This window comes from Bradyrhizobium sp. NAS80.1 (assembly GCF_001908205.1).
Classification (GTDB): Bacteria; Pseudomonadota; Alphaproteobacteria; order Rhizobiales; family Xanthobacteraceae; genus Bradyrhizobium.
Genome location: NZ_LGHL01000026.1, coordinates 57,672 through 115,342 on the forward strand (window position 1 = coordinate 57,672; position 57,671 = coordinate 115,342).

The following is a 57,671-nucleotide window of genomic DNA, read 5'->3' on the forward strand; positions in this document are numbered from 1 at the left end:
GCGGAGTTTTCCAGCAGAGGCATGGCCGCACTACAAAGCGTTCTGGATTCGCAGGTTCGCTCGGAGCTAGAGAAGCTGCAGGCGTGCCTGGCTAAAATCAAGTAACGGGCGAAGCCTCGGCTGCGCAGAACTAAACAGAACTAAAGAGTGCACCTTCTGCTCTCGTTCAAAGTCGGCCTTGGGGTAACAGCGGTCAATGACCGAAGCTGACGCAATGTCAGTTGCGGGGGCCATGAACAGACATTGGTCATAACGCCAGTTCGTCGAGCAAAGCTTTGGCCTGCTTCACGTCCAACGTGTCGAAGCCCTCGGTGAACCGGCCGTAGACAGGGACCAGAAGATCTCTGGCCGTTTCCCGCTTGCCCTGGTCGCGCCACAGCCGAGCCAAGTCCATGGCCGCGCGCAGCTCCCACGTTCTTGCTCCCTGCCGCTGGGCGATGCCCAGGGCACGGCGGAGCCGCCCTTCGCGTTCGGATGCCGGCGCGTTCAGCGCACAAAGAGCAGTGGCGTGCAGCCGGTGGATCTCGGCCAGCATGAAGCCTTCGTCGAAGCGCTCAGCGTGCTCCTGCGCCGCCGCGAGATGCTCAAGAGCCGTCTCCGGTCTGCCGGCCAGCACGCCGGCCTCGGCAAGCACCCAGTTGCTCATGACCGTGAACAGAACTGCCCCTGTGTCACGCAGGCGGCGCTGCGCCACTTGGAGCAGCGCCAAACCTTCTTCTCTCTCGCCGAGCCTGCCCAGCGCCCAGCCGAGCCATAGCTCTGCGAAACCTCGCCACTGTGGCAAGTTATGCTCCCCGGCGACCTCGACCGCTTCCGCCGCAGCCCGCTTTGTTGAGGGAGCGTCGCCCCTCAGCTTGTGGACTAAGGCCAAGATACCCAACGCCCAGGAGATGGGATGGGGATTACCGCTGGCACGAGCCCGGGCGAGCCCCTCACCAATCATGCGCAGTGCCGTGTCCCGGGAGCCCATCAGGCTGCTGACCCATCCCCCGCCAAGGCGGCAGAGAATGCTCGGGTTCTCACCGTAGGCAGCAAAGTCGGTCGCTGCCACGCCATCGGCGTGGATCGCGCCTCGCGCCAAAAGTGGATTGGCCTCAACCAGTTCGCCGGCAAAAAGAAGAGAGAAGCCAAGTGCCCGGCAGGCAATCGCGGTCTGCACCGGATCGTCACTCCGTTCGGCGAAGGAGAGCAGATCACGGGCGAGCGAGATCGTCCTCGGCATCGGATGGCGTAACATATGAGAATTCCAGGCCAGGCGGCGCACGGCAAATTGCCCCGCCCAGCCGGGAAGGTGCTGTCCCAGTTCCTTGGCACGCGACGCACAAAGCTCCACCGCCTGCGCCCCGTAACCATGGACCGCAATGATAGGCACCGCCTGGGCCAGCCGCAGGTCAGCTTCCAGCCGATCCCTCTCCTCGCCCGGTGCCAGCATCCCAAGCTGCTCAAGCGCCCGCTCAAAATGGCCGATGGCCTCGCGGTTGGCATAGCGTGCAATGCTCTGCTCGCCCGCCCGCCGCCAATGCCCAACGGCCGGTCCGGCCTGGCCCGCCCAGGTGCAGTGCCAGGCCAGAAGCTCGGGCTCGCGCTCTGCCGCCTCCGGACGCAGCCGTCCGATCGCCTCCGCGATCTGCCCATGCAGTTGCTGGCGAGAGTTGCGCAGAAGCGTGCCGTAAGCCGCGTCCCGCACCAGCGCATGCTTGAAGGTATAGACAGCGTCGAGCGGAGTGCCGCGTCGGACAACAAGCTCGGAGGCCACCAGGTGAGCGAGAGCGTCTTGTAGTTCGTCCTCGGGGAGACGAGAGACGGCGTGCAGCAATGTGTAGGGAAACTCGCGTCCGATCGCCGAACCGATTTGCGCCACCAGCCGCGCCGACCCCAAGCGATCGAGTCGCGCAAGCAGCGACGCGTGGAGCGTCGTCGGGATTGCCAGCGGCGGCAGCGCGCGATCAAGAACATAACGATCGCTATCTTCGCGCAGCAGGCCGCTCTCGAGCAATGTGCTGATCAGCTCCTCGATAAACAGCGGCACGCCGTCGGCGCGGGCAAGCACCTGCTCGACGACCGTCTCGGGCAGCGTCCTGCCTTTGGTGACGCCATCGATGATGCCGGCGCTATCGCGACGGCCAAGCCGGCTCAACGGCAGCATCGTCACGTGCGGCTCGCCGATCGAGGCCGGCTGAAACTCCGGCCGGAACGTTACGACCAGCATGACCGGCAGATTGGCGATCCGAGCGACCATTCGATCGAGCAGGTCCAGTGATGTCGGATCAATCCAGTGAACGTCCTCGAACACGATCAGGATGGGCTTTTCCGCCGCCGCGCGATCGAGCTGGTCGAGAAGCGCTGCAAGCGTCATCTCCCGCTTCTGCTGCGGGCTTGCCGTCGCGGGCGGGTAGCGCTCGTCGGCCGGCACCCCCAACAGCTCGGCGATGAGCGCCACGTCTCGGGAAAAGTTCGTCGCGATCGGCTTGAGCAAAGCCTCCAGCTTGTCGAGCTTCGCACTGGCGCTGCTGCCTGGCTCGAAGCTGGCCGCTCGCTCCAGCCGCGTCATGATCGGGTAAAGCGGGCTGTGCGTATGGTGGGGCGAGCAGAAATAACGGATCACCTGGGGGTCGCCCTCGAGCTTCATCAACAGGCTCTCGGCAATACGCGACTTGCCGATCCCAGGCTCGCCGGAGAGCAGCACGACCTGGCCTTCGCCCGCCTTGGCCTGGTCCCAGCGCAGCATCAGCCGTTCCATCTCCTCCCAGCGGCCAACAAGCGAGGACAGCACGCCAGCGCGCCGCGCCTCGAACCGGCTGATGCCGGGTGTCTCACCACGCACCTGCCAGGCCTCTACCGATGGCGGCAGTCTCTTGCGCTCGTTCGCACCCAGCGCATGGAAGTCGAACATCCGCCCCACGAGCCGGCGCGTGCTGGCGGCAATGACGACGCCGCCCGGCGCCGCGACGGCCTGCAGCTGCGCTGCCAGGTTTGGCGCTTCACCGACCGCAATATGCTGCCGGGTGCCCGCGGTCGCCGCCTGCTCGCCGACGACCACCAGGCCGCTGGCAATGCCAGCGCTTGCTTGAAGGGGCACGTCGCCCTTCAGCGCGCCGACGGCGTCCATAAGGGCGAGGCCCGCGCGCACGGCTCGTTCGGCGTCATGCTCATGAGCTGTGGGATAGCCGAAATAGACGAGCACGCCGTCGATCAGATATTGGGCGACAAATCCGTCAAATCGCGCAGCGACATCGGCGACGGCTTTGCGGAACGCACCGATCCGGTTGCGCAAATCTTCCGGATCAGGGCTTGCAGCGTCGGGCGAGCCGACGATCGTGCAGGCCATGATCGTGAGCTGCCGCCGCTCGGGGTCGGCCGAGCCGGCCGGCAGGACCGATGACGACTCATCGGCCCGGGCCGCGGGCCTTCCAGTGTTCAACGCATCCTTCGTACTGCCATTGCTGTCGAGCCCGCGCTCGGCGGCCTCCTTGACAGGCGGCTGGGCGCTGCGCAGCTCGGCCACAAGCGACCTGGTCACCGCATCGGGCGCCGCACTCAGCTCCTGTTTGAGCAGCGTAACGAGGGCTTGGTAGTGCTTGAGAGCCTCGGCCTTGCGCCCCTCTGCGGCGAGAGCACGAACGATCAGCCGATGCGCATCCTCACGTATGTTGTTGAGCGCGACGGCGCGCTGGCCAGCCCTCAGGGCGTGCTCGGCGCGGCCAGCTGCCAACTCCTGCTCGCCGAGCCCCACCATGGCGCCAAGGGCAAGCTGCAGCAACCTCTCGCGCTCGGCGGTCAGCCATTCGCACCAGCCCTCCTCGCTGACCGCAACATCGTCGACGAGGGGCCCCCTGTAGAGGTCCGCTGCCGCGCTCAACGCATCCCGGCTGCCCTCACGGATCAGGGCCTCGAACCGGCCAACATCGCAATGAACCACCGCCCCGTTCAGTGATACGAGCTCGCCGTCGCTCGCAAGAGCGTCCTCGCCGAGCAATTTGCGCAACCGGAAAAGCGCCTGGCGCAGGTTCTGCTTGGCCTGCGTATCGAAATGGGAGCCCCACAGCAGGCTTGCCAGCCTGTCGCGTGGCTGCGGCCGGGGGGCGGTGCAGGCCAGATAGGCCAGCAGTCCAGCAAGCTTCTTGCTTGGCAGGTCGACAAGGCCCTCCGGCCCGGTCAGCTCCAAACGCCCCAGCAGCGAAATACAAAATCTTGGGGACGTCGCTTCGGCCATCAATACCCCACCGGGATCTCCAGGTAGCACCCTCCCGGCGCCACATCTTACACTTTTCACGGCGCTCCAAAGAAAAATAACGCCTCTGTAACGCTCGGACGGCGCGGGTGATGACGGCGGCAGCCTAATTCACATCGTGCAAGCAAATGCCGGGGCGCGCTCCTCTTGAGGTAAGCCCGGCGCACGTCGGAGGCCAAAATGGGTACCGAGCTCGTCGGTTATCTCGCATCAGGCTTGGTCCTGAGCACTTTTCTCGCGACCGACATGCGTCTTCTGCGACTTGTTGCCATTCTGAGCAACGTCGCCTTTCTTGCCTATGGTGTGCTCGCCGGAGCAGATCCCGTCATTTGTCTTCATGCGCTCCTGCTGCCTCTGAACATTTTCCGTCTGTGGCAGCTCACCTCTACAACTGCCGGCACAGGTTCCGCAGTCCGCTCGCCAATACGCATGGCGAATCCGGCCGCTCACCAGGTCGAGGCGCAGGCCTTCCAAGATGGCAGACGCGTCCGACTGCCCGCGCATGCTCCCTGCACGCAAGGGGCGGCGGCGCAATCAGGCGCGGCACGTCGAGATCAAGAAACAAGCTGTAGCCGTCTAGCGAAAAGGAGACTCGCCCATGGGAGATCACCGCAACTTCCTGTTTCGTCTGCTGGCTGCGTTGGAAGAGCGTCGTCAGCAACAGGCCGAGATAGTGATCAAGCGCTATGCGCGCTTGATCAACAGAGCCGCCGATCGCAATGCGCGGCGTGCCGATAGTCCGCAGCCCGCGACGAAAAATCTCGCGCAAACCTTCAGATGACTCAGCGGGCGATCGCGCGCCACCTCGAGACTTCCGAAGCGCAAGCGGAGTCCAGGCGATGGCGTCCCGGATTCTTCATCGTTCTGTTATGCGCTGTGTTGATAGCGCTCGCGGCCTTCGCGCAACCGCCGGCGAAAGTATTGATCCGGCCTACCAGCTCATTGCCGGCGGTTAACGTTCCCTAATCATGGCGAATTCCGTTTGACCGGTTTGTTGGCGCGTGAGAAGCGGACATCACGCACGCACGAGGGCACACGCCGATCTCTTCGCCGATCGGTGCCAGGATAGTATCGTGCCGGTGTTTTGCCCGACGTGTCAATGTCGTCGAGGCACGGAATGTCGTCGGCCGCGCAGTTCGAAAATCCCTTGTCGATCAAGCTCACTTCTACTTTGCATGGGGTTGTTTTCGACTTTTCTTCTCCCTCTCCCCGTTCTTACGGGGAGAGGGTCGGGGTGAGGGGCCGCTTCCACACGGTGGCAGACGGATTCGCGGAGAATCCCCCTCACCCGGAATCCGCGCTATGCGCGAATTCCGGCCTCTCCCCGCAAGCGGGGAGAGGCGAAGACGACGCTCACTCCGCCTGCACGATCTCCGCGATCGCGGCACCCGCCGCGATCGTGCCGAGCTTGCCGCCGACGTCACGTGTCGCCCTGCCCTCGCTGATCGCCTTCGCCACCGCCGCTTCGATCGCACGCGCGGCCTCCTCGTAGCGGACGGCGCCGCTCTTCTCGCCGTGCCAGGCCAGCAGCAGCGCGGTCGACAGGATCAGCGACACCGGATTGGCGACGTCCTGCCCCGCGATGTCCGGCGCCGAACCATGCGCCGCCTGCGCCATGGCATAGCGATCACCGACATTGAGGGAGCCGCCGAGACCGAGGCTCCCTGATAGTTCGGCTGTCAGATCGGAGAGAATATCGCCGAACATGTTGGTGGCAACGATGACGTCGAAACGGCCAGGGTTGCGCACCACATGCGCCATCATGGCATCGACGAGGATGTCGTCGACCTCGAGGCCAGGATAGCCCTTGGCCGCCTCGCGACAGATGTCCAGAAACATCCCGTCGCCGATCTTCAGCACATTGGCCTTGTGCACGAAGGTGAGGTGTTTACGGCGCTTCATCGCAAGCCGGCAGGCGGCGCGCGCGATGCGCTCGCAGCACAGGCGCGTGATCCGGCGCAGCGAGATCACGACGTCGGGCGTGACCAGGAGCTCGCCATTACCCTGCTCCATGTTGCGGTCGGCGTAAAATCCTTCCGTGTTCTCGCGCACCACCACGAGATCGAAATCTCCGAGCCGGCCGGGCCGCCTCGCATAAGTGCGCGCAGGCCTGACATTGGCGTAGAGGTCGAGGCTCTTGCGGAAGTGCCGCGACGGATTGATCTCGCCATGCGCCTCGTCCTTGAAGTCGAAGGTCGCGGTCGGCCCCAGGATCACGCCATCGGCGGCACGGACGATATCGAGCAGCTCGGGGCGCACCGTCGTGCCGAACTGCTTGAGGCTCGCATGCCCGACCGCGTGCTCCTCCAGGCGCAGATTGAGCTGGAAGCGTTCCGAAGCCGCGCGCAGCACGCCCGTTGCGGCGGTCGTGATCTCCGGCCCGATGCCGTCCCCCGGCAGAACGACGATTTGCATGACGATCCCCTGAAATTGCAGCAGCCAGCGCGATCATACGCTAGCGCCCGGCGTCATCGCCCGACCTTCGCGCATACAATGCATGCGTGCAGATGCCTGTGGAAGTGGCCTTGACCGTAGTACATGCCGGAAGTCCCTTTAGCCACGCCGCCGGAGCAACGCGCAGGCAATGACAATCACGTTACCTGCCGCCGCGCGCGAACCCGACCACCCGATCGCCGATGGCCTGCCCGAGGTGCAGCGGCGCTGGGCGATCGCCGCCATCTTCACCGCACTGGCGATGGCCTCGCTCGACACCGCGATCGCCAATATCGCGCTGCCCGCCATTGCCGCCGACCTGCATGTCAGCCCGGAGCAATCGGTCTGGGTGGTCAACGTCTACCAGATCGCACTGGTGGCGACGCTGCTGCCGCTCGGCGCGCTCGGCGAGATCGTCGGGCACCAGCGCATCTATCTCGGCGGCCTCATCCTGTTCACCATCGCCTCGCTGTTCTGCGCGGTGGCGTGGTCGCTCGACAGCCTGCTGGTCGCACGCACGCTGCAAGGCATCGGCGCCAGCGGCATCATGAGCGTCAACACGGCGCTGGTGCGCTTCGTCTATCCCGGCCGGATGCAGGGCCGCGGCTTCGGTCATAACGCGCTCGTGGTCGCCACTGCCTTCACCTTCGGCCCCTCGATCGCTTCCGCCATCCTGGCGATCGGCCCGTGGCCCTGGCTGTTCGCCGTCAACATTCCCTTCGGCCTCGTCGCGATCGGCATCGGCTTTGCGATGCTGCCGAAGACGCCGCGGGCGGATCACGGGTTTGATTTCCTCGGCGCACTCCTCGCCGCGATCTGCCTCGGCCTGTTCATCACCGGGATCGGCAGCGCCGCGCATAATCTGTCGCCGACCCTCGTGGCGGTGGAGTTGGTCACAGCGCTCGTGCTCGGCTTCATCCTGACGCGGCGCCATTCGGACCATCCCGCGCCGATGCTGCCGATCGACCTGTTCAGCCGGCCGATGTTCGCGCTGTCGGCGGCGACGGCGGTCTGCTCCTTCGCAGTGCAGGGCCTCGCCTTTGTCTCGCTTCCCTTCTACTTTGAGGACGTGCTCGGCCGTTCGCAGGTCGAGACCGGCTTCTTCATGACGCCGTGGCCGCTGGTGGTCGGCATCATGGCGCCGATCGCCGGCCGCCTCTCCGATCGCCACGCAGTTGGATTGTTGGGCGGCATCGGACTGGTGCTGCTCGGCCTCGGCATGGCGCTGCTTGCGTTGCTTCCGGCCAGCCCGAGCATTCCTGACATCGTTTGGCGGATCATGATCTGCGGCATGGGGTTCGGCTTCTTCCAGGCGCCGAACATGAAGGCGATCATGTCAAGCGCACCGCCGCACCGCGGCGGTAGCGCCTCGGGCATCGTCGCTACCGCGCGTTTGACGGGACAGACGACCGGCGCAGCGCTCGCCGCGGCCTGCTTTGCCATGGCTGGACACAACGGCGCCACCGTCGCACTGGCGCTCGGCGCAGGCTTTGCCGCCCTCGGCAGCGTGATGAGCTTCTTGCGGCTGGCGGTGAAGTAAGCCCCTCAAGCCGGGTGTCGGACTGCCGTCGCCTCGATCATCGCCGGCGGGATGACGTTCTCGTCGTCGAGCGCAGCGAGGCGCGCGTCGATGGCATCGATGACCTTGCGCGAGAACGGTCCGAGATGCGCGTAAGCGGCGATCATCTGCACTGCGATCCGCGCCGATGACGTGTCGCGCTTGGCGCAGTTGAGGAAGGTTTGCCAGAGCGGCCCGCGCGCTTCCGGAATCGCCGTGACCACGCGGTGCACCGTCTCCATCGCCCCGATCCTGGCGCGGATATCGCCCTCGGCCAGCTCCTGGCGCTGCTTCGACCGGTCGAGCAGCGTCATCAGGCGGTCGATGCGGCTCGCATAGGCCGCCGGGCTATAGACGCGCTCCAGCACCGTCTTGTAGTCCATCAGGATGTCGCGCAACGGGCGGACCGGATCGAAGTTGATCCCGCCCATGCATTGGTCGGCACCGACCTTCGGCGTCAGATCGTGACCCGGATGCAGCCGGCCTTCGCGAGCGAGGCGGCGCGTGAGCTGCGTGTTCGGCAAGGCGTAGAGCAGGCCGACCATGCAGACGGGAATGGCCGCCTCTTCGATGAAATCGACCATGGCATCGGCCATCGCGACCTTCTCGCTGTCGAAGCCGACGATGAAGCCTGCGGTGACGAGCATTCCGGCGGCGTAGATCTTGTGGATGCTCTCGGCGATGTTGCGCCGCGTGTTCTGCTTCTTGCGCATCGCGACCAGCGTCGCGGGATCCGGACTTTCGATGCCGACGAAGATGCCGAAGAAATTCGCCGCACCCATTAGCTCCAGCAACTCGGGATCGTCGGCCAGATTGACCGAGGCCTCGGTCGACAGTTCGAAGGGATAGCCGTGGGCGCGCTGCCATTCGGCGAGCTTGGGCAGGAACTGCCGCAGCGATTTCTTGTTGCCGATGAAATTGTCGTCGACGAAGTCGAGATGGCCGCGGTAGCCCATCTGGTAGAGGGTCTCGAGCTCGACGAACATCTGCTCGGTCGTCTTGGTCCGCGGCACGCGTCCGTAGAGCTCGATAATGTCGCAGAACTCGCAGGTGAACGGACAGCCACGCGAGTACTGCACACCGAGATAGAGATAGTCCTCGAATTTGAGCAGGTCGAAGCGCGGCACCGGAGTTTTGGTGACGTCGGCCTGGAATTTCGGCGCGGTGAAGACGCCGGACCTTGCCCCGCTGTCCCAGGCAGCGATGAACTCCTCGATCACGCCTTCGGCCTCGCCGAGGACCTGGAAGTCCGCACTTTCGTAAATGTGGGGGCTGGAGGTGGGATCGGGACCGCCGACGACCACCGGCTTGCCGGCCTGGCGGCACAGCTCGATCAGGCGCAGCGTATCGACCTGCTGCGACAGCATTCCGCCGGTGAAGACGACGTCGGCCCAGGCAAGATCCTCGTCACCAAAGGGCGCCGTGTTGCAGTCGATCAGCCGGACCGTCCAGTCCTTGGGCAGCATCGCCGCGACGGTGATCAGGCCGAGGGGAGCAGCCGGGCGCCGGACGCCCATCAACTTGCAGGACTCACCAAAACTCCAGAACGACTCCGCGGTGAAGAGCGGATAGAGCATCAGCACGTTGCAGGGGCTTGGCACGTTGATGGAACTCCTTTTGGCGTGGACCCTAGTCTACCAAAGCAAATACGTCTTGCACCGGCAAATAGGACACACTGTCGCCTGCTCCCGCGTGGAAAACGCTGGACGTCGCTTTAAGCCGGACGTTTGCGGCCGGAGAGAGGCCGCGCCCCCCGCAGAGACCGGGCCAGGCGCAACACCGCCGGTCCCATAATCTTCCCGCACCCGTCAGATTCTTGAGAACCTAACCCTCACACTATTGATTTGAACAGTTCCAATTTGCCGGACACATTGCGCCCCTGAGTCCAGTCGGTGGATTGGCCAATCAGGGGACTTGCGATGGCAAACCTAACAATCAACGGAAAAACCTTCACCCTCGACGTCGAGCCGGATACCCCGCTGCTCTGGGCGATCCGCGAAAATGCCGGCCTGACCGGCACCAAATATGGTTGCGGCATTGCACAATGTGGCGCCTGCACCGTTCACATCGACGGCGTCGCCACCCGCTCCTGCGGGGTTTCGGTCGGCGAGGTCGCGGGCAAGAAGATCACCACGATAGAGGGGCTCGCCTCCGGCGACACGCTGCACAAGGTGCAGAAGGCCTGGATCGCCCAGGACGTACCGCAATGCGGCTATTGCCAGAGCGGCATGATCATGGCCGTGGCGTCGCTGCTGAACGAGAAGCCGAAGCCGACCGACGCCGATATCGACGCGGCCATCACCAATATCTGCCGCTGCGGCACCTTCCAGCAGGTGCGCGAGGCGATCCACACGATCGCAAGCGCCTAAGGAGCGGCCACATGAACAAGCACGTTTCTCCCAGAATGAACCGCCGAGCCTTCGTCATCGGAAGCGCTGCGCTCGGCACAGGCCTCGCAATCGGCCTCGACATCCCCTTCGGCGGACCGACCGTGGTTCGCGCCGCCGACGGCTCGCCCGAGGTCAATGCCTGGGTCGTGATTCGGCCCGACGACACCGTGGTGATCCGCGTCGCCCGCTCCGAGATGGGTCAGGGCTCGCTCACCGGCCTCGCCCAGCTCGTCGCCGAGGAGCTCGAATGCGACTGGTCGAAGGTCACGACCGAGTACCCGACCCCCGGCCAGAGCGTCGCCCGCAAGCGCGTCTGGGGCGACTTCTCGACCGGCGGCAGCCGCGGCATCCGCACCTCGCAGGAGTATGTCCGCAAGGGCGGCGCCACCGCGCGCCTGATGCTGATCCAGGCCGCCGCCGACGAGTGGAAGGTGCCGGCCTCCGAGTGCACCGTCGCCAACGGCGTCATCACCCACAAGGCCTCGGGCCGGACCACGACTTACGGCAAGGTCGCCGAGGCCGCGGCAAAGCTGACGCCGCCGGCTGAGGTCAAGCTCAAGGACCCGAAGGATTGGACCATCGCAGGCAAAGGCCTGCTACGGCTCGACACCGCCGACAAGACCACCGGCGCGATGGTGTACGGCATCGACGTCAAGCTGCCGGGCATGCTGAACGCCGCGATCAAGGACTGCCCGGTGTTCGGCGGCAAGGTGAAGAGCTTTGACGAAGCCAAAGTCGCCGGCATGAAAGGCGTCAAGAAAGTCGTCAAGGTCGGAGATTCCGCGGTCGCGGTCGTTGCCGACACCTGGTGGCACGCCAAGACCGCGCTGGAAGCGCTGCCGATCGTCTGGGACGAGGGCGACAACGCCAAGGTCTCGAGCGAATCGATCGCGAAGTGGCTGACCGAGGGCCTCGACAACGAGCAACCGGCCTATGTCGGCAACAAGAACGGCGACGCCAAGGCGGCGATTGCCGGCGCCGCCAAGAAGATCGAGGCCGTCTACAACTATCCTTACCAGAACCACGCCACGATGGAGCCGATGAACGCCACCGCGCTCTACACGGCGGACAAATGCGAGGTCTGGTGCGGCACACAGAATGGCGAGGCTGCGTTCGCGGCGGTGCTGGAAGCCTCGGGCCTGTCGGCGGACAAGTGCGACGTGCACAAGTTGATGCTCGGCGGCGGCTTCGGCCGGCGCGGCATGACGGACTATGTCCGCCAGGCCGTCGAGATCGCCAAGCAGATGCCGGGCACGCCGGTCAAGCTGTTGTGGTCTCGCGAAGAGGACATGACGCACGGCAAATATCACCCGGTCACCCAGTGCAAGCTGACCGGCGCGTTCGATGCCAACAACAACCTGGTCGCGCTGCACTACCGCCTGTCCGGGCAGTCGATCCTGTTCTCGCTCCGCCCCGAAGCGCTGCAGAACGGCATGGATCCGGCCGCATTCCAGGGCGTCGCCCAATCCGGCGAGGCCGTGTTCGGCTACTCGGTGCCGAACCTCCTGATCGAGCACTCGATGCGCAACCCGCACGTTCCGCCCGGCTTCTGGCGCGGCGTGAATGTCAATCACAACGCGATCTACATGGAATGCTTCATGGACGAGCTGGCCCATGCCGCAGGCCAGGACCCGCTCGAATTCCGCCGCAAGCTGATGGGCAATCACCCCAAGCATCTGGCGGTGCTCAATGCCGTCGCCGAGAAGATCGGCTGGAGCAAGCCGGCGCCGCAGGGCGTCTATCGCGGCATCGCGCAGGTGATGGGCTATGCCAGCTATGTCGCCGGCGCCGCCGAAATCTCGGTGATCGACGGCACCAAGATCAAGGTGCATCGCATCGTCGCCTCCACCGATCCCGGCTACATCGTCAATCCGGCGCAGGTGGAACGGCAGATCGCGGGCTCCTTCGTCTATGGCCTCTCGGCGCTGTTCTACGGCGGCTGCACCGTCAAGGACGGCCGCATCGAGCAAACCAACTTCGACACCTACAACTCGATGCGCATCAACGAGATGCCGAAGGTGGAGGCGGTGATGGTGCCGAGCGGCGGATTCTGGGGCGGCGTCGGCGAGCCGACCATCGGCGTCGCAGCCCCCGCGGTGCTCAACGCCTATTTCGCGGCGACCGGCAAACGCATCCGCTCGGTGCCGCTGCGCGACCAGAACATCACCTTCGCCTAAGAAACGCCGCGGCGGCCACAACGGCCGCCGCGGCACTTTCCGGATGAAGTTCATGAATGCGCCGGTGACACGGCGGAATGCCGTCCTCGGCATCACCGCCGCGGCCACATCGTTAGCCGTTCCTTCGATCCTGCGTGCGCAATCGGCAGGCCGCGTTGTCGTGATCGGCGGCGGGTTCGGGGGCGCGGCCTGTGCTCGCGCGCTCAAACGTGCGCAAGCGAGCTTGCAGGTCGCCCTCATCGAACCCAACAAGGTGTTCACCGCCTGCCCCTTCAGCAATGAAGTGATCGCCGGCATGCGCGAGATCGAGGCGCAACAGTTCGGCCATGACAAGCTCGCCGCCGAGGGTGTCACCGTCGTCGCCCAGGCTGCGACGACCATCGACACGCAAAAGCGCATCGTGACGACGGCGGATGGCACCGCGCTTGCCTATGACCGCCTCGTTCTCTCACCCGGCATCGACTTTCATATCGAAGCCCTGCCCGGCTACGATGACGCCGCGGCGGAGAAGATGCCGCACGCCTGGAAGGCCGGCGCGCAGACGCTTCTCTTGCGGAAGCAACTGGAGGCAATGGACGATGGCGGCCTCTTTGCGATCGCGATCCCCGCCAATCCCTCGCGCTGCCCGCCCGCGCCTTACGAGCGCGCCAGCCTGATCGCGCACTACCTGAAGACGAAGAAGCCGCGCTCGAAAGTGCTGATCCTCGATGCCAAGGACAATTTTTCCCAGCAGCGGCTGTTCGAGAAGGCGTGGAAGGAGCTTTACGGCGACATGATCGAGCGCATCGCCCTGTCGCAAGGCGGCCGTGTGACCTCGGTCGATCCCGCGACCAGAACCATCGTCACCGAATTCGGCAACTACACGCCTGACGTCGCCAATGTCATCCCGCCGCAGCGCGCCGGGCGCATCGCTGCGACCGCGGGCGTCGCGGATGCGACCGGCTGGTGCCCGATCGATCCCGCCACCTTCGAGTCGAAGCTCGTCAAAGACATCCATGTCATCGGCGACGCCTGCCTCGGCGGCGGCATCCCCAAATCGGCATCCGCTGCAAGCGCCCAGGGCAAGGCCTGCGCCGCCGCCATCGTCAGCCTGCTCTCGGGTCGTGCGCCTGAGGCGCCACGGCTGACCGGCGTCTGCTACAACACCGTCGCGCCCGGTTACGGCATTTCGCTCACCGGCAACTACCAGCCCAGGGGCGACATCTTTGCCGAGGTCGAGGGCGGCGCCACGAGCCCGGTCGATGCGCCGCGCGAGCTGCGCGCCCGCGAGGCGACTGATGCCGAGCGCTGGTTTCAAACCATCACGGCGGACACCTTTGGCTAGATCATCCGTCCATATCGCAGCGCTGATCGCCGCCAGTCTCGCCTTCGCCTGCGCTGCGAGCGCTGACGAGCTTGCGTCCTACAAGATCGTCGGCGACGGCATTCCGGAACCACTCACGGGCTCGCCCGGCGACGGCGTGCGTGGCCGCGCGCTTGTGCTTGCGCGCACCACCACCTGCATCCTCTGCCATTCCGGCCCGTTCCCGGAAACGCGGTTCCAGGGCGACCTGGCCCCTGACCTCACCGGCGCCGGGAACCGCTCGACGACGAGCCAGTTGCGGCTTCGACTGGTCGATGCGTCGCGCTTCAACCCGGAGACCATCATGCCGTCCTTTTATCGCATGGGCGGCTTGGTACGCGTCGGGCGCAATTTCGCCGGCAAGCCGATATTGTCGGCCGCGGAGATCGAGGACATCGTGGCTTTTCTTGCAACGCTTCGGGACTAGGCCTGTTCATGCAAACCACGCGACGACAATTCCTGAGCCTTGCCGGAGGCGTCACGGCGGCCGGCACGATCCCGATCGTCACGCTGCGGCCGCTCGAGGCGACACCGGCGATGCTCAACACGGCAATCCGCAACGTCGTCGGTGAGGCACCAATTCGCACCGGAAAGGTGAAGCTCGACATTCCGCCGCTGGTCGAGAACGGCAACACGGTGCCGATGACAGTGAGCGTCGCAAGCCCGATGACGGCGGACGACTACGTCAAGAGCATCCACGTCTTCAACGAGAAGAACCCGCAGCCGAACATCGGCAATTTCCATCTCGGCCCCTCCTCCGGCCGCGCCCAGGTCTCGACCCGGATCCGGCTCGCTGATACCCAGAAGGTGGTCGCGATCGCCCGCCTCTCCGACGACACGTTCTGGCAGGTCGCAGCCGACATCGTCGTGACGCTGGCCGCCTGTACCGAGGAGGTGAACTGATGGCCGCCCTCATCAACGTTCCAGCTAAAGCCAAACGCGGCGCCATCATCGAGATCCGGACGCTGACCTCGCACATCATGGAGACCGGCTTCCGCCACACCGCTGCCGGCGACGTCGTGCCGCGCGACATCATCACGAGCTTCACCTGCCGCTACAACGGCGCCGAGATCTTTCGCGCCGATCTCTTTCCGGCGATCGCCGCCAATCCATATTTGTCTTTCTTCACGGTCGCCAAGGAGAGCGGCAAGTTCGAGTTCGAGTGGATTGGCGACAACGGCTATTCGTCCACCGCGTCGGCATCGATCACGGTCGAATGATCTTTTGGCGGGCCATAGCGGCGGCAACTCTGTTTGCCACGACCCCGGCCTTGCTCGCCGGCGAAATCCCGCCCGACGCGCGCCGCTCGGGCTACGCCTTCATGGGGCCGGACACGCAGGCGATGCAGGATGACGACACCATCAATCCAGGCATGCTGTTCGTGCTCGATGGCGAGGCGCTGTGGGGAAGGAAGAGCGGCAGTGCGAACAAAGCCTGCGCGGATTGCCATGGCGATGCACGCAGCAGCATGAAGGGCGTCGCGGCACGCTACCCCGCCTTCGACAAGGCGAGCGGGCGCCCCGTCACGCTCGACCAGCGCATCAACCTCTGCCGTGCCAATCACCAGCAGGCGACGCCGCTGCCCTATGAGAGCCGCGACCTGCTGGCACTGTCCGCTTTCGTCGCCCACCAATCGCGCGGCGTCGCAATCACGGCCGGCGATGATCCGCAACTGAAGCCCTTCATCGAACAGGGACGCGACCTCTTCATGCAGCGCGAGGGACAGCTCAACCTCGCCTGCACCAATTGCCACGACGACAACTTCAACAAGCGTCTTGCCGGCGCGCCGATCACGCAGGGGCAGCCAACCGGCTATCCGCTCTACCGCCTGGAGTGGCAGACGCTGGGATCCCTGGAGCGGCGGCTGCGCAGTTGCATGAGCGGCGTCCGCGCCCAGGCCTATGATTATGGCTCGCCCGAGCTGGTCGCGCTCGAACTCTACCTGATGTCACGGGCGCGCGGCCTGCCAATGGAGACACCGGCCGTGCGTCCCTGATCCGGAGATTAGGACTAGGCAGGCGCGACATGGTCGCTAGTATCCTTCCCAAAGAAAATGAGCCAAAGGGAGGGACTTGAAGTGACCAACCACAACATCTCGCGCCGTACGCTGTTGACTGGCACTGCCGCGGCTGGCGCGCTCAGCCTGACCGGAATGCCGGCGCGCGCCGAGGTCAACTGGAAGAAGTACGCCGGGACCAAGCTGGAGGTGATCCTCGCCAAGGGCCCCCGCGGCGACAACCTGCAGAAATACGTCAAGGAGTTCACCGACCTCACCGGCATCCAGGTTGAATCCGAACAGATTCCCGAGCAGCAACAACGCCAGAAATGCGTCATCGAGCTCACCTCGGGCCGGCCGAGCTTCGACGTCGTCCATCTCAGCTATCACGTGCAGAAGCGGCAGTTCGAGAAGGCCGGCTGGCTCGCCGACATGACGCCCTATATGAAGGACCCGACGCTGACCGCGCCCGACCTCGTCGAGAGCGACTTCTCGGCGGCCGGCCTGCAATACGCCAAGAACGACAAGGGCCAGATGCTGTCGCTGCCCTGGTCGGTCGACTATTTCATCCTCTACTACAACAAGGAGCTGTTCCAGAAGAAGGGTGTCCCCGTGCCCAAGACGCTGGACGAGATGGTCACGGCTGCCGAAAAACTCACCGATACCAAGGAAGGCACCTACGGCTTCGTCGGGCGCGGCTTGCGTAACGCCAACATGACGTTGTGGACCAACTTCTTCCTCAACTATGGCGGCGAATTCCTCGACGCCAAGGGCAACATCCTCACGGACGGTCCGGAAGCGATCGCGGCGACAAAACTCTATCAGACGCTGCTGACGAAAGTCGCTCCGCCCGGCGTCGCCGGCTTCAACTGGATGGAGTCGATGGCCTCGTTCACACAAGGACGTTCGGCGATGTGGATCGACGGTGTCGGTTGGGCGCCACCGCTGGAAGATCCGGCCGCCTCACGCGTCGTCGGCAAGGTCGGCTACACCGTCGTGCCGGCCGGACCGAAGGGCCAGTATTCGGCCACCTATGGCGACGGCATCGGCATTGCCGCAGCGAGCAAGAACAAGGAAGCCGCTTATCTGCTTTGCCAGTGGGTCGTCTCGAAGACGCAAGGAGCACGGCTGCTGCAGGCCGGCGGCGGCGTGCCGTTCCGCAACTCGATCCTGAACGATGCGGAGGTCCAGAAGGGCGTCAAGATGCCCAAGGAGTGGCTGCAGTCCGTGATCGATTCCGGCAAGATCAGCAAGCTCGGCCTTCCCGTGGTCATTCCGGTCGCCGAGTTCCGCGATATCGTCGGCGCGGCGCTCACCGCGACCCTGTCCGGCGCCGATCCTGCGACTGAACTGAAGAAGGCCAACGATCAGTACCGGCCGATCCTGGAGCGCAGCGAAAAGGCGTGAGTGCGTTGACACAATCGTCTCCGGCCGCGGCACAGTCAGGTGCCGCGCCGGAGAAGGAGTTGCGGCCACCGTCCTACTGGCCGTTCGTGGTGCCGGCGCTGGTCGTCGTGCTCGCCATCATCATTTTCCCATGGGTGTTCACGATCTGGATGAGCCTGAATGAGTGGAAGGTCGGCTCGCCGACCACCTTCGTTGGGCTCTCCAACTATCTGCGGCTGACGGGCGATCCCCGCTTCATCGAGGCCATCGGACATACACTGGTTTACACCGTGCTGTCCGTGCTGCTGCCACTCGTGCTTGGCACGCTCGCAGCCGTCGTGTTTCACCAGAAATTCGCCGGCCGCGGCTTCCTGCGCGGCATCTTCATCATGCCGATGATGGCAACGCCCGTCGCGATTGCGCTGGTCTGGACCATGATGTTCCACCCGCAGCTCGGGGTGCTGAACTACCTGCTGTCGCTGGTCGGTATCTCGCCGCAGCTCTGGGTCTTTCATCCCGCAACCGTCATCCCGTCGCTGGTGCTGGTCGAAACCTGGCAATGGACGCCGCTCGTGATGCTGATCGTGCTCGGCGGCCTCGCCGCGATCCCGACCGAGCCCTATGAGAGCGCACAGATCGACGGTGCGAACTTCTGGCAGGTGTTCCGCTTCATCACCCTGCCGCTGATCATGCCATTCCTGTTCATCGCCGGCATGATCCGCATGATAGACGCGGTGAAGAGTTTTGACATCATCTTCGCGATCACGCAGGGCGGACCCGGCTCGGCGTCGGAGACGATAAACATCTATCTCTACAGCGTCGCCTTCACCTATTACGACCTCGGCTACGGCTCGGCGATCGCCGTGGTGTTCTTCCTGCTGATAGTCCTGCTTGCGGCCGTGATGCTCTACGCCCGCCAGCGCATGCTGTGGACCGAAATCGCGAGCGGCGCATGACCCCACGTCAGATCATCGGCAGGATCGGCTTGTGGTTCGCGGTGTTCGTCATCGTGTCCCCGGCGATCCTGTTCTTCCTCTGGATGGCGTCGCTGTCACTCAAGTTCGAGGTCGACAATGCCGCCTACCCGCCGGTGTTCATCCCCGAGCATTTCGCGTGGAAGAACTATGCCGACGTGCTCGCCTCCAACCGCTTCCTGACCTATTTCATCAACAGCCTGATCGTCACCGGTAGCGCGACCGCGCTGGCGCTGCTCGTCGGCGTCCCCGCCGGCTATGGCATCGCGCGCATGGCCGCGCATAAATCCGCGATCGTGATCCTGATCGCTCGTATCACGCCCGGCCTGTCCTATCTGATCCCGCTCTTCCTGCTGTTTCAGTGGCTCGGATTACTCGGCACGCTGGTGCCGCAAATCATCATCCACCTCGTGGTGACGGTGCCGATCGTGATCTGGATCATGATCGGCTATTTCGAGACCACGCCGATGGAGCTGGAAGAAGCCGCATTGATCGACGGCGCCACGCGCTGGCAGGTGTTCCGCCACGTCGCTCTTCCGATCGCCCGGCCCGGCATCGCGGTCGCCTTCATCCTGGCCGTGATCTTCTCCTGGAACAACTTTGTGTTCGGCATCGTGCTGGCGGGACGCGAGACACGCACCCTGCCCGTTGCCGTCTACAACATGATCTCGTTCGACCAGCTGAGCTGGGGGCCGCTCGCCGCTGCCGCTCTGATCGTCACCTTCCCGGTGCTGCTGCTGACGGTGCTGGCCCAGCGGCAGATCGTCGCCGGGCTCACTGCGGGCGCGGTGAAAGGCGGATAAGCACACCTCATCGTCAGCCGGCCAAGCCGAACGAGCGATGAGGCCAGCCGCCGCGCATGCAGAACGATCCCAAGGAAGACAAGGCCTGGTTCTTTGCGCGGGCCTGTTGTCCGTAAGCGGCCGATCAACGAGAGGCTCGTGCCCCGCTCCAGTATCCCATGGTTAACGGCCGCCCAGACTAGCTGTCATTCTCCTTAGACATGCATCAACGCTTTTGGCTTAGACCGCCCATCTTCGCCGCGTAGCCGGATCCTTGGCTCGCGGCTTGCACACTTCGTCGCATCGTTGTTCTCAGGGAAGAGAGTGGTCTGAAATGACACAGTTAGTCTCCCGCTTCGAGACAGGCGGGGCGGCGGCCGCCCGAGCGCAGCTCGTTTCCATCCAATATCTGCGGGCGCTGGCCGCGCTGATGGTCCTCGTCACCCACGCGCTGTACTGGCCACTCGAGAGCCGCAATGAGGCCCTGCTCATCACCGGCCGGCTCGGCGTGGAGATCTTCTTCGTGCTCAGCGGCTTCATCATCACGGTGATCGGAGGAGAAGCGCGCTTCGAGCCGGTCGCCTTCGCCCGCAACCGGATCATGCGCATCGTGCCGATGTACTGGCTTGCGACCTTCCTGGTGGTCGGTCTCGCAACCGCCAGTCCGAGCAGCTTTCTCACCACTGTGCCGACGACCGAGGGCATCATCAAGTCGCTCCTGTTCATTCCATCCGATGTGCCGAAGGCGCCGCTCTTGCGTCTCGGCTGGACGCTGGACTACGAGGCCTTCTTCTATTTGGTATTCGGGAGCCTGTTCTTCGTGAGGTCGGCGAGCCGTACCGCGCTGCTTGCTGTCCTCTTTGTCGGTCTGATCGTCATTGGGCGGGTGATCGACCACCCGTCCCATCTCCAGGATTTTTATACGAGCCCCAGCCTGCTCGGCTTCCTCGTCGGCGCCGGCGTCGGCCGGCTCTATCAACTCGGCTTGCTGCAGCGGCTTGGTCGTACCCATGTCCTCGGTCTGCTCGCCGCCGGCGCGCTGTCGCTTGTCATCCTGTACCGGACCGATCCGGAGATGCATCTGCTGTTGTTCCATATGTCGATGTCGTTTGGCGCCATGACCATCGTCACCGCCGTGATCTGGGCCGAAGAAGCTGGGCGCCTGCCGGTCGTTCCGGTCTTCCGCTTCCTCGGCGACGCATCCTATTCGCTGTACCTCTTCCACTTCTTCGCCATGGCTGCGACCTGGGCGATCGGACGGAAGCTGTTTGGCCCGGTCAGCGCATTGAACTATGCGCCCTTGGCCATTGCAGCGATCGCCGCCGGCCTCATCGTCGGATGCCTTGCCTACTGGTATCTGGAGCGGCCGATCCTTAACTGGACACGGCAGCGGCGCCGCCCGGCAGCCGTGACGCAAGGAAGCGCGCCGTGATCGTCCGTCGGCGCGATCTGCTGCTCGGCGGCAGCATCGCCGCGGGCGCCGCGCTGTTGCCCACCTCCCTTCTCGCCCTCGCTGCACCGAATGCCGAGATGGTTGCGCGCAGCGTCGTCTCGCCGGGCAACACCACGCGCCTGAAGCGGGTATTTGCCAAGGCGGCACGAGGCGAGCCGGTCACGCTCGGTTTCATCGGCGGCTCGATCACCCAGGGATCGCTGGCGTCCGAGCCGTCGCGAAACTATGCATCGCAAATTGCAGCCTGGTGGGGCCAACGCTTCCCCAATGCGTCCCTCTCCGTGGTCAATGCCGGACTTGCGGGCACCGGTTCGCTGCTGGGCGCGTTTCGCGTCGGCGCCGATCTGTTGTCCAAGGACCCGGATCTCGTGATCGTCGAATTCAGTGTCAACGATGCCTCCGCCGATGCGGACGCCTACGAGGGATTGTTGCGGCAGATCCTTGACCACCGCACTGCGCCGGCCGCGCTGCTGCTGTTCATGATGTGGGAGAAGGGCGGCAACATGCAATCGATGCAGGCGCCGATCGGCCGGCACTACGACCTGCCGATGATCAGCTTCCGCGACGCGCTGTGGCCGGAGATGGAGGCCGGACGGCTCGCCTGGCGCGACGTGATCGTGGACGTGGTTCATCCCAATGATCTTGGCCATCGCTATGCTGCCAGCTTCTGCACGAATTTCTTCGAGAAGGTGTTGCGGCAGCAGGCGGCGACGCGCGGCGCATTCACCCTCGACCAGTTGCCGGCGCCGCTTGGATCGTCGCTCTATGAGCATGTCGGGTTGATGCCGGCGACCGACTTCGCTCCCATCGATCGCGACGGGTGGGAATTGACCCGCTCGCAGATCTGGGGGCCGATCTGGGCCATCACACAAAGCACCGCTCGCTTCGAGCTCGACTGCAAGGCGTGTGGCATTGCGCTCATCGTCAGCGGCCGCGCCTCTACGCTGCTCGAGAGATCGATGCTCACGATCGACGGCGTCGCGGTCCGGCCTATGGAGGCGCCCAATTTCCTCGACCGGGACACCATCGTCCTCGCAACCGAGCTGCCGAACAGCCATCACAGCTTGCGGCTGGAGACGACGGATTTCCCCTCATCCGCATTCGGCAACAGCGGACTGCGCGCACTCGGTCTGTTCGACGACCCTAGGGCGGACTGACCGACCTGCAGAAACAGCGAAATCTATCGACCGACCGTTAACCTTCGACGCCATGACGAAGCGGCCGGGTCGCTTGCATCACCGGCCGCAATTGCAGATCTCGGCTGTCTATTCCGCCGGCGCGACGTGCATCTCCGGATGCGCGGCATAGTGCTCGCTGGCGCCGAGCTTGCTCGCCGCGAACAGGCCGGCAGCCATCGCGGCATAGGCGAGCGCCACGGCTGGCGTCACACCAAAACCGCCGCCGATGCCGACGGCTTCGCCGTGCATGAAGCCGAAGTAAGTCAGGACGGCACCGGCCAGCGCGAAGCTTGATGCCTTCTCGAAGTCGCGTTCGATGATGAAGACACCGATCGCGCCCAGGATGAGGCCGCCGAGGATGGAGCCACCGCCCATCACTTCGAGCCCGTGATAGAACACGCCCTGCTGCGGCAGCGCGGCCACCGCCGCGGCCTTGACCGCATCGGCCTTGTCGGCGGCCATGCCGCCGACCGTCGCTGCCGCCGTCATGGTCGAGGCCAGCATCGTGTCGATCTGGAGCTTCGCCCAGGCCGCCAGATGCGGCGTCAACGCCAGCACGATTGCAGGCGCGTGCTTGACCGGCGTGGTCTGGAACGCCTGCGCACCGATGAGCATGCCGATGTAGAGCAGGATCGGCGAGATCGCGACAACAGGCACGAGCGCGAGCAGCACCGAGATGATGCCGAACCATGCAAGCACGACCACCATGATGCCGGTCGCAGCCGAATAACCGATGCGGCCGCCCATCGCCTTCCAGCCGGGATGGCCGATATAGACCGCGTTGATGAAGGGATTGCCCATCAGGCAGCCGATCAGGCTGACGACACCGTCGGCGGTGAGCACCCGCGTGGTCGGATATTCGTCGCCGGCCGCTTCCGCGCTCTCCACATTGTCCATGGCCTCGACGAGATCGTAGATACCGAACGGGATGGCGGTGACGAGGATGATGCCGAGGTATTCGAAGCCGGAGAACATGTAGCCCACGGCAGGAAGCGGCACCGAGAAGCCGAAATTGGCGAACGCCGCACCGACGCCCGCGATGCTCAAGCCACCGAGACCGAGCCCAAACAGGTTCGAGCCCCAAGCGATGATCATGCCTACGGCAATGGCGACGAGGCCGGCGGGAATGCCCCTCGGATATTTCACGCCGCCAAACCAGCTCACAAGGATGATGGCGAAGCAGACGAGACCGATCTGCGGCGTCATGTACATCTCGAGCGCGGGGCGCATCGCGATGAAAGTCACGGAGACACCGGCGAGCGTGCCGAGCAGCGCCGCGCGCGGCGTGATCTTCCGAATGAACGGCGCAATGAAGCCGCCGATCATGAGGATGAAGCTTTGGAAGAACACCCAGACGAGGCCGGCCGACCAACCCTTGAGCGGATCACCGGTCCTGAGCGTGATCGGCAGCATGATCACGAAGGTGACGATGAACATATGTGGCACGCTGACACCGGATGGCAGCGCACAGACGTCGTTGCGACCGGTCTTCTGCGCGAGGCGATAGGCGAGGAACGCGTAGTAGAAGGTCGACAGGCACATCATCAGCCCGAGCGCGGGCAGGATGCGGCCGAACACGAGACTGTCCGGCATCTTCAGGACGAAGCGCAACAGCCCCGTGAGCACCAGCATGTTGACGAGGATGTTGGTGCCGAAGCCGAAAAACGCGTTCCAGTCGCCCGATGTCCATAGTGCCGGCTTGAACTCGGACATGTTCATCTCGGATTTGCCGGCCGTCCCCGTCAATGTGCTCATGATATTACCCCTGTGTGTTCGAAATCTTCATTGCCTCCAGGACCGCGGCTGAGCTGGCGACCCAGCCGAAGATGCCGCCTTGGGCCTTGATCATCTTCAGGCCCATTTCGTGAAATTCGGGGAAGTAGGACGCGCAGCCGTCCGAGATGACGACGGAGCGATAGCCGCGGTCATTGGCCTCGCGCACGGTGGTGTTGACGCACACTTCGGTGGTGACGCCGCACACCAGCAGGTTCTCGATGCCGTATTTCTCCAGCACGTCCGTGAGCTCGGTTGCGTAGAACGCGCCCTTGCCCGGCTTGTCGATCACGACCTCGCTGTCGAGCGGATAGAGTTCCGGGATGATGTCGTGGCCTGCCTCGCCGCGAATGAGAATGCGGCCCATCGGTCCGGGATCGCCAATGCGCAAGGATGGCGCGCCGCGCTCGACTTTCGCGGGCGGCGCGTCGGAGAGATCCGGCAGATGCCCCTCGCGCGTGTGGATCACCAGCATGCCGGTGTCGCGCGCAGCTTTCAGCACCGCGCCGATCGGCTTCACCGCGCGCGCGAGCTGGCTGACGTCATTGCCGAGCGTCTCGCCGAAGCCGCCGGGCTCCATGAAATCGCGCTGCATGTCGATGATGAGAAGCGCGGTGCTCGACCAGTCGAGCTTGATCGGCTCGGGCTCGGCGCTGATGACGCCCAGTGTCGGCTTGGTTGAGTTCAACATGACTCAAGGCCCCCGCGAGAACTACTTTTGCCAGGAGTTCTGCAAGTGCCGTGCCATTGTGTACAATTGCGACGGCGAGCGGGCCGGAAGGGAATTCGCTGTCCAGTCAGGAGGTTATACGCCGAACTGACGGCTGCTCATTCGCTGTGCGACGACTTTGCGAGGGGCATTTGCTTAAAGGATGAGCGGCGGCGACGCTCTCTTCGCCGTCATTCCGGGGCGACGCGCAAGCGTCGAGCCCGGAATCCATCGGGCTACACTGTATGAGGTGGAATGGATTCCGGGTTCGCGCTGCGCGCGCCCCGGAATGATGAGCAAGACTACCGCCCCGCCACATACAGCCGCCGATACTCTTACCTCATACGCCGCATACGAATCCCTCACCGTCGCCATGTTCAGCAGCATGGTCGCGACCATCGCGTTGGTCTTGTCGAACACGCATGTCGCGATCCAGACACTCTCGGTGTCGAATGCGTTTGCAGCCATGGTGTCCTCCACAGGCAGCCATGACCAGCAGGAGCGCCACGGATGCGGCCAGCGATATTGACTTCGCTGGCCCATGCTTTTGACTGTCACAATTCGCGTCGCGCAGCCGCAATCCCTCCCGCAGCGCAAAATCCCTCGCCGGACCACGACAACAAGGACTTCTGAAATGGCGCTGATGCAGGTCGAGCTGGACGACAAATACCGGCTCGAATCGAAGCGGATCTTCCTGTCCGGCACGCAGGCCCTGGTTCGATTGCCCATGTTGCAGCGCGAACGCGACCGGCTGCAGGGGCTCAACACCGGCGGCTTCATCTCGGGCTATCGCGGTTCCCCACTGGGCATGTACGACCACGCGCTGTGGCGCGCGAAGTCGCACCTCCAGCAGCACGATATCGCCTTCGTCCCCGGCCTGAACGAGGACCTTGCGGCGACCGCGGTCTGGGGCAGCCAGCAGGTCGGCCTGTTTCCCGGCGCCAAGGTCGATGGCGTGTTCGGCATCTGGTACGGCAAGGGCCCCGGCGTCGACCGCTCCGTCGATGCGCTCAAGCATGCCAATGCGGCCGGCACCTCGCTCAATGGCGGCGTGCTTGCGCTAGCCGGCGACGATCACGGCTGCCAGTCCTCGACACTGGCGCACCAGAGCGAACAGGTGTTCGCGGCGGCGCTGATCCCCGTGATCAATCCCGCAGCGCTGCAGGACTATCTCGACCTCGGCCTCTACGGTTTCGCGCTGTCGCGCTTCTCGGGTTGCTGGGTCGGCTTCAAGGCAATCAGCGAGACCGTGGAGAGCTCGGCCTCGATCTACAGCGATCCGGAACGCGTCCAGATCAAGCTTCCCGATGATTTCGAGATGCCGCCAGGCGGCCTCAACATCCGCTGGCCCGATCCGCCGCTGGAAGCGGAGAGGCGCCTGTTCGGCCCGAAGATGGCCGCGGTACAGGCCTTTGCTCGCGCCAACCAGCTCGACCGCATCGTGCTCGATTCAAAGCCGGCTCGGCTCGGCATCATCGCGACCGGCAAGGCCTATCTCGATCTGCGCCAGGCGCTCGCCGATCTCGGTGTCACCGACAAGGACGCGCAGGATCTTGGCCTTCGGATCTACAAGGTCGCGTTGACCTGGCCGCTGGAAGAAAGCGGCGCCAGGCGCTTTGCCGAAGGTCTTCAGGAGGTCCTGGTCGTCGAGGAGAAGCGCGGCTTCATCGAGGACCAGCTGATGCGCATCCTCTACAACATCGATGCGTCGAAGCGTCCCGCCATCACGGGAAAGCGTGACGAAAGCGGCGCGCCGCTGCTCCCGAGCGAAGGCGAGCTGACGCCGACCATCGTCGCGTCCGCGCTCGTGTCCCGGCTGCGCAAGCTCGGCCACCACAGCCCGGTGCTGGAGCAGCGCCTCGCGCGGCTCGAGGCCTTCGACAAGCCCGTCACCACCAGCGCGCCGATCAAGCTCGCGCGCACGCCGTTCTTCTGCTCGGGCTGCCCGCACAACTCCTCGACGCGGGTACCGGAGGGAAGCCGCGCCATGGCCGGCATCGGCTGCCACGGCATGGCCTTGAGCATGCCGACCCGCCGCACCGACCTGATCTCGCATATGGGCGCCGAGGGCGTGAACTGGATCGGCCAGTCGCCCTTCACCACCGAGAAGCACATCTTCCAGAATCTCGGTGACGGCACCTACACCCATTCCGGCTTGCTGGCGCTGCGCGCCGCCTCCGCCGCCGGCATCAACATCACCTACAAGATCCTCTACAACGACGCCGTGGCGATGACCGGCGGCCAGCCGGCCGAAGGCAGCTTCAACGTCGCGCAGATCGCGCACCAGGTCTGGGCCGAGGGCGTCAAGCGCCTCGCGATCGTCTCGGACGATCCAAGCAAATACCCCGAAGGCAATTACTTCCCGCAAGGCGCGACCATCCATCACCGCCGCGAGCTCGATGCCGTGCAGCGCGAACTGCGCGACATCCAGGGCCTCACGGTCGTGATCTATGATCAGACCTGCGCCGCGGAAAAGCGCCGCCGCCGCAAGCGCGGGCTCTATCCCGATCCCGCAAAACGCGCCTTCATCAACGAGCTCGTCTGCGAAGGTTGCGGCGACTGCTCGCAGGCCTCCAACTGCGTCTCGGTGCAGCCGCTGGAGACCGAGTTCGGCCGCAAGCGCCAGATCGACCAATCGAACTGCAACAAGGACTTCTCTTGCGTCGAGGGCTTTTGCCCGAGCTTTGTCACCGTCCACGGCGGCACGCTGAAGCGCATCAAGACCACGGCGGTCGATTCCGGTCAGTTGTTCGCCGACCTGCCGCTGCCGCCCGCGCGTGAGCACGACGGCCCCTACAACATCCTCGTCACCGGCATCGGTGGCACCGGCGTCATCACCATCGGCGCGCTGCTCGGCATGGCCGCTCATGTCGACGGCCGCGGTTGCTCGGCGCTGGACTTCACCGGCCTGTCGCAGAAGAACGGCGCGGTGATGAGCCATGTTCGCATCGCGCCGAAGCCTGAGGACATCTCGGCAGTCCGCATCACCACCGGCGGCGCCGACGTCATCCTCGGCTGCGACATGATCGTCTCCGCCGGCCCCTCCGCGCTCAGCCGCGCCGAGCGCGGGGTGACCAAGGCCTATATCAACGCCGACCTGCAGCCGACCGCGAGCTTCGTGCAAAACCCCGATCTCGATTTCGAGATGGGCACGATGCAGACCGTGCTGCGCGATGCGGTCGGTGACAAGAACCTCGACATTATCGACGCGACCGGTATCGCCGCGGCGCTGATGGGCGACTCCATCGCAACCAATCCCTTCATGCTCGGTTTCGCCTTCCAGAAGGGCGCGATCCCGCTGTCGCTGGAGGCCCTGCTCCGCGCCATCGAGATCAACGGCGCCGCGATCGAGATGAACAAGCTCGCCTTCACCTGGGGACGCCTTGCCGCCCACGACATGTCGCGGGTGCGCAGCGTGCTGCAGTTCAAGAGCCGGGCTTCCGCCCCGACGAAGTCGCTTGACGATGTCATCGCGACGCGCGCGGAGTTTCTGACCGGCTATCAGGAAAAGGCGTATGCGGACCGTTATCTCGCCGCCGTTGCCAAGGTGCACAAGGCGGAAACGGCCGCCTCGCCCGCGTCCACGGAGCTGACCGAGGCCGTCGCGAAGAACCTGTTCAAGCTGATGTCCTACAAGGACGAGTATGAGGTCGCGCGTCTCTATACCGACGGCAGCTTTGCGAAGAAAGTGTCGGAGAAGTTCGACGGCGACTTCACGCTGAAGTACTACCTCGCCCCGCCGATCTTCGCGAAGCGCGACAAGGCGACTGGCCGCCTTCAGAAGCAGGAGTTCGGCGGCTGGATGATCCACGCCTTCCGTGTTCTGGCCAAGCTCAAGTTCCTGCGCGGCGGCGCGTTCGATCCGTTCGGCCGCACCGATGAGCGCCGGAGCGAGCGGAAGCTGATCGAGGACTATGTCGCCATGATCGATCAGCGGATGACCGGACTGAAGGCGGAGCAGATCCCGCTGCTGGCGCGCCTCGCGCGCGTGCCCGAAACGATCCGCGGCTTCGGCCACGTCAAGGAAGCCAACATCAAGCAGGCGGCGGCCGAACAGGCGCGGCTCGAAGCCGAACTCGAGAACAGCCGCTTTGCGGCCGCGGCGGAGTAAGAGCGAGCCGGCGCCACATTCTCAGTGTCATCGCCCGCGAAGGCGGGCGATCCAGTACTCCGAGACGACTGAGGTTGAATCGATAGACCACGGAGTACTGGATGCCCCGCTTCCGCGGGGCGTGACAGTGGTGGGGATGGCTAGAGCGACGTCATGGCGATGCTTGGCGTGGTCATCACACTGCCTCCGCCAGATGCCGTCCCGCAATGTACCCGAACGTCAACGCCGGCCCGAGCGTGATCCCTGGCCCCGGATAGTTGCCGTTCATGATCGAGGCCATGTCGTTGCCGCAGGCGTAGAGGCCCGCAATCGGTGCGCCGTCCTCGCGCAGCACGCGCGCCTGTGCGTCCACCTTCATGCCGATGGCGGTACCGAGATCAGCCGGATGGATGCGCACCGCGAAGAACGGCGCTGCGACGATCGGCGCGACGCAAGGGTTGGGCTTGTGGGCGGCGTCGCCGAGATGCCGCTGATAAATCGTGCTGCCGCGGCCGAATTCGGGATCGCGGCCGTCCTTTGCGTCGGCGTTGTAATCTGCGACCGTCGCGGCGAGCGCGGGCGGCTTGATACCGATCTTCGCGGCGAGCTGCGGGATGTCGGGAGCCTCGATCAATTCGCCGCTGGACACATAGCGCCGGATGTTGCGCGTGAACGGCTTGATGCGGCCGAGGCCATAGCTCCACAGGAACTGGCGGTCGCAGATCAGGTAGAACGGCCGGTCCGGTTCGCCATTGCCGTCGCGCAGCATGGCGAGCACGAACTCGTGGTAGGACAGCGCTTCGTTGACGAAGCGTCGGCCGGCGGCATTGACGGCGATCACGCCGGGCTTGGCGCGGTCGGTCACCGTATGCGGGAAAACGCCGCGGCTTCCGTCCGCGCGGCGGAACAGCGAGGCCGGTACCCAGTAGGCCGGGCTCGTTGCATCCGTGTTGAGCGCGGCGCCGATTGCGGTCGCAAGACGGAGCCCGTCGCCGGTGCCGGATGTGTTGGTCGCCGAGACCAGTCCAGCCGCTGCCGGGAAGAAGCGTTTGCGCAAAATAGCGTCGTGCGAAAAGCCGCCGGTCGCGAGCACCACGCCGCGGCGCGCCGCGATCGAGCGGTCGCGGGAGCCATGGCGGATGATCACGCCGCTGACGCGATCGCCCTGCATCGACAGATCCTCGACATCGGCGCTGAAGAGGATTTCGACCTGCCGCGCCAACAGCGAGGCATAGAGGCGTGCCGCGAGCGCATTGCCCAGATGCAGTGTCGTACCGCGCGGGCTACGCAGCCGCTGCAACGCGTAGTCGAAGACCAGCCGTGCCGCGCGCATGGTGGAGCGCAGCGATTTTCCGACCCGGCGCAGATGAGGGATATCGAGACGATTGACCATCATCCCGCCGAACAGCGTGAACTCAGGAAGTGGCGCGCGCAGCCGCGCGAAATTCGCGCCGAGCCGCGTGCCGTCGAAAGCGACCGGCTCCAGCACACGCCCGCCGGGCCTCGCACCCAGCCGCTCCGGATAATAGTCGGGATAGGCTTTGACCGGCTGAAGGCGCACCTCGGTGTTGGCCTCGAGATAAGCGACCGCCTCCGGTCCGCGCGCGAGGAAGGCGGCGCGCAGACCAGCATTGAAGGGCTCGGGGACCGTGCTCGACAGATACTGGACGGCATCCGTGATGCTGTCGGAGAGCCCCGCGTCTCCCATCTTGGCATTGGCGGGGATCCAGACCATGCCGCCGGACCAGGCCGTCGTGCCGCCGACAAGGGCGGTCTTCTCGATGATCAGCACACGCAGGCCTTCGGCAGCGGCCACCGCCGCCGCTGTCATGCCACCGGCGCCAGCGCCGATGACAATGACATCGTAGGTCTCATGCGCCGGCATCATGCGGCGGGTTTCCCAAGAGAAAGCATGACACCGTCATACCCCGCCCGGAGGGACCAGCGCTAGCGTGCCTTCTTGCGCTCGATCGGGTCGATATCGATCGCCCGCAGGCGGCCGAGCCGCAGCACGTCCATGGCGAGCCGCCGGCCGATCCGGTCGCGGTCGAGCACGCGGATCAGGTCGTCGACGCCGTTGATCTCGACGCCGTCGAGCTTGATCACGACGTCGCCGGGCAAGATGCCGGCTTTCGCGGCCGGGCCGTCCGGCTCGATCTGCATCAACAGCGCGCCCATCTTGTTCTCGACGCCGGCCAGCACCGCATGCCGCCGCGGGACCGGCGCGGTCTGTCCGGCGACGCCGATATAGGCGCGGCGGACATAGCCGTGACGGATGATCTCCGACAGCACGAATTGCGCGGTATTGCTGGCGACCGCGAAGCAGATGCCTTGCGCGCCGTTGATGATGGCGGTGTTGATGCCGATCACCTCGGCACTCGACGACACCAGCGGCCCGCCGGAATTGCCGGGATTGAGCGCGGCATCGGTCTGGATCACGTCCTCGATGGTGCGTCCGCTCACCGAGCGGATCGAGCGCCCGAGCGCCGAGACCACGCCGGCGGTCACGGTCGATTCGAAGCCGAGCGGATTGCCGATCGCGATCACGAGCTGGCCGCGCCGCAATGTCTTGGAATTGCCGAGCGCGGCATAGGGCAGGTCACGCACGCCGTTGGCGCGCAGCAGCGCGATGTCGGTGTCGGGGTCGACGCCGAGCACCTGGGCGTCGCCGACATGGCCTTCGACGTCCCGCAGCCGGATCTCCCTGGAGGAGCCGACCACGTGGCTGTTGGTGAGGACGAGCCCATCCGGCGAGATCACAATGCCGGAACCGAGCCCGCCGCGCTCGCGGCCGTTCGGAACCTTTGGCCCGGTCTCGACGCGCACGACCGCGGGGCCGACGCGGTCGGTCACATCGATCACAGCATTGGAATAGGCGTCCAGAAGAGCGCGGTCATCGACCGGAGCAGACGCCGTCGTTCGCGATGACGATGCGTCATCGACGATATCTGAGGTAAGATCCAACATGGCAGAAGTCCTTGAGGCTCACACAGATGGTGGCCTGTTCCCTCCAGCGCAAGTGGCCCACCTGGGCTCCAAGGCTGGGCTGCCAGGGGTCGGACTGCCAGCGGCGACTACCAAGGGGGCTGTTACGGCGCCCGCCGCAGCGTACCCCCTCTTGCCCTGACCGGATCGAGCAGCGACCAGTCGCCATCCGGGAGTACGTAGCCCTTGGGGAACGGCGCCCTCAGCTCGAGCCCGAGCGAACGGAGCACGCGGTCGTCGCGATAGTAGCATTGCAGGACGACGCGGACGAGGGTTGCCGCGGCCGCTCCGCCGGAGCTGCGAAACTCCTGCGCCACCGCATCGCGCTTCGCGGCATCGAGCTCCGCGAGCGATTGACCGGCCAGCCGCGCCAGATGGTCCAGCGCCGCCGCCACCAATTTCGTGTCGCGGCCGAGAGTCGCGAGCATGTCGGCCTGGATTGCGGGATCGTCGGCGCCGGGCACCTTGTACTCGTCACTGGCGGGAATGATCATTGCGGCGACGGTGCGGAGGTCGTCGCGCTGCGTGCGTGTCAGTTGATTGTCTGCGGACATGACGGCCTCAGTCGAACAAGTTGGTGAGACGCTGCTTCATCTGATCGGCGACGTAGAGCGCGATGGCCTGGATGGTGGAGGTCGGGTTGACCCCGCCCGAGGTGACGAAGACGCTGCCGTCGACGATGAAGAGATTCTTCACGTCGTGCGTACGGCCCCATTCGTTGACGACGGATCTCTTGGGGTCGGTGCCCATCCGCGCGGTGCCCAGCAGGTGCCAGCCGCCCCACGGGATCGGAGAGTTGATGCAGAGGTCGGTGGCGCCGGCCGCTTCGAGCACCTCGCGGCCGCGGGCGAGCGCATGGTCCATCATCTTCTGGCTGTTCTCACTGATGGTGTAGTTGATCTTCGGCGCGGGAATGCCGTGGCTGTCCTTCAGGACAGGATCGAGCGTGACGCAATTGTGCTCTTCTGGCAGGTCCTCGCAGATCGCCGAAAACCCAAGCCGATGTCCATTGAGCTTGCGGAAGACACGGTGATGATCCTCGCCCCAAGGCAGAATCCCCCTCTGCTCGCTGACGACAGCCTCGAACACCGGCCCTGCCCCGCGTACGAACTGGACGCCATAGCCGCGGACGAAACCACGCGACAGGTCTGTGTCATACCACTCCTTGCTCCACAGGCAGGTCGGCGGCGCGCGGTTACTATCGGTCGGCTCCTTCACGTAGCCGTAGATCTGCGCATAGGGGTGGAACATCAGGTTCTTGCCGACGAGGCCGGACGAATTGGCAAGACCGTTCGGGAAGCGCGCGGACGCCGAGTTCAGCAAGAGCCGCGGTGTGCCGACGCCATTGCAGGCGATGATGACGACATGCGCCGGCTGGAACTGCTCAACGCCGTCCTTGTCGTAATAGACCACGCCCGAGGCCATGCCGTTCTCGTCGGTCGTGATCTCGCGCACCCGGCAATGGGTGCGCAGCTCGACGCCGGCGCGGACCGCGTGCGGCCAATAGGTGATGTCGGTCGAGGACTTTGCGCCTTGCGCGCAAGCCGGCGTGCAATGGCCGAGATTGATGCAGCGGGCCCTGCCCTCATAGTCCATCGTCGCGACCGTCGTGTCGGACGGCCACCAATGCCAGCCGAGCTTGTTCATGGCCTTGCCGAAGATCGCCCCGGATAATCCGAGCGGCTGTTGCGGCATCGGCGGATGCGTCAGCGGCGAGAGCGGATCGCCCGAGAGGCCGGACGTGCCCATCATCCGGTCGTTCTCTTCGAAGAATGGTGTCAACACGTCGTAGTCGATCGGCCAGTCATCGGCGACGCCGTCGAGCGTCTTCACCTTGAAATCGGAGGGATGCAGCCGCGGCCAGTGCGCGGTGTACATCACTGTCGAGCCGCCGACCGCATTGTAGTTGACGACCTTGATCGGCGAATTGGTATCGTTGATCGGATAGTCCTCGCGCCGGCCGCGGACGTTGGGGCTCGACGACCACTCGCCGTAGAATTTGGCCTCCCAGTCCCGACCTGTGCTGGGATATTCCGCCGGGTTCATCCAACCGCCCTGCTCCAGGCAGAGAATGTGCATCTTGGTCTCGGCCAGCGACCACGCCACCGCCGCGCCTGAAGCGCCGGCGCCAATGATCAGGACGTCCACGGGGTCTTTCATCGAAGCATTTTCCTCCCGCCCTCGCCGCTTCACGGGCGATTCGGCCTTTGCGGCCTTATCTATAGCGCCGAACGATAGGGTCAGACCGGCCGGTGAGTAAAGGCTGGTGGGCGAATGTCGCACTTCGCACAGCGCAGACCATTGGTATCGCGACTTCTGGATGCTAGGAACGAGGCGCAAGAGCAATCGATAGCGAGACGTTATGTCCGAGAATTCATTTGCCGCCGCCCGCGCATTTGCGCTGGTTTTATTTCTCGCTCTGTCCGGATTTCTGGGCAGCTCCAGCCCCGCCTCTGCGGTGACCGGCGCTGCGATCGTCCGGGACGCCAATTCGATCCAGCTCGGCGACGTGACCTACCGGCTGGACGGCGTCGACGCGCCCGAACTGGACCAGGTCTGCATCGACGATCACGCCGATCCCTGGACCTGCGGCATCGAGGCCCGCGACCAGTTGGCGAAGCTGATCAACAAGCGCCCGGTGCGCTGTGACGATGTCGGCCCCGAGAAGAGTTTCGGCAAGCGCCACCGTGCCATCTGCACGGCCGAAGGCGACAAGACGAGCTTGAACGAACAGCTGGTCAGGCTCGGCTTCGCCGTCGCGCGCGAGCCGATCAAGGCGAACGTCAAGCCCGCCGCGGCGGAAGCCAAGACCGCCTCAGCCGGCATTTGGAAGGGCTGCTTTGTTGCGCCGCAAGAATTCCGCACGGGCAAGAAGGATGGTGCACTGCTGGGCGCCGCCTGCCGCCCGGACCGCGAAAAGGAAATCCGCGCGGTGCTGTTCCCGGAAGACCTGACGATGCCGCCGAACTGCAGCATCAAGGGCAAGCTCGCGGTGCGCGCGCGCGTCACCGGCAATATTGGCATTTATCATCTGCGGGGCTGTCCGAGCTATCCCGCGACGACCAAGCCGGACCGCTGGTTCTGCTCGGAGGAGGACGCGCAGGCCGCCGGCTTCCGCAAGGCCTATAATTGCCGTCGGCCAAAGTGAACAAGTCATTCACGCAGGCGTGAGTGGTAGCCGGAGACAGTATTGATCCGGAATTGAACTCTACCGGGAGTTGACGCATTTCTATCAACGTGCGGTAGCGCCTTGCGCTATCGCCTCCTTCAGCAATCCGGCTTCGGCCGATTGTCTTTGCTTGGGCGTTTCCTCCCTAGACTTGGGCCGCTTGTCACGACGAGCGGCTCTTCTTTTCGTGCAGCGCTAGCTGTGCATCTGGATGAACTGATCCATCGGCGGCATATTCTGGTTGAGATGCCCCATGATCCAGACGGTACCGCCGACCACCAGGAAGACGATCAGAAGCCCGAAGGCGAGCGCCAGCACGTTGTTGGTGTTGTCCGGTCCTGTGGTGATGTGCAGGAAGAACACCAGATGCACGCCCATCTGCGCGATCGCAAGCACGATCAGCGCGACTGGAATGGAGGGCTGCCAGACCAGATCGGTTCCGGCGATGAAGAACGAGGTTGCCGTGAGCAGCAGCGCGAGCACGAGACCGACGACGTAGCCGATCACCCGCTCGCCGACGCTGTGTTGCTCTTCCTCGCCCGGTGCGAGGTCATGTTCGATCCGCGCGTGTGTCTGATCGCTCATACGCCACTCCCTAGCAGGTAGACGACGGAGAAGATCGCGACCCAGATGATGTCGAGCGCATGCCAGAACAGCGCAAAGCACATCATCCGGCGCAGGATGTCGGCACGAAAGCCCTTTGCAAAGACCTGGGCCATCATCGTTAGAAGCCACAACTCGCCGGCCGAGACATGCAGGCCGTGGCAACCGACCAGCGAGAAGAAGGAGGTCAGGAAGGCGCTACGCGACGGCCCATAGCCGCGGGACACCAGATCGGCGAATTCGCGGAACTCGAGGGTGAGGAATATGAGTCCCAGCACGCAAGTCACGGCCATGCCGAGATAGAACCAGAGACGGTTGCGCACGTCGGCGGCGATGCTGGCCATGCCGCAGGTGAAGCTCGACAACAGCAGGCAGACCGTCTCGATCACCACGTTCCTCTGCTCGAAAATCTCCGAGCCTTTGGGGCCATCCGCGGTCTGGTGAACCAGCACCGCATAGGCCGCGAAAAAGCAGGAGAACATCACGATGTCGGAGAGCAGGAAGACCCAGAAGCCATAGGCGGTCACGATGCGCTTCGACGCCGGGCCTGGATGCTCCACAACGATGCCGATGTGATGGGGATCGGCATGCGCGTGGCCGACGGTTGCGGTCATCGACATCAGGCTGCCCCCGCCATGCTGACGAGGCTGCGACGCTCCTCGATGTTGATGCGATCGATCCGTTCGACCTCGGCGGCCGGGATGACGTATTCGTCATGGTCGCGCCAGGCGAACACGACGAAGGTTGCGAACGCGCCAAGGCCACCAAGGATCACCATCCACCAGATGTGCCAGATCAGCGCAAAGCCCATGACGGTGGCGAAGAACGCGCAGACGAATCCGGTCGGCGAGTTCCTGGGCATCTCGATGTCCTGGTATTCGGGCCCAGGATGATCCTCGAGCTGCTGCACCTTGGCGCGCCACTTCATGGCCCAATAGGCATCCTCGCCGCGCACGTCGGGGGAGAATGCAAAATTGAACACCGGTGGCGGCGACGATGTCGCCCATTCCAGCGAGCGGCCGTCCCAGGGATCGCCTGTGCGGTCGCGCAACGCCTCGCGGTTGCGGATGCTGACCACGAGCTGCATAACCTGCGCGAGGACGCCGATTGACAGCAGCAGCATTCCGATCGCTGCAACCATCATCCACGGCCGCCAGGCAGCGACGTCATAGTGCTGCAGGCGCCGGGTCATGCCTAGCATGCCCACGACATAGAGCGGCATGAAGGTGACGTAGAAGCCGATGAAGGTGAACCAGAACGCCACCTTGCCCCAGCGTTCGTCGAGACGGAATCCAAACGCTTTCGGAAACCAGTATTCGAAACCCGCGAAGGCGCCGAACAGCACACCACCGATGATGACGTTGTGGAAATGCGCGACCAGGAACATGCTGTTGTGGAGCATGAAGTCCGCCGGCGGCACTGCGACGAGCACGCCGGTCAGGCCACCGATGATGAACGTCACCATGAATCCGACTGACCATAGCATCGGCGTCGCAAAGCGGATCCGGCCGCCATACATCGTGAACAGCCAGTTGTAGATCTTCACGCCCGTGGGCACCGCGATAATCATGCTGGCGATGCCGAAGATGGCGTTGACGTCAGGGCCCGCCCCCATCGTGAAGAAGTGATGCAGCCAGACCATGAAGGAGATCACGCAGATCGCCATGGTGGCGAGCACCATGGAGCGATAGCCGAACAGCGGCTTGCCGGAGAACGTCGATACCACCTCGGAGTAGATGCCGAAGGCCGGCAGCACGAGGATGTAGACCTCAGGATGTCCCCAGGCCCAGATCAGGTTCATGAACATCATGACGTTGCCGCCGGCCTCATTGGTGAAGAAGTGGAAGCCGAGATAGCGATCGAGCAGCAGCATCGCGAGCGTGGCCGTGAGGATCGGGAACGCCGCGACGATGAGGAGGTTCGAGGCAAGTGTGGTCCAGCAGAACATTGGCATGCGCAAATAGTTCATGCCCTTGGTGCGTAGCTTCAGCACCGTTGTCACGAGGTTGATGCCGGCCACCAGCGTGCCGACACCGGAAATCTGAAGCGACCAGGCGTAGTAGTCGACGCCGACGCCCGGTGAGTACGTCAGCCCCGACAGCGGAGGAAAGGCGAGCCAGCCGGTGCGTGCGAATTCGCCGACCACGAGCGATACATTGACCAGCAGCGCGCCGGTCGAGGTCAGCCAGAAGCCGACCGAATTGAGCGTCGGAAAAGCGACGTCGCGCACGCCGAGCTGTAGCGGCACGACGAGGTTCATCAGCCCGATCACGAACGGCATCGCCACGAAGAAGATCATGATGGTGCCGTGGGCCGAGAATATCTGGTTGTAGTGCTCCGGCGGCAGATAGCCCTGCGACTGGTAGGCAACCGCCTGCTGGATCCGCATCATGATGGCGTCGCTACCGCCGCGCAGCAGCATCACTGAGGCAAGCAGGATGTACATGACGCCGATGCGCTTGTGGTCGACGCTGGTGATCCATTCGTGCCAGAGATAGGGCAGATGGTCCTTGACCACGACCCAGGTCAGCACGGCGAGGATTCCCACCAGCACCATCGCGCCGGCGATGAGCGGAATCGGCTGATCGAACGGAATGGCCGACCAATCGAGCTTACCGAGCATCATGGCCTCCACTGTGCGGCCGGCCGGCATTGGAGATCAGCTCCGGCCCGGGCCCTGGCGGAATGTGCTGGGTCGCGATCAGGTCGAACAGCCGGGGATCGTCCAGCCGATAGGTCGGCCTGCCCCTCTCGACGCCTTGCTGCATCAGCTTCTTGTAGCTATCCTCGTTCAGCACGGCATCCGACTTGGCCGTAGTCGCAACCCAGTCCGGAAAGGCGAGCGGCGAGATCACGTTGACGTCGAACATCATTTCGGGAAAGCCGTCGCCGGAGAAATGCGCGGACAGGCCCTGCAGCTTGCCCTCATTGTCGGCGCGCAGGTTCAGCCGCGTCACCATGCCGTTCATGGTGTAGATCATGCTGCCGAGCTGCGGGATGAAGAACACGTTCATCACGCTCGACGATGTCAGCTGGAAGTTCAGCTCTGCGCCGGCCGGCACCGTCAGCGAATTGACGGTGGCGATGCGCTGGTCCGGATAGATGAAGAGCCACTTCCAGTCGAGCGACACGGCCTGAATCCTCACCGGGCTGCCGGTGCCAGGCACGGGCGCGGTAGGGTCGAGCTGATGCGAGCCAATCCAGGCGACGCCCCCGAGCAGGATGACGGTGAGCGCCGGGATCGCCCACACCACCATTTCGACACGGCCGGAATAGACGAAGCCGGGATCGTAATGCGCTCGCGGATTCGATGCCCGAAACCAGAAGGCGAACGCCAGGATCGCGATGATGGTCGGCACCACGATCGTGAGCATGATGAAGACGGAATCGACCAAGATGGTGCTGTTGGCCAGAGCCACGGGCCCTTGTGGGTCAAGCAGATTCATCGGCAAGCCACTGGTGGTTGGGAAGCCCCGGGACAGAGCCTAACGCGGGAAAGGCTCCGCAACAAACGCGATCGCGTGCGTTCGGTTCCTTCGAACGCTCAGTCGGCCCCTGCGCAATCTCGCGCGGCGGCATGCAATTCGATGCGATGTCAATGACATGAGCGCGGAGCGACCGGCCTTCTCACGCCCGTCCCCCCGTTGCTATCGTCAACAAAAGAAGCAGCGGGATGGAAACGACATGCAGGGCCCTGAGGACGATGCCGGCCTCACCGGCAAGGTTGCGCTGATCAGTGGCGGCGGCGCCGCGGGCGACGGGATCGGCAACGGCCGCGCCGCAGCAATCCTGCTGGCCCGTGCCGGAGCCAAGGTGCTGGTGGCCGATCGCGACCTCAAGCTCGCCGAACGCACGGTGGAGATGATCGTCGCCGAAGGCGGCACGGCCGCTGCCCACGGCGGTGACGTCACCAGCGAGGCTGACTGCGAGAGGTTGGTCCAGGCCGCACTCGACCGCTGGGGCCGGCTCGATTTCCTCGACAACAATGTCGGCATCGGCAGCCGCGGTAGCGTCGTCGACGAGGCGCCCGAGCAGTATCGCCGCGTCATGCAGGTCAATGTCGAGACTATGTTCCTGCTGTCGAAGCACGCGATCCCCGCCATGATCAAGACCGCCAAGGGCGGCGCGATCGTCAACATCTCCTCGATCTCGGCGCTGCGGCCGCGTGGACTAACGACCTACTCGACCTCGAAGGCCGCGATCATCGGCCTCACGCGCGCCATGGCGGTCGATCACGGCCGCGACAACATCCGCGTCAACTGCATCTGCCCAGGACCGATGTACACGCCGATGGTCCATGCCCGCGGCATGAGCGAGCAGGCGCGCGCCAACCGCGCTAAAGCTTCGCTGCTGAAGACAGAAGGCACCGGCTGGGACGTCGGCCATGCCGTCAAATTCCTGCTCAGCAATTTTGCGCGCTACATCACCGGCCAGGTGCTGGTGGTCGACGGCGGCGTGACGCTGCAGGCACCGGAACGCGAGTCACAAGAACACTAGCAGAAGGAAACACGGGGATGGCCCGCCTGCCCTATCTCGAGGCCGACCAGGTCGCGCCCGAATATCGCGAGATGCTCAAGCGCAACACCAACCTGCACAAGCTCCTGGTCAACTCACCGGAGATGGCGCGCGCCTTCAACGGCATCGGCGGCTACATCCGCTTCAAGAGCAAGCTCGACCCGCGCCTGCGGGAGCTCGCGATCCTCCAGGTCGGCTGGATGGAGAAGTCGGAATACGAGTTCACCCATCATGTGAAGATCGGCAAGGAGTTCGGTGTCACCGACGAGGACATTGCGGGCCTGATGGCGGAGACCGAAGGCAAGCCGTCGAAGCTTGAGCCATTGGCCAGAGCGATCCTGAAAGGCGCCCGCGAGATGGTCCGCGAGCTTGCGATGTCCGATGCGACCTTCGCCGAGATCAAGCAGCACCTCTCCGACGAGCACATGGTCGACCTCGTCCTGACCATTGCCTTCTATTGCGGCGTGGTGCGCGTGCTCGCCACCATGACGATCGACAACGAGTCTTATTACAAAGAGGTACTCCAGCAGTACCCGATCCCGGGAGTGAACTGACATGCGCTTGAAGGACAAGGTTGCTATCGTCGTCGGCGCCGGCCAGAGCCCCGGCGAAGGCATGGGCAATGGCCGCGCCACGGCGCTGACCTTCGCGCGCGAGGGCGCAAAGGTGCTGTGCGTGGACCATCACCTGGAGTCGGCGCAGGAGACCGTCGCGATGATCGCGGCGAAGCAAGGCACCGCCGCAGCCTTCAAGGCCGACGTGACCAGTTCAGCCGACATCAAGGCGATGGTGGCGGATGCCAGGGCGCGCTGGGGCCGGATCGACGTGCTGCACAACAATGTCGGCGTCAGCCTGTCCGGCGGCGATGCCGAGCTGCTTCAGCTCACCGAAGAAGCGTTCGACCGCGTCGTCGCCATCAATCTGAAGAGCTGCATCATGGCGGCGAAAGAGGTGATCCCGATCATGCGCGCGCAGAAAAGCGGCGCCATCATCAACATCTCCTCGATGGCGGCAATCACCACCTATCCCTACGTCGGCTACAAGGCGACGAAATCGGCGATGATCGCCTTCACCGAACAGCTCGCCTACCAGAACGCTGAATACGGCATCCGCGCCAACGTCATCCTGCCCGGCCTGATGAACACGCCGATGGCCGTCGATACCCGCGCCCGCGAATGGCACAAGACCCGCGCCGAAGTCGAAGCCGAACGCGACAGCAAGGTGCCGCTGCGCAAGAAGATGGGCACCGGATGGGACGTCGCGAATGCCGCCCTGTTCCTGGCCTCGGATGAAGCGAATTTCATCACGGGCGTGACGCTGCCGGTGGATGGCGGAGCGAGCGTGCGACGGGGGTAAGTCCTCTCCCTCTCCCAGTTCTTACGGGGAGAGGCGAAGGCGGCGACAACCGTCACTGATGCGTCACCCGCCAGATCGTGCCGTTGCCATCTTCCGACACCAGCAGCGATCCGTCTTTCGCCACCGCTACTCCAACCGGCCGCCCCCCACACCTCCGCGTCGCTCACGACGAAGCCCGTGACGAAATCCTCGTACTCGCCCGTCGGCTTGCCGTCCTTCATCCGGATGCGGATCACCTTGTAGCCGGTGCGCTTCGACCGGTTCCAGGAACCGTGCTCGGCGGCGAAGGCGTCGCCCTGGTACTCCGACGGAAACTGCGTGCCCTGATAGAAGGTCATGCCGAGCGACGCCGAGTGCGGCTGCACCAGCACGTCCGGCACCGTCACCTTGTCCTTCAGATCCGGCCGCGCGCCGGCATGGCGCGGGTCCTCGTTGCCGCCGATATAGAACCACGGCCAGCCGTAGAACGCGCCTTCCCTCACGCTCGTCACGTAGTCGGGCACGAGATCGTCGCCAAGGCCGTCGCGTTCGTTGGTCGAGCACCAGGGCAGGCCCGTCTGCGGCTGGATCGCGAGGCCGACGCAGTTGCGGATGCCGGTAGCATAGATCTTCCGCTCCTTGCCATCAGGGTTGAAGGCCAGCACGGTGGCGCGCTCGCTCTCGCTGGCCCAGGCTGCGCCAAGCGGCTGCTTCTTTGACCAGGCCTCCTGTCCGCCCGGGGGCGTGCCTATGCCTTCGGCGACGTTGCTCAGCGAGCCGACCGAGACCAGCATGCGCTTGTTGTCCGGCGTGAAGACGATGTCGCGGGTGGAATGGCCGCCGTCATGCGGCAGGCTTGCCACGATCGTCTCGGCCTTGCCGCGCGCCTTCAGATCGCCGGCCTGGTAGGGAAAGCGGACGACGCTGTCGGTGTTGGCGACGTACACCCATTGCGGATTGTCACCGGTCGGAAAGAAGGCGATGCCGAACGGCTGCCTCAGGCCGCTGGCAAACACCTCATTGGTCGCGACCTTGCCGCCCTCGCCGGCGCGAAGCACGCGGATGGTGCCAGCCCGCGTCTCCGCAACGAAGACGTCGCCGTTCGGCGCACCCCTCACGATGCGCGGCGCGTGCAAACCCTGCGCGAACAGCTCGATCTTGAATCCTGTCGGCACCTGAAGCGCGGCCTCCGGCGGACGCGGCACCACACGCGGGAATCTTGCAACCGATGGCGTGGCATTGGGTCTGGCGAGATCCTGCGGTCGGATCAGCCTGACCGTGCCCGGCTTGTCGGCTCGCCAATCACCGTAGGCGTCCTTGCCCTGCAGCACCGGCTCGGCCTGCGCACAGGTCGCAACCGCGGCGAACAATCCCGCGGCCATCATCACGGACGAAATCCTGTTCTTCACGTCGTCCTTCCTCCGGCCTCCACGTGTCGCTCGTCAACGCCGATCGACCCGCAAACGTTCTGCGACAGGCCAAACGCCTGCCGAGTCCCACGTCATCTCATGCCCGCACGATGTGCATCAGGCGCGGTCCATCGTACTGGAAAATGCGGCTGATCGGTGCGACACATTGTAAGGGCACGGCCGCCGCTTGCGGTCATCAAAGCTGCGGCATTGGCGTCGCAATTGATGGAGTGATTATGTGGGGATCCATCATTTCGGAATGGGCGAGCCTGCTGCTCCGCTGGCTGCATGTGGTAGCCGCGATCGCCTGGATCGGCAGTTCCTTCTACTTCATCCATCTCGATCTCAGCCTGCAACCGAAAGCTGACCTGCCGAATGGCGTGCAGGGCGAGGCCTGGCAGGTCCATGGTGGCGGCTTCTACCGGATCATGAAATATCTGGTCGCGCCGAGCCAGATGCCGGAGGAGCTCACCTGGTTCAAATCAGAGGCCTACACCACCTGGCTGTCCGGCTTCGCGCTTATGGTGGTTGTGTACTATCTCGACGCCGATCTATTCCTGGTCGACAAGTCGATCCTCGATCTGACGCCGGTCCAGGCGGGGCTGTTCAGCTTCTGCAGTTTGGCGCTGGCGTGGCTGCTCTACGAGGCCGCCTGCCGCACCGGGCTTGCACAGCGCGAGCTGCCCTTCGCCATCGGCGGCTATCTGTTCCTGGTCGCGCTGACCTACGCCTTCACCCATGTGCTGAGCGGACGCGGCGCCTTCAACCAGATCGGGGCGATCATCGGCACCATCATGGTCGCCAACGTTTTTGCCGTGATCATTCCGAACCAGAAGAAGATCGTCGCTAGCCTGATCGCGGGACAGGCACCCGAGCCGAAACTCGGCAAGACCAGCAAGGAGCGCTCGGTCCACAACAACTACCTGACACTCCCCGTGGTCGTGCTGATGATCAGCAACCACTATCCCCTGCTCTACGCCACCCGCTTCAACTGGATCATCGTCGCGATCGTGCTGGCGATGGGGCCGGTGATCCGCCATTTCTTCAACGAGCGCCATGCCGGGCGCAAGTCGCCGTGGTGGGTGTGGGGCGTCGCCGCCGTGGGAGCGATCGCGATCTGCCTGCTCTCCGCGGCGGGCCCGCGCGAGGTGACGACAAGCGCGCTGTCGGCGCCGCCGACGCTCGCCAATGTCGAGGAAATCGTGATGTCCCGCTGTAGCATGTGCCATGCGGCCGAGCCAGTCTGGGCCGGCATCGTGACTGCGCCGAAGGGCATTCTGCTCGATGCGCCCGCGCATATCCAACGCAACATCCGCCTGATCGGCCGCGTCGCCGCCTGGTCCGCTGCAATGCCGCCGGGCAACATCACCGAGATGACCAGCAAGGAGCGCGCCATCCTCGCCGCCTATATCGAGCAGACTCGCTAACGCCATCACGCGTCGACGCCGCGTTTCGCGGAATGAAATTCCGCATTTCCCGCTGATTTGAAAATGACTTGATCGCCTATCCGTCGTAGACAGGACCAGCGGCCGCTGCCGCGCTCCAGTCAGTTTGAATTCGGGGAAAGAACAGTGGCCCTCAAGAACGTCATCGGTATCGACCACGCCGTGGTCATGGTTCAGGACCTCGACAAGGCCGCCGAGAATTATCGGCAACTCGGCTTCACCGTCTCGCCGCGCGGCACCCACAGCGCGCATATGGGCTCCGGCAACTATACCATCATGTTCGACCCGGACTACATGGAGCTGCTCGGCGTGCTCTCCCCGACCGAGCACAATGCGCCGGCGCGCGCCTTCCTCGACAAGCGCGGCGAAGGCATCGAGCGGATCGCCTTCACCGCTGTCGATTCCGCCGCCGGTGCTGAGGAGATCCGTGCGCGGGGCCTCACGCCGATCGGCCCGACCGATTTCGAACGGCCCGTCACGTTGCCGAACGGCTCGGTCTCGGCGGCAAAGTTCCGCACCTTCATGTGGCCGACCGCGGAGGCGCCAGGCGGCGTACGCATCTTCGCTTGCCAACACAAAACGCGCGAAACGGTTTGGATTCCCGAGCTCATGAAGCACGCCAATGCGGCGAAGCGGATCAAGCAGGCGCTGATCGCAACGCCCGAGCCTACGAAGGAAGCTGCGCATCTGAGCCGGCTGATCGACCGCGAGCCGAAGACCGACGCCGACGGCGCGGTCGCCGTGCCCTCCGGCGGCGATCGCGCCGACTTCGTCTATCTGACGCTGGACCAGCTCGGCAAACGTTATCCCGGTGTGCCGCTCGCAGGTCTGTCCGAGCGCGGTGGTGCGGCGCTGGTGCTCGTGAGCGGCGATCTGACGGCGACCGAGAAGGCGCTCGGCCCCACCGCCATCCGCAGCGGGACCGCCATCTGCGTACCGCCGGCCAAGGCCAACGGCACCCTGCTCGCCTTCGTTACCGGCTGATTTTAACTAATTCTTTAACAGGCGTTTACCCGGCGGCTCTAGGATTTACGGCTGTTCACGCCGCCTTGGGGCCAAGCGCATGTTTAAAGAGGGGTCGCCGATCGCCTATGACGCGCCGGCCGAACTGAAGAAGTGGCCGTCGCTAAAGGGCCAGAGGCAAAAGGACAGAGGTCCGCCCTATCTCGTCTACAACGGCACGCTCGCCGACTGCGTCCGCGAGCTCATGGGCAAGCCCATCAAAGGCATCTCGCTCTACGACATCATGACGAGGCCGCAACCGGCCTCGACCAGACCGTGCTCTCGCCCGGCGATGCCGCCGAGATCGCGATGCGCAAGGATTTTCCCAAGGATTGAAGCGGAATAGCTTTCGTTGAAACCGATGCGAGCCAGAGCGCCTTTCCCGTAGGGGATGGTGGACCCCAACCGGCGCCCGCGCGCGGCTGGAAAAAGCGCAAAGGCACGCGCCGTCCACGTCGCATCGAGCGAGCGCTAACCGGTCACACCGGCTTCTCGTCGTCGGTCACCGGCGACGTCACCACCAGGAACACGAGATCGGTCAGGCCGGAATTCGAGATCGCGTGCTCGACGCCGGGCGGCAAGAAGATCACGTCGTGCTTCCGCACCACGTGGCTCTTGCCGGCGATCTCCATCAGGCCTTCGCCGTCGAGCACGTGATAGACCTGCTCCTGCACCTTGTGGTGGTGCCGCGCGACATAGGCCATCGGCTGGTACATCGAGATCCGGTAGTCGATGTGGCGCGAGCCCGCCGTCTCCGGCATCACCAGCGGCTTCGACAGCGCGCCGCCGAAATGATTGGGAAATTCGCGCCAGGGCACCTCGGCGATGTTGCGGATGAAGGCGCCGTTGCTCTCCTCGACCATGATCGTGCTCCCTAATTCACCAGCGCGCCGCCGTCGATATAGACGATCGAGCCCGTGGCAAAGCCGTTCGCCATGAAGCTGAGGATCTGCTGGGCGATGTCGTCGGCCATGCCGACACGGCCGACCGGCAGCGCGGCCGCTGTCTTCCCCAGCATCTCCTTCCGCGCCGCTTCCGGCATCGCCGCCCGGATCGGCGTATCGATCACGCCGGGCGACACCGCATTCACGCGTACCGGCGCAAGCTCGAGCGCGAGCGCACGGGCCAGCGATTCCAGCGCCCCGTTTGCCGCACTCACGATCGCCGAATTCGGCCGCGGCCTGATGCTGAGAAAGCCGGTGACGAGCGTCAGCGAGCCGCCCGGACGGATCTCGGCCTCGTGCGCGACGCGCCAGGCGCCCCAGAATTTGCCTTCCATGGTGCCGCGAACGTCCTCCATCGCAACCGTCTTGAACGGTCCGGTGCGAAGCTGCGCAGCGGTGAGCACGACGTGATCGACGGCACCGGTGCGGCGGAACAGATCAGCGACGCTCTGGTCGCTGCGGACATCGGTGGGAATAGCCGTGACTTTCAGACGCTCGGCGACGGGATCGAGCTTCGCGGCGTTGCGCGAGGCGATGATGACGTCCGCGCCCTGGCTCTTGGCGAGTTCTGCCGTAGCAAGCCCGATGCCTGAGGAGCCGCCGACCACGACGACCTTTTTGCCTGCGAGCGTCATTTCCATCTCCCCGATCTTGTCTTGTTTGGTGATTTGCGGGCTTCGGTCAGCCCGGCTGGAAGCGCGTGCCGATGCCGGCCTTGCTCTGGCCGAGGCCCGGCAATTCCCAGACGCCGGCACCGGCCGGATTGACGTCGGCAGCAATGTCGACGTCGATCAGATAGGGCCTGTTGGCGGCGATGCCCTTGCGGATCGCCTCGCCAATGTCGCCGGCGCGATCGACCCGCACGCCCTCGACGCCGCAGGATCGCGCCATCGCGGCGAAATCCGGATTGTAGCGCTCGCCCGTCTCCGGATGCTTGAAGTCGGTCGCAAGTTCGCGCCCGCCGAGATAGCCGCGCTGAAGCCCGCGGATCGAGGCATAGGCGTAATTGTTCCAGACCACCCAGACCACGGGCAGATTGTATTCGACCGCCGTGCCCAGCACGTTGGCATGCATGAAGAAGGCGCCGTCGCCGCACACCGACACGCAAGGGCGATCGGGGGCCGCGAATTTCGCGCCCATCACACCAGCCACGCCAAAGCCCATCGGGCCAAATCCCATCGAGCCGATCAGCGAGTCCGGCCGCTTCGGCTTGCAGAAGCCGAGCAGCCAATTGTGATGCACGCCGATGTCGGAGACGAGGATGGCGTCCTCCGGCAGCGCCTTATCGATCTCGGCCGCCGCACGCTGCGGATTGATCGGTGTGGTGTCGTCGGAGAAGCCGGGTGCGACGAACTTGTCCCACTCCTTGCGATAGCCGTCGATCTGCGCCAGCCACTTCTTGCGGGCGTCGGACTTCTTGAAGAGGTTGTCACGGCGGTCGAGCTCCGCATGCACCTGGCGCAGGAAGGTGCGAACGTCGGCCATCAGTCCGAGTGCGACGGGATAGTTGCGGCCGATCTCCTCTGGATCGATGTCGACATGGATCAGCTTCGTCGGCGGGATCGTGAAGGAGTAGCCGGGAATCCACGAGCTCGAGGTGCGGTCGTCGAAGCGGACGCCGAGCGCGAGCAGCACGTCGGCCTGGCGCGCGGCGTGATTGGCCTGGTAATGTCCGGCGCGCGCGACGAGGCCGAGTGCGAGCGGATGATTGACGTCGAGCGCGCCGAGCCCGCTCGCGGACGACGCAACCGGGATCTGGAGCCGCTCGGCAAGCTTGCGCAATTCGTCAGCCGCGCCGCCATAGCGCACGCCCTGCCCGACCAGCATGACCGGCCGCTCCGCCGAGAGCAGCATGTCGACCGCCTTCACGACGCCATCAGGATCTGCGCCGCAGCGGCTCGAGATGTTGGCATTCCACTCGATCGCCTTCGGCGCCTCTTCGGCGGCCGATTCCATGAAGACGTCGAAGGGCACGTCGACCACCACTGGTCCGGGCCGCCCCGTGATCATGGTCTTCCAGGCCTGCCGCACCGCGAGCGGCACCATCTCGCCTCGCGTCGGCTGAAACACCTTCTTGCACATGGTGCGCACGGTTGATGGAAAGTCTGCTTGATAGTGCCGGTACATTTCCTGGAACGCGCCGCGATTGAACTGGCTGGTCGGCACGTTGCCGGTGATCGCCATGAACGGCACGGAATCGAGGAAGGCGTTGGCGAGCGAGATCGGCAAGTTCGCCGAGCCCGGTCCACAGGAGGTGAAGGTCGCTGTCGGCCTACCCGAGACGCGGTAATAGACGTCGGCCATAAAGCCCGCGACGCTCTCGTGATGCACGGAGATCGTCTTGATCTCCTGGGAACGCTCGTACAGCGCGTCGATGAACTGGATATTGCCGTGGCCGCACAGCCCGAACACCTGCGGCACCTTCTCCTGGATCAGATAATCGACAATGACCTGGGCGCCATTGAGCATGTTTCGCGACATCAACCGTCTCCCTGCGGCCCGCGACTTCTTATGGACCGCGGCAGAGAACATTGGCGCCGTCGTCGCTGAGCCGCGGCACCCTATTTCTCATAATGCTGTACGTCAATTTATATTGTGATAGGCTGTTAATCTGAGGAAACGCAGGCTGAGCTCCGACGGTCGTGTGGTTGCGTGCTACTGTCGATGCATCGAGTCACGACGGATTTGCCAGAGGGGGCCTTGTCCTTGAGATCGCGTACCAAGCCGACGACCGGTGAAAAGCCAGCAGGCCAGCGCAAGGCCGCGATTGCCAAACTGGTCCCTGCCCCCAGAGCCGATGGAGACGAAGAAGCCGACGACAAGCAGCGCGGCGGCGGCGTTCAGTCACTCGGCCGCGCCTTCTCGATCCTCGAAGAGGTGGCGCGTCATCGCGAAGGGATCGGACTTGCGGAGTTGAGCAAGCTGGTCGGCCTGCACAACTCGACCACCTTTCATCTCGCAAAGACGCTAGTCTCGCTCGGCTACCTCCGGCAGGAGAAGGACAACAAGCGCTACCGCATCGGCCGCCCGTTGTTTGCGCTTGCGGCATCCGCGCTCGACGAGATCGAGATGGTCAATGTCGCGACGCCCGTGCTGGAGGAACTGTCGCGCCAGACCAGCGAAAGCAGCCATTTTGCCGTACGCATGGGCGACGCCGTGATCGTCATCGCGCGCACCAGCGGCCCCGGCGCGTTCCAGCTGACCGACCGCGTCGGCGTTGTGCGCCCCGCCCATTGCACCGCGCTCGGCAAGATCATTCTGGCATCGCTGCGGCCCGAACAGCTCAAGCGGTTCCTCGATCGCGCGGAACTGAAGCCGTCGACGCCAAAATCCATCACCGACGCCGGCATGCTCATGCGCGAGATCGCCGAGGTGCAGCGCACCGGTGTTGCCTTCGATGACGGCGAGTTCAATCCGGAAGTGCGTTGCGTCGCCGTACCTGTGACCGATTTCACCGGGCAAGTGATCGGCGCCCTCGGCATTTCCGGGCCGATCTGGCGGCTCTCCAACCAGGCGCTTCACGCCGGCGCGCAAGTCGTGCAGGCCGCCGCCGACCGCCTGTCGGTTGAATTCGGCGCCAAGGACCGGGCGCACAAGGCGCTCACGCAGAAGGCCTGAGCCGCAACTCAAGCGGCGATCTTGCCGGTTGACACCCGCGACGGCGTTCGAGATTATCCTCCAGCATTAGAAAAACGTCTCTCACAATCCCGGATATCCGGTTTTGAAAGGGAGACACACGATGCACCCGGGGAGGAGACAAGGATGATCCGCACCAGCCGACGGACGTTGTTACGGACAGGCGCTGCCTTCGCTGGCGCGTCCGCACTTGGGTTTCCGGCAATCGTGAGGGCGCAAGCCGAGAAGATCCGGATCGGGCACCTGACGCCGCTCACGGGCTTTCTCGGCGTGATCGGCAGCTACGCCCAGCTCGGTGTGAGGCTCGCAGCGGAAGAGATCAACCAGTCCGGCGGCATCCTCGGCAAGCAGATCGACCTGCTCTCCGAAGACTCGATCAACCCGGCGACGGCGGCGACAAAGGCGCAGCGCATGCTCGAGCAGGACGGCGCTGTGGTGCTGCTCGGCGAAATCTCGTCGGCGTCCGCGCTCACCATCATGCAGGTCGCCGAGCGCAACAAGAAGGTGTTCTTCTCCACCGGCGCGCGGTCGGACGCGCTGCGCGGCAAGAATTGCAACAAGTACTCGTTCCACTGCGACATCCCGAACACCGTGATGGTCAACGCGGTCGGCACCGCACTGTCGCAGAAGGGTATGGTGAAGGGCAAGAAGTTCTTCACGCTCACCGCCGACTACATCTTCGGCCATGATCTGCTGAAGGCCGCCAAAGGGTTCTTCGGCGCGCACGATGCGAACCTCATCGGTGACGAATTGATCGCGACCGACGTCACCGATTTCAGCCCGTATCTACTGAAGGTGCGGCAGGCCAAGCCCGATGTGGTCTGCTGCAACCTCGCCGGCAACCAGGTGACCAACCTCGTCAAGCAATATGCCGAGTTCGGCTTCCCCTACCCGCTGGTCGGCTTCAACCTCAACACCGGCGATGCCTGGGCCGCGGGCGCCGGCAATCTCAGCGGCACCTGGCCGACGGTCTGGTATCACACGCTGAACAATCCGACGTCACAGGCTTTCGTCGCGGCCTTCACGAAGAAGCACGGCAAGCCGCCGGAGAACCATGCCTGGATCGACTACATCACGCTGAAGCTGCTCGCCGAGGCGATCAACACGACCAAGTCGACCGATAGCAATGAGCTGATCGCCTATTTCGATAAGCAGACCCAGTTCGACATCGGCAAGGCGCGCAAGGCCTATTTCCGCTCCTGGGATCATCAGCTGGTGCAGGAGGCCTATCCGTTCACGGTGAAGCCGAAGGACCAGATGAAGGACCAGTGGGACATGCTGGTGCTGGGCGATGTGGTGCCGGCGGCGAGCGATCCGCTGGAGTCGATCTATCCGACGAGGGAACAGAATCCCTGCGAGATGAAGGCCTGACCCACGGCGTACGCGTAGCGAAGCCGATTGGCGTCAACGGCGCCGGCCCTGCCGGCGCCGTTCTTTTCAAGGCGATGGACGCAACATGCAGCTCGAGTTCTTGCTGGAACAGGTGATCAATGGCCTCGTGCTCGGAGGCTATTACCTGCTCATCGCGCTCGGGCTGTCGCTGATCTTCTCCGTCGGCGGCATCGTCAACCTCGCGCACGGCGCCTTCTACGCGCTCGGCGCCTATGTCTGCGTCGAGCTGACGACGCGGCTCGGCTTCGGCGCCTCCGTTGCGATCTCGCCGTTCGCGGTCGCCCTGCTCGGCATCCTCTTCGAGCGCTTCATCCTGCGTCGCTTCTACGCCGCTGACCCGATCCTGAGCCTGCTCGTGACCTTCGGCCTTGCGATGGTCGCAGAACAGGCGATCCGCATGATCTGGGGCGCAGCTCCCGTCTCGACCGAGATCCCACAGAGCTTTCGCGGCTCGGTCATCGTCGGCGACTTCCTGTTCTCGCGCTATCGCCTCCTGATCCTGGCCGTCGTCGCTGTGGTGCTGCTCGGAATCTGGCTCTTGCTGCAAAAGACCTCGTTCGGACGCGTGGTGCGCGCCGGCATCCAGCGGCCCGACATGGTTGCCGCCCTCGGCATCCGCCTCCAGCCCTACATGACCGCGATCGTGATGCTGGGCGTCGGCATGGCCGCGCTCGGCGGCGCCTTCTTCGCGCCGATCACCACCGTGCATCCGGCGATGGGCGCCGAGATCATGACGGTGGCTTTCGTCGTCGTCGTGATCGGCGGCCTCGGCAGCTTCTGGGGCGTCGTCATCGCCGCCCTCCTCGTCGGCGTGGTGCGCGGCATCGCCATCCATTTCGAGCCGGCAGCGGGTGAAGCCTCGATCTACATCCTGATGTTCCTGGTGCTGCTGGTGCGCCCGCGCGGCCTGCTCGGCGAACGCATCGAGAAGTTCGAATGAGAAGCGCTTCCGCCATCGACAGACTGAAGCCGCTGCTGATCGCGACCATCGCGATCATCGCGCTCCCCTTCCTGCTGAAGGCGTTCGGCCTGTCGCTCAACACCGGCACCTGGATCGTCGGGCTTGCGGTCGCGACGATGGGGCTCAACCTCTGCATCGGCTATACCGGCCTCGTCTCGTTCGGCCACAGCGCCTGGTTCGGCATCGGCGCCTATGCCGCCGGCCTGATCCAGCTGCGATTCTTCCCCGGCCAGATCTGGCTGCCGTTGCTCGGATCGATGGTCGTCGTCGCGATCGCATCGACCGTGATCGGCATGCTGATCCTGCGCCGGCGCGGCGTGTACTTCTCGCTGCTGACGCTGGCTCTCGCCGCGCTCGTCTACACCACCGCTTTCCGCTGGACGAGCCTCACCGGCGGCGAGGACGGACTCGGCGGGCTGAAGCGCGGCGACATCGGACCGATCAGCCTCGACAACGCACTCAACTATTACGTGGTGGTCGCGGCGATCGGGCTCGCCGTGCTCTATGTGCTGATGCGCCTCGTGCGCTCGCCCTTCGGGCGCGTGCTGGTCGCGATCCGCGAGAACCAGCTGCGCGCGAGCTTTCAGGGCTATCCGGTCGAGCGCTACAAGCTCGCGGTATTCGTGATCTCAGCCATCATCACGGGCCTCGCCGGCGCGCTGATCGCGTTCCTGAACTATCTCGTCTCGGCTGAAGCCGTCTCGGTGCCGTTCGCCGGCGAGCTGCTGGCGATGGTGGTCATCGGCGGCATGCGCAGCCTGCTCGGGCCCGCGCTTGGCGCGCTGTTCTTCATCCTCTTCCGCGAGCTGTTCTCGATCTGGACGTCGGACTGGCTGTTCTGGTTCGGCCTCACCTTCGTGGCCTTCGTGATGTATTCGCCCGGCGGCCTTGTCGGCATCGGTTCGCTGATCATGCGCCGTCTCCGCCCTCCCGCGGAGGAAACGGCTGCGATGAGCCGCCGCAAGATCTATGACGACCTGCCGCTGCCTGACTTCCTGCGGCCGGAAGCGCGACAAGGCACCGTGCTCGAGGTCAACGGCGTCTCGCGAAAGTTCGGCGGCATCCGCGCGGTCGAGAATGCCAGCATCACCGTCGCAGCCGGCGAGATCCACGCGCTGATCGGGCCGAACGGCGCCGGCAAGACCACGTTGTTCAACCTGGTCTCCGGCCTCTACGCGCCGGACCGCGGCACGATCCGCCTGCAGGGACGCGACATTGCCGGCGTGCCGGCGAATTTGATTTGCCACCAGGGGCTGGCGCGCTCCTTCCAGATCACCAATCTGTTTCGCGGGCTCACGATCTACGAGAATTTGCGTCTGTCGCTGCAGGCGCGGCGGCCGATGCGCTTCAACATCTGGAACGACATCGACGCATACAAGGAGATCCACGCCGAGACCGCTGCGCTCGTCAAGTTTCTCGGCCTCGAAGGCATCGAGCAAATCGAGGGTGGCGAACTCTCCTATGGCGGGCAGCGGCTGGTCGATCTCGGCATCGCGCTCGGCTCCAAGCCGCAGGTGCTGTTGCTGGATGAGCCGCTCGCAGGGCTTGCCGCGGCGGAGCGCGAGCGCGTCTCCAACCTCGTCAAGAACATCGCGGCCAACATTCCCGTGCTGATCGTCGAGCACGACATCGACCGCGTGCTCGGCTTCTCGCAGGTCGTCACCGTGATGAATCAGGGTGCGGTGCTGATGTCCGACTGCCCTGGGGCGGTGCGGGCTGATCTGCGCGTGCAGGAGATCTACACCGGCAAGGGCATTCCCGCCGTCGAGCACCGGCGCAGCAATGATGCGTCCGGCGGACGCGAGACCGTGCTGCGTCTCGACCGCGTCAACACCTTCTACGGCAAGAGCCACATCCTCAACGACGCCGCGCTCGACGTGCGCGAAGGCGAGATCGTCGCGCTGCTCGGGCGCAACGGCGCCGGCAAATCGACGCTGCTGAAAACGATCGCCGGCCTTGTGCCGGCGGCCTCGGGAACCATCGACTATTGCGGCACGGACATCGCACGCCTTCCGGCCCCCGACATCGCGCGGCGCGGTGTCGGCTACGTGCCGCAGGGCCGCGGGCTGTTCGCCGGCATGACAGTGCGCGAAAACCTCGCGCTCGGGCGCCTGGCGCGCAAGACCGACGGCAGCGACGGCGTCGTCTGGGACGAGGAGCAGATCCTGCACTACTTCCCGCGCCTGAAGGAGCGCATGAACGTCGCGGCTGACTATCTCTCCGGCGGCGAGCAACAGATGGTCGCGGTCGCCCGCGCGATGTCGGGCAATGTGCGCCTCTTGCTGCTCGACGAGCCCTTCGAAGGCCTCGCGCCGGCCGTGACGCTCGAACTCTTCAAGGTGTTCGGCCAGCTTCGCCGCCACATGTCGATCGTCATCGTCGAGCACAATCTCGACCTCGTGCTCGCGCTCGCCGATCGCGTCTTCGCACTCGAACGGGGTGCCGTGTTCCACCAGGGGCCGGCGGCGCCGCTGCTGAACGATCTCGGCTATCGCAAGCAAATCCTGTGGCTTTGATGGAGTCTTGCCATGCGCCTCCTCATCGCGCTGGTACTTGGCTGTAGCGTGTTTGCCAGCGGCATCGCTGCCGCGGACGACGCACCGGTGATCGCCGTCTTCACCAAGAACACCACCAATCCCGCCTATGAGGCGTTTCGCATCGCCGCGGACAAGGCGGCGGGGACCGCGGGCGCGCGGACCATTCACCTCGTGCCGAAGCAGCCGGACAATGTCGACGAGCAGAAGGCGATGGTGGAGCAGGTACTGAAGGACCGCCCCAGCGTCGTCGTCTTCATTCCCGTCGACGACGTCGCGATGGTCGAGTCCGTGAAACGGCTCAACGAAGCCAGGATCCCGGTCGTGCTCGCGTCCAACCCATTGCCCGGCAGCTTCGTCACCTATGTCGGCGCGGACGATTTCGAGATCGGCTATCGCGAGGCGCGCTATCTGTTCGAGACAATTGGCGGCAAGGGCAAGATCGTGGTGATCAAGGGCACGGCGGGCGCGCCGACCAATCGCGAGCGCCTGCGCGGCTACAAGCGCGCGTTCGCGGAATATCCAGGCATCGAGGTGCTGGCCTCCGGCGTCGGCAACTATCAGCAGCCGGACGCCAGGCGCGTCATGGCGCAACTCCTGAAGGAGCATCCGTCGATCGACGCCGTGCTGTCGGCGAACGACAGCATGGCGCTTGGTGTGCTGGAGGCGCTCAAGGAGGCCGATCGCCGCGCGATCGTGATGGGCATCAACGGCATCCTGCCGGCCGTGAAGCAGATCGAGGCGGGCAACATGCTCGCCAGCGTCGACTTCAACATGTTCAAGATCGGCTGCACCGCGACGTCAGCGGCGCTGTGCTATCTCAGGCATGAGCCGCTGCCCGAGAAGATCATACTGCCCGCCGAAGTCATCGACAAATCGAACTACCAGTCCTGGCTGGTCCCGGTGCCGCAGCGGTCCTGTCCTGAGTGGAGCGAGATCGTTCGCTGAACCCGCCCCCTACTCCGACTTGATGTTCGCGGCCGCAACGACCTCGGCAAGCTCCCTGGTCTCCTTCGCGATCTTGGCCGCGTAGTCGGCCGGGCTGAGCACGGACACGACGCCCTGCGTCTCCAGCCGCTCCTGCAACACCGGATCCTTGGCGGCGGCGACGACCTCCCGGTGCAGCGTCTCGAGGATCGGCGCTGGCGTCGCCTTCGGCATGAAGAAGCCGACCCAGAACGAGAGGTCGAAGCCGGGATAGCCGGCTTCCGCGATGGTCGGCACATCCGGCAGCGACGGCAGCCGATCGGCCGACGACACCGCGAGCGCGCGCAGCTTTCCGGCCTTCACCAGCGGCACGGCGGACAAGGGATCGAACACCGCAAGCACCTCCTGCGCGAGGATGCCGACCTCGGACGCCGCGCCGCCGCGATACGGCACGTGGATCATCTTGACGCCGGCACGCTGGCTCAAGAGCTCCATGGCGAGATGGGCAAGGTTGCCATTGCCGCCCGAGCCGTAGGCCAGCGCGCCGGGCGCCGCCCTCGCCGCAGTGACGAGATCGGCGACTGTGTTGATATTCGCCGTCTTGGGATTCTCCGGATTGACGACAAGGACGAGCGGTGCCGACACGACGGTGGTGAGCGGTGCAAAGTCGCCCTGCGGGTCGTAGCGGATATCCCTGAACAGCGTCTTGTTGAGCGTAATAGTGGATGAGTTGCAGGCGAGGATGGTGTAGCCGTCACCTTCCGCATGCGCCACACCCTCGGCGGCGATCATGCCGTTGGCACCGGCGCGGTTCTCGACCACGAAGGGCTGCCCGAGCTTGTTGCTTAAGCGGTCGGCGACGATGCGCGCGACCACATCGACCGGACCACCCGCGCTGAAGCCGACCATGATCTTGGCCGGACGCGTCGGATATTTTTGCGCGACGGCCGCTGTCGACAGCGAAGCGCACAATCCGGCGATGACTGCCAGCAGGCGAGCCGTTCGGTTCATCCGTTCTCCCCCCCAGACTCAGCCCGCCTGTGCATATTGTTGGTCCGGCGCATTCGAGCATCATGATGAGCGGTCGCGCCGGATTTCGCAATCGCGTTTCCACGCGCGCAACGCTCCCCAGTTCCGCGGCACGGCAGGTGAGAGCCGCCCCGAACAAAAAACGCGAAAACAACCCCATGCAAAGTAGCAGGCAGCTGTCGGGACAAGGACTTGCGCACCGCGCAAAGCCATTTGACTCGTCGGGCAAAACACCGGCAGGATGGCACCATCGCGACAATCCGCTGGCGTCCACGCCTGCTAGCCCAGGCCGCCTCGACACGGTTGCGCGTAAGCCCTTCATCGACATCTCAAAAATCGCATCCGTGCGCAACGCGCGAGCGAACCGCCTCACGCGCAGCGAACCCACGCCTGCGCCAGCAAAGGACACACCGACATGACGACATCTCCAAAACGCGACCGCTCCTCGCCGATTGCGACAAACGACCGCAGCGGCCCCGCCACGAGCCCGCGCATAAAGCTCTACAAGCGGCGAATTGCGATCGACCACCCTGACCCGCAAGCCGGCGAACGGCTGCTCGCCGATGCGCTCGGCGCCGTCGACCGCGACGCGCTGCACGGCATCCTGAAGCAGTTGGTGAAGGTCAGCACGATCGGGCAACGGCCCGACGAAGCCAACCTCGCCTTCATGATTTCGATGATGAAGAGCATCGCGCCCAGGGATTCCATCGATCCCATGCTGGCGGCGCAGATGGTGTGCGTTCACGTCACCGCGATGCGTTGCGCCCATCATCTCGCCTGCGCCGGCGACCTCGCCGGCCAGGACAGCGCCTCGCGCGCCCTTGGCAAGCTCACGCGCATCTTTCCGGCCCAGGTCGAGGCGCTCAACCGCTACCGCAACAATGGCGAGCGGGCGATCACCGTGCAGAGCTTGTCTGTGCAGGACGGGGGTGAGGCGATCGCGGGGAGTGTCACGTCTTATGCCGGTACGACAGAGCAGAGTGCAGCGGGCGCAGCGGTGGATGTGCGGATGGAGCTGGAGCCCGAGGCCTACGGACAAGCGTCGCAGCACGCCGACGCCGGGCAAGGTGCCAACGCGTGATCGGCAACGACAACAGCAACACCGGCGCAATGCTGACGAGCCTGCGCTGCGGCGCCAAGACCCGCACTGGCTGCAGCTGCCGGGCGCCGGCAGTACGAGGCAAGTTGCGTTGCCGCATGCATGGCGGGACGTCGGGATCGGGCGCGCCTCGGGGAAATCGAAACGCACGGAAACATGGACTGTTTTCGGCACAGGCGATCCTGCAACGAAGAATGATTCGTGGAATGTTGAA

General features: G+C 64.5%; 49 protein-coding genes and 1 pseudogene (2 of these 50 cut by a window edge). 30 read left to right on the forward strand and 20 right to left on the reverse strand.

All coding sequences use genetic code 11. From position 1 onward, the window contains the following. A protein-coding gene (locus AC629_RS06745) for a hypothetical protein (protein ID WP_084803953.1) crosses the window boundary here: on the forward strand, positions 1 to 105 show its final stretch. The gene continues 183 nt to the left of window position 1, outside the view; 105 of the gene's 288 nt are visible here — the last part of the coding sequence; its start codon lies beyond the left edge, outside the window; the stop codon is at positions 103 to 105. A gap of 142 nt (positions 106 to 247) precedes the next feature. Here the strand turns inward: AC629_RS06745 and AC629_RS06750 are convergent, their stop codons facing one another. Both AC629_RS06750 and AC629_RS49750 read right to left on the reverse strand, forming a co-directional pair. Next, on the reverse strand, positions 248 to 4,213 hold the full coding sequence (locus AC629_RS06750) for an AfsR/SARP family transcriptional regulator (RefSeq protein ID WP_084803954.1): 3,966 nt from the start codon (positions 4,211 to 4,213) through the stop codon (positions 248 to 250). A 228-nt stretch (positions 4,214 to 4,441) separates the two neighbouring features. Continuing rightward, on the reverse strand, positions 4,442 to 4,570 hold the full coding sequence (locus AC629_RS49750) for a hypothetical protein (RefSeq protein WP_283845785.1): 129 nt from the start codon (positions 4,568 to 4,570) through the stop codon (positions 4,442 to 4,444). A 259-nt stretch (positions 4,571 to 4,829) separates the two neighbouring features. On the opposite strand from AC629_RS49750, the gene AC629_RS46560 reads away from it, so the two are divergent. Beyond that, a complete protein-coding gene (locus tag AC629_RS46560) occupies positions 4,830 to 5,012 on the forward strand; it encodes a hypothetical protein (protein WP_168195411.1) in 183 nt (60 codons plus the stop codon). Positions 5,013 to 5,584: 572 nt separating this feature from the next. On the opposite strand, the gene AC629_RS06765 is transcribed toward AC629_RS46560, so the two are convergent. After that, entirely contained in the window at positions 5,585 to 6,646 is a 1,062-nt protein-coding gene (locus AC629_RS06765) for an isocitrate/isopropylmalate dehydrogenase family protein (RefSeq protein ID WP_084803956.1), read from the reverse strand. Positions 6,647 to 6,815: 169 nt separating this feature from the next. Here AC629_RS06765 and AC629_RS06770 point away from each other — a divergent pair, with 169 nt between their 5' ends. Further along, entirely contained in the window at positions 6,816 to 8,204 is a 1,389-nt protein-coding gene (locus AC629_RS06770; protein ID WP_084803957.1) for an MFS transporter, read from the forward strand. A 5-nt stretch (positions 8,205 to 8,209) separates the two neighbouring features. Here AC629_RS06770 and AC629_RS06775 read toward each other — a convergent pair whose 3' ends face one another. Further along, positions 8,210 to 9,829: a B12-binding domain-containing radical SAM protein gene (locus AC629_RS06775; protein ID WP_084803958.1), complete on the reverse strand. Its 1,620-nt coding sequence runs from the start codon at positions 9,827 to 9,829 to the stop codon at positions 8,210 to 8,212. Between the two features lie 312 nt (positions 9,830 to 10,141). Here AC629_RS06775 and AC629_RS06780 point away from each other — a divergent pair, with 312 nt between their 5' ends. From AC629_RS06780 to AC629_RS06835, 12 genes are all read left to right on the forward strand, one after another. Further along, positions 10,142 to 10,591, forward strand: a complete 450-nt coding sequence (locus AC629_RS06780; RefSeq protein ID WP_084803959.1) for a (2Fe-2S)-binding protein — start codon at positions 10,142 to 10,144, stop codon at positions 10,589 to 10,591. A gap of 11 nt (positions 10,592 to 10,602) precedes the next feature. Beyond that, complete coding sequence (locus AC629_RS06785; protein ID WP_084803960.1) at positions 10,603 to 12,789, forward strand: xanthine dehydrogenase family protein molybdopterin-binding subunit; 2,187 nt, start codon at positions 10,603 to 10,605, stop codon at positions 12,787 to 12,789. A gap of 52 nt (positions 12,790 to 12,841) precedes the next feature. Continuing rightward, positions 12,842 to 14,113 carry an NAD(P)/FAD-dependent oxidoreductase gene (locus tag AC629_RS06790; RefSeq protein ID WP_084804002.1) on the forward strand — a complete coding sequence of 424 codons (1,272 nt, stop codon included), beginning with the start codon at positions 12,842 to 12,844 and terminating at the stop codon, positions 14,111 to 14,113. Then, the gene (gene soxX / locus AC629_RS06795; RefSeq protein WP_084803961.1) at positions 14,106 to 14,558 is read left to right on the forward strand and encodes a sulfur oxidation c-type cytochrome SoxX; all 453 of its coding nucleotides are present in this window, start codon (positions 14,106 to 14,108) and stop codon (positions 14,556 to 14,558) included. The genes AC629_RS06790 and soxX overlap by 8 nt, the downstream gene beginning before the upstream one ends. Before the next feature lie 8 nt (positions 14,559 to 14,566). Then, entirely contained in the window at positions 14,567 to 15,034 is a 468-nt protein-coding gene (locus AC629_RS06800; protein ID WP_084803962.1) for a SoxY-related AACIE arm protein, read from the forward strand. Further along, on the forward strand, positions 15,034 to 15,351 hold the full coding sequence (gene soxZ / locus AC629_RS06805) for a thiosulfate oxidation carrier complex protein SoxZ (RefSeq protein WP_084803963.1): 318 nt from the start codon (positions 15,034 to 15,036) through the stop codon (positions 15,349 to 15,351). The genes AC629_RS06800 and soxZ overlap by 1 nt, the downstream gene beginning before the upstream one ends. Then, the gene (gene soxA / locus AC629_RS06810) at positions 15,348 to 16,127 is read left to right on the forward strand and encodes a sulfur oxidation c-type cytochrome SoxA (RefSeq protein WP_084803964.1); all 780 of its coding nucleotides are present in this window, start codon (positions 15,348 to 15,350) and stop codon (positions 16,125 to 16,127) included. The genes soxZ and soxA overlap by 4 nt, the downstream gene beginning before the upstream one ends. Before the next feature lie 57 nt (positions 16,128 to 16,184). After that, positions 16,185 to 17,534: an ABC transporter substrate-binding protein gene (locus AC629_RS06815; RefSeq protein ID WP_084803965.1), complete on the forward strand. Its 1,350-nt coding sequence runs from the start codon at positions 16,185 to 16,187 to the stop codon at positions 17,532 to 17,534. Next, positions 17,531 to 18,469: a carbohydrate ABC transporter permease gene (locus AC629_RS06820; RefSeq protein ID WP_084803966.1), complete on the forward strand. Its 939-nt coding sequence runs from the start codon at positions 17,531 to 17,533 to the stop codon at positions 18,467 to 18,469. The genes AC629_RS06815 and AC629_RS06820 overlap by 4 nt, the downstream gene beginning before the upstream one ends. Then, positions 18,466 to 19,290, forward strand: coding sequence for a carbohydrate ABC transporter permease (locus AC629_RS06825; protein WP_084803967.1), 825 nt, complete (start codon positions 18,466 to 18,468; stop codon positions 19,288 to 19,290). Before AC629_RS06820 ends, AC629_RS06825 begins: the two co-directional genes overlap by 4 nt. Before the next feature lie 313 nt (positions 19,291 to 19,603). Beyond that, on the forward strand, positions 19,604 to 20,701 hold the full coding sequence (locus tag AC629_RS06830; RefSeq protein ID WP_084803968.1) for an acyltransferase family protein: 1,098 nt from the start codon (positions 19,604 to 19,606) through the stop codon (positions 20,699 to 20,701). Then, on the forward strand, positions 20,698 to 21,879 hold the full coding sequence (locus AC629_RS06835; protein WP_084803969.1) for an SGNH/GDSL hydrolase family protein: 1,182 nt from the start codon (positions 20,698 to 20,700) through the stop codon (positions 21,877 to 21,879). The genes AC629_RS06830 and AC629_RS06835 overlap by 4 nt, the downstream gene beginning before the upstream one ends. Positions 21,880 to 21,987: 108 nt before the next feature. Here the strand turns inward: AC629_RS06835 and AC629_RS06840 are convergent, their stop codons facing one another. From AC629_RS06840 to AC629_RS46565, 3 genes are all read right to left on the reverse strand, one after another. After that, positions 21,988 to 23,655 (reverse strand): regulator, encoded by a 1,668-nt coding sequence (locus AC629_RS06840; RefSeq protein WP_084803970.1) that lies wholly within the window; start codon positions 23,653 to 23,655, stop codon positions 21,988 to 21,990. A 4-nt stretch (positions 23,656 to 23,659) separates the two neighbouring features. Beyond that, positions 23,660 to 24,364, reverse strand: a complete 705-nt coding sequence (locus AC629_RS06845) for a cysteine hydrolase family protein (protein ID WP_084803971.1) — start codon at positions 24,362 to 24,364, stop codon at positions 23,660 to 23,662. A gap of 174 nt (positions 24,365 to 24,538) precedes the next feature. Then, the gene (locus tag AC629_RS46565; RefSeq protein ID WP_168195410.1) at positions 24,539 to 24,850 is read right to left on the reverse strand and encodes a hypothetical protein; all 312 of its coding nucleotides are present in this window, start codon (positions 24,848 to 24,850) and stop codon (positions 24,539 to 24,541) included. Positions 24,851 to 25,016: 166 nt separating this feature from the next. Here AC629_RS46565 and AC629_RS06855 point away from each other — a divergent pair, with 166 nt between their 5' ends. After that, entirely contained in the window at positions 25,017 to 28,493 is a 3,477-nt protein-coding gene (locus tag AC629_RS06855; protein ID WP_084803973.1) for an indolepyruvate ferredoxin oxidoreductase family protein, read from the forward strand. A 175-nt stretch (positions 28,494 to 28,668) separates the two neighbouring features. Here the strand turns inward: AC629_RS06855 and AC629_RS06860 are convergent, their stop codons facing one another. From AC629_RS06860 to AC629_RS06875, 4 genes are all read right to left on the reverse strand, one after another. Next, the gene (locus tag AC629_RS06860; protein WP_084803974.1) at positions 28,669 to 30,360 is read right to left on the reverse strand and encodes an FAD-dependent oxidoreductase; all 1,692 of its coding nucleotides are present in this window, start codon (positions 30,358 to 30,360) and stop codon (positions 28,669 to 28,671) included. A 59-nt stretch (positions 30,361 to 30,419) separates the two neighbouring features. Next, the gene (locus AC629_RS06865) at positions 30,420 to 31,439 is read right to left on the reverse strand and encodes a S1C family serine protease (RefSeq protein ID WP_084803975.1); all 1,020 of its coding nucleotides are present in this window, start codon (positions 31,437 to 31,439) and stop codon (positions 30,420 to 30,422) included. A 122-nt stretch (positions 31,440 to 31,561) separates the two neighbouring features. Then, positions 31,562 to 32,011 (reverse strand): hypothetical protein, encoded by a 450-nt coding sequence (locus AC629_RS06870; RefSeq protein WP_084803976.1) that lies wholly within the window; start codon positions 32,009 to 32,011, stop codon positions 31,562 to 31,564. A gap of 7 nt (positions 32,012 to 32,018) precedes the next feature. After that, entirely contained in the window at positions 32,019 to 33,617 is a 1,599-nt protein-coding gene (locus AC629_RS06875) for a GMC family oxidoreductase (RefSeq protein ID WP_084803977.1), read from the reverse strand. 202 nt (positions 33,618 to 33,819) lie between these two features. Here AC629_RS06875 and AC629_RS06880 point away from each other — a divergent pair, with 202 nt between their 5' ends. Next, a complete protein-coding gene (locus tag AC629_RS06880) occupies positions 33,820 to 34,605 on the forward strand; it encodes a thermonuclease family protein (RefSeq protein ID WP_084803978.1) in 786 nt (261 codons plus the stop codon). A gap of 216 nt (positions 34,606 to 34,821) precedes the next feature. On the opposite strand, the gene cyoD is transcribed toward AC629_RS06880, so the two are convergent. From cyoD to AC629_RS06900, 4 genes are read right to left on the reverse strand one after another with little or no spacing between them, the layout of a single operon-like run. Further along, complete coding sequence (gene cyoD, locus AC629_RS06885) at positions 34,822 to 35,211, reverse strand: cytochrome o ubiquinol oxidase subunit IV (RefSeq protein ID WP_084803979.1); 390 nt, start codon at positions 35,209 to 35,211, stop codon at positions 34,822 to 34,824. Continuing rightward, positions 35,208 to 35,849 carry a cytochrome (ubi)quinol oxidase subunit III gene (locus AC629_RS06890; protein WP_084803980.1) on the reverse strand — a complete coding sequence of 214 codons (642 nt, stop codon included), beginning with the start codon at positions 35,847 to 35,849 and terminating at the stop codon, positions 35,208 to 35,210. Before AC629_RS06890 ends, cyoD begins: the two co-directional genes overlap by 4 nt. Next, positions 35,849 to 37,852, reverse strand: coding sequence for a cytochrome o ubiquinol oxidase subunit I (gene cyoB / locus AC629_RS06895; protein ID WP_084804003.1), 2,004 nt, complete (start codon positions 37,850 to 37,852; stop codon positions 35,849 to 35,851). The genes AC629_RS06890 and cyoB overlap by 1 nt, the downstream gene beginning before the upstream one ends. Next, positions 37,842 to 38,675, reverse strand: coding sequence for a cytochrome ubiquinol oxidase subunit II family protein (locus tag AC629_RS06900; RefSeq protein WP_084803981.1), 834 nt, complete (start codon positions 38,673 to 38,675; stop codon positions 37,842 to 37,844). Before AC629_RS06900 ends, cyoB begins: the two co-directional genes overlap by 11 nt. Positions 38,676 to 38,913: 238 nt before the next feature. Between AC629_RS06900 and AC629_RS06905 the strand changes: the two genes are divergently transcribed. From AC629_RS06905 to AC629_RS06915, 3 genes are read left to right on the forward strand one after another with little or no spacing between them, the layout of a single operon-like run. Further along, entirely contained in the window at positions 38,914 to 39,726 is an 813-nt protein-coding gene (locus AC629_RS06905) for an SDR family NAD(P)-dependent oxidoreductase (RefSeq protein WP_084803982.1), read from the forward strand. Positions 39,727 to 39,743: 17 nt separating this feature from the next. Further along, the gene (locus AC629_RS06910) at positions 39,744 to 40,298 is read left to right on the forward strand and encodes a carboxymuconolactone decarboxylase family protein (protein ID WP_084803983.1); all 555 of its coding nucleotides are present in this window, start codon (positions 39,744 to 39,746) and stop codon (positions 40,296 to 40,298) included. Position 40,299: 1 nt separating this feature from the next. After that, a complete protein-coding gene (locus tag AC629_RS06915) occupies positions 40,300 to 41,100 on the forward strand; it encodes an SDR family NAD(P)-dependent oxidoreductase (protein WP_084803984.1) in 801 nt (266 codons plus the stop codon). A gap of 52 nt (positions 41,101 to 41,152) precedes the next feature. Here AC629_RS06915 and AC629_RS06920 read toward each other — a convergent pair. Then, a pseudogene (locus tag AC629_RS06920) lies at positions 41,153 to 42,488 on the reverse strand (PQQ-dependent sugar dehydrogenase). Between the two features lie 236 nt (positions 42,489 to 42,724). Here AC629_RS06920 and AC629_RS06925 point away from each other — a divergent pair. The 3 genes from AC629_RS06925 to AC629_RS06935 all read left to right on the forward strand — a co-directional run bounded on the left by AC629_RS06925 (position 42,725) and on the right by AC629_RS06935 (position 45,281). Further along, entirely contained in the window at positions 42,725 to 43,915 is a 1,191-nt protein-coding gene (locus tag AC629_RS06925) for a urate hydroxylase PuuD (RefSeq protein WP_084803985.1), read from the forward strand. A 144-nt stretch (positions 43,916 to 44,059) separates the two neighbouring features. Next, positions 44,060 to 44,917, forward strand: a complete 858-nt coding sequence (locus AC629_RS06930; RefSeq protein ID WP_084803986.1) for a VOC family protein — start codon at positions 44,060 to 44,062, stop codon at positions 44,915 to 44,917. Positions 44,918 to 44,996: 79 nt separating this feature from the next. Beyond that, the gene (locus tag AC629_RS06935; protein WP_245331735.1) at positions 44,997 to 45,281 is read left to right on the forward strand and encodes a hypothetical protein; all 285 of its coding nucleotides are present in this window, start codon (positions 44,997 to 44,999) and stop codon (positions 45,279 to 45,281) included. Between the two features lie 133 nt (positions 45,282 to 45,414). Here AC629_RS06935 and AC629_RS06940 read toward each other — a convergent pair whose 3' ends face one another. The 3 genes from AC629_RS06940 to AC629_RS06950 are packed head-to-tail and all read right to left on the reverse strand — an operon-like array spanning position 45,415 to position 48,360. After that, complete coding sequence (locus tag AC629_RS06940) at positions 45,415 to 45,798, reverse strand: cupin domain-containing protein (RefSeq protein WP_084803987.1); 384 nt, start codon at positions 45,796 to 45,798, stop codon at positions 45,415 to 45,417. A gap of 11 nt (positions 45,799 to 45,809) precedes the next feature. Then, complete coding sequence (locus tag AC629_RS06945; RefSeq protein WP_084804004.1) at positions 45,810 to 46,514, reverse strand: SDR family oxidoreductase; 705 nt, start codon at positions 46,512 to 46,514, stop codon at positions 45,810 to 45,812. Between the two features lie 46 nt (positions 46,515 to 46,560). Further along, positions 46,561 to 48,360 (reverse strand): thiamine pyrophosphate-binding protein, encoded by a 1,800-nt coding sequence (locus tag AC629_RS06950; protein ID WP_084803988.1) that lies wholly within the window; start codon positions 48,358 to 48,360, stop codon positions 46,561 to 46,563. Between the two features lie 225 nt (positions 48,361 to 48,585). Between AC629_RS06950 and AC629_RS06955 the strand changes: the two genes are divergently transcribed. The 5 genes from AC629_RS06955 to AC629_RS06975 all read left to right on the forward strand — a co-directional run bounded on the left by AC629_RS06955 (position 48,586) and on the right by AC629_RS06975 (position 55,350). After that, positions 48,586 to 49,497 (forward strand): IclR family transcriptional regulator, encoded by a 912-nt coding sequence (locus AC629_RS06955; protein ID WP_084803989.1) that lies wholly within the window; start codon positions 48,586 to 48,588, stop codon positions 49,495 to 49,497. Between the two features lie 144 nt (positions 49,498 to 49,641). After that, positions 49,642 to 50,886: an ABC transporter substrate-binding protein gene (locus tag AC629_RS06960; RefSeq protein ID WP_084803990.1), complete on the forward strand. Its 1,245-nt coding sequence runs from the start codon at positions 49,642 to 49,644 to the stop codon at positions 50,884 to 50,886. An 85-nt stretch (positions 50,887 to 50,971) separates the two neighbouring features. Next, a complete protein-coding gene (locus AC629_RS06965; protein ID WP_084803991.1) occupies positions 50,972 to 51,847 on the forward strand; it encodes a branched-chain amino acid ABC transporter permease in 876 nt (291 codons plus the stop codon). Then, a complete protein-coding gene (locus tag AC629_RS06970) occupies positions 51,844 to 54,384 on the forward strand; it encodes a branched-chain amino acid ABC transporter ATP-binding protein/permease (RefSeq protein WP_084803992.1) in 2,541 nt (846 codons plus the stop codon). Before AC629_RS06965 ends, AC629_RS06970 begins: the two co-directional genes overlap by 4 nt. Positions 54,385 to 54,396: 12 nt before the next feature. Next, positions 54,397 to 55,350 (forward strand): sugar ABC transporter substrate-binding protein, encoded by a 954-nt coding sequence (locus tag AC629_RS06975; protein ID WP_084803993.1) that lies wholly within the window; start codon positions 54,397 to 54,399, stop codon positions 55,348 to 55,350. 9 nt (positions 55,351 to 55,359) lie between these two features. Here AC629_RS06975 and AC629_RS06980 read toward each other — a convergent pair whose 3' ends face one another. Further along, positions 55,360 to 56,340 (reverse strand): Bug family tripartite tricarboxylate transporter substrate binding protein, encoded by a 981-nt coding sequence (locus tag AC629_RS06980; protein ID WP_084803994.1) that lies wholly within the window; start codon positions 56,338 to 56,340, stop codon positions 55,360 to 55,362. 433 nt (positions 56,341 to 56,773) lie between these two features. On the opposite strand from AC629_RS06980, the gene AC629_RS06985 reads away from it, so the two are divergent. After that, positions 56,774 to 57,439, forward strand: a complete 666-nt coding sequence (locus tag AC629_RS06985) for a hypothetical protein (RefSeq protein ID WP_084803995.1) — start codon at positions 56,774 to 56,776, stop codon at positions 57,437 to 57,439. A gap of 29 nt (positions 57,440 to 57,468) precedes the next feature. Further along, a protein-coding gene (locus AC629_RS49755) for an HGGxSTG domain-containing protein (protein WP_084803996.1) crosses the window boundary here: on the forward strand, positions 57,469 to 57,671 show its 5' portion. The gene runs 76 nt beyond the window's last position; the window shows 203 of its 279 coding nt (coding positions 1-203); its start codon is at positions 57,469 to 57,471; its stop codon lies beyond the right edge, outside the window.

Coding starts and splice junctions, on each gene's coding strand:
- AC629_RS06780 (WP_084803959.1), top strand. CDS start 10,142: ATGGCAAACCTAACAATCAACGGAAAAACCTTCACCCTCGACGTCGAG.
- AC629_RS06940 (WP_084803987.1), bottom strand. CDS start 45,798: ATGGTCGAGGAGAGCAACGGCGCCTTCATCCGCAACATCGCCGAGGTG.
- soxZ (WP_084803963.1), top strand. CDS start 15,034: ATGGCCGCCCTCATCAACGTTCCAGCTAAAGCCAAACGCGGCGCCATC.
- AC629_RS06905 (WP_084803982.1), top strand. CDS start 38,914: ATGCAGGGCCCTGAGGACGATGCCGGCCTCACCGGCAAGGTTGCGCTG.
- AC629_RS06845 (WP_084803971.1), bottom strand. CDS start 24,364: ATGTTGAACTCAACCAAGCCGACACTGGGCGTCATCAGCGCCGAGCCC.
- AC629_RS46565 (WP_168195410.1), bottom strand. CDS start 24,850: ATGGCTGCAAACGCATTCGACACCGAGAGTGTCTGGATCGCGACATGC.
- AC629_RS06970 (WP_084803992.1), top strand. CDS start 51,844: ATGAGAAGCGCTTCCGCCATCGACAGACTGAAGCCGCTGCTGATCGCG.
- AC629_RS06770 (WP_084803957.1), top strand. CDS start 6,816: ATGACAATCACGTTACCTGCCGCCGCGCGCGAACCCGACCACCCGATC.
- AC629_RS06800 (WP_084803962.1), top strand. CDS start 14,567: ATGCAAACCACGCGACGACAATTCCTGAGCCTTGCCGGAGGCGTCACG.
- AC629_RS06765 (WP_084803956.1), bottom strand. CDS start 6,646: ATGCAAATCGTCGTTCTGCCGGGGGACGGCATCGGGCCGGAGATCACG.
- soxA (WP_084803964.1), top strand. CDS start 15,348: ATGATCTTTTGGCGGGCCATAGCGGCGGCAACTCTGTTTGCCACGACC.
- AC629_RS49750 (WP_283845785.1), bottom strand. CDS start 4,570: ATGAAGACAAATGACGGGATCTGCTCCGGCGAGCACACCATAGGCAAG.
- cyoB (WP_084804003.1), bottom strand. CDS start 37,852: ATGCTCGGTAAGCTCGATTGGTCGGCCATTCCGTTCGATCAGCCGATT.
- AC629_RS06825 (WP_084803967.1), top strand. CDS start 18,466: ATGACCCCACGTCAGATCATCGGCAGGATCGGCTTGTGGTTCGCGGTG.
- AC629_RS06880 (WP_084803978.1), top strand. CDS start 33,820: ATGTCCGAGAATTCATTTGCCGCCGCCCGCGCATTTGCGCTGGTTTTA.
- cyoD (WP_084803979.1), bottom strand. CDS start 35,211: ATGAGCGATCAGACACACGCGCGGATCGAACATGACCTCGCACCGGGC.
- AC629_RS06985 (WP_084803995.1), top strand. CDS start 56,774: ATGACGACATCTCCAAAACGCGACCGCTCCTCGCCGATTGCGACAAAC.
- AC629_RS06790 (WP_084804002.1), top strand. CDS start 12,842: ATGAATGCGCCGGTGACACGGCGGAATGCCGTCCTCGGCATCACCGCC.
- AC629_RS06890 (WP_084803980.1), bottom strand. CDS start 35,849: ATGTCGATGACCGCAACCGTCGGCCACGCGCATGCCGATCCCCATCAC.
- AC629_RS06860 (WP_084803974.1), bottom strand. CDS start 30,360: ATGATGCCGGCGCATGAGACCTACGATGTCATTGTCATCGGCGCTGGC.
- AC629_RS06980 (WP_084803994.1), bottom strand. CDS start 56,340: ATGAACCGAACGGCTCGCCTGCTGGCAGTCATCGCCGGATTGTGCGCT.
- AC629_RS06875 (WP_084803977.1), bottom strand. CDS start 33,617: ATGAAAGACCCCGTGGACGTCCTGATCATTGGCGCCGGCGCTTCAGGC.
- AC629_RS06840 (WP_084803970.1), bottom strand. CDS start 23,655: ATGAGCACATTGACGGGGACGGCCGGCAAATCCGAGATGAACATGTCC.
- AC629_RS06815 (WP_084803965.1), top strand. CDS start 16,185: ATGAGCCAAAGGGAGGGACTTGAAGTGACCAACCACAACATCTCGCGC.
- AC629_RS06925 (WP_084803985.1), top strand. CDS start 42,725: ATGTGGGGATCCATCATTTCGGAATGGGCGAGCCTGCTGCTCCGCTGG.
- AC629_RS06830 (WP_084803968.1), top strand. CDS start 19,604: ATGACACAGTTAGTCTCCCGCTTCGAGACAGGCGGGGCGGCGGCCGCC.
- AC629_RS06870 (WP_084803976.1), bottom strand. CDS start 32,011: ATGTCCGCAGACAATCAACTGACACGCACGCAGCGCGACGACCTCCGC.
- AC629_RS06865 (WP_084803975.1), bottom strand. CDS start 31,439: ATGTTGGATCTTACCTCAGATATCGTCGATGACGCATCGTCATCGCGA.
- AC629_RS06975 (WP_084803993.1), top strand. CDS start 54,397: ATGCGCCTCCTCATCGCGCTGGTACTTGGCTGTAGCGTGTTTGCCAGC.
- AC629_RS06910 (WP_084803983.1), top strand. CDS start 39,744: ATGGCCCGCCTGCCCTATCTCGAGGCCGACCAGGTCGCGCCCGAATAT.
- AC629_RS46560 (WP_168195411.1), top strand. CDS start 4,830: ATGGGAGATCACCGCAACTTCCTGTTTCGTCTGCTGGCTGCGTTGGAA.
- AC629_RS06855 (WP_084803973.1), top strand. CDS start 25,017: ATGGCGCTGATGCAGGTCGAGCTGGACGACAAATACCGGCTCGAATCG.
- AC629_RS06965 (WP_084803991.1), top strand. CDS start 50,972: ATGCAGCTCGAGTTCTTGCTGGAACAGGTGATCAATGGCCTCGTGCTC.
- AC629_RS06915 (WP_084803984.1), top strand. CDS start 40,300: ATGCGCTTGAAGGACAAGGTTGCTATCGTCGTCGGCGCCGGCCAGAGC.
- AC629_RS06935 (WP_245331735.1), top strand. CDS start 44,997: ATGTTTAAAGAGGGGTCGCCGATCGCCTATGACGCGCCGGCCGAACTG.
- AC629_RS06950 (WP_084803988.1), bottom strand. CDS start 48,360: ATGTCGCGAAACATGCTCAATGGCGCCCAGGTCATTGTCGATTATCTG.
- AC629_RS06750 (WP_084803954.1), bottom strand. CDS start 4,213: ATGGCCGAAGCGACGTCCCCAAGATTTTGTATTTCGCTGCTGGGGCGT.
- AC629_RS06945 (WP_084804004.1), bottom strand. CDS start 46,514: ATGACGCTCGCAGGCAAAAAGGTCGTCGTGGTCGGCGGCTCCTCAGGC.
- AC629_RS06785 (WP_084803960.1), top strand. CDS start 10,603: ATGAACAAGCACGTTTCTCCCAGAATGAACCGCCGAGCCTTCGTCATC.
- AC629_RS06900 (WP_084803981.1), bottom strand. CDS start 38,675: ATGAATCTGCTTGACCCACAAGGGCCCGTGGCTCTGGCCAACAGCACC.
- AC629_RS06960 (WP_084803990.1), top strand. CDS start 49,642: ATGATCCGCACCAGCCGACGGACGTTGTTACGGACAGGCGCTGCCTTC.